This is a genomic window from Algoriphagus sp. A40 (genome assembly GCF_002002735.1).
GTDB lineage: Bacteria > Bacteroidota > Bacteroidia > Cytophagales > Cyclobacteriaceae > Algoriphagus.
In genome coordinates this window covers 1-57,671 of the sequence record NZ_MUNY01000078.1, presented here as the reverse complement: position 1 = coordinate 57,671, position 57,671 = coordinate 1, and the positions used below count along the sequence as shown (strand labels likewise).

General features: G+C 44.6%; 57 protein-coding genes (1 of these 57 running past the window's edge). 29 read left to right on the top strand and 28 right to left on the bottom strand.

Going from position 1 to position 57,671, the window contains the following annotated elements; all coding sequences use genetic code 11:
- Positions 1-139, top strand: partial view of a peptidylprolyl isomerase gene (locus B0E43_RS20090; protein ID WP_077353500.1) — the final stretch only. It extends 1,226 nt beyond the left edge of the window; 139 of the gene's 1,365 nt are visible here — the last part of the coding sequence; the start codon falls outside the window, past its left edge; it ends in the stop codon at positions 137-139.
- Positions 140-315: 176 nt separating this feature from the next.
- Here B0E43_RS20090 and B0E43_RS20085 read toward each other — a convergent pair whose 3' ends face one another.
- A complete protein-coding gene (locus tag B0E43_RS20085; RefSeq protein ID WP_077353499.1) occupies positions 316-633 on the bottom strand; it encodes a hypothetical protein in 318 nt (105 codons plus the stop codon).
- A 69-nt stretch (positions 634-702) separates the two neighbouring features.
- Positions 703-2,493 carry an ABC transporter ATP-binding protein gene (locus tag B0E43_RS20080; RefSeq protein WP_077353497.1) on the bottom strand — a complete coding sequence of 597 codons (1,791 nt, stop codon included), beginning with the start codon at positions 2,491-2,493 and terminating at the stop codon, positions 703-705.
- Positions 2,494-2,639: 146 nt separating this feature from the next.
- Between B0E43_RS20080 and B0E43_RS20075 the strand changes: the two genes are divergently transcribed.
- The 8 genes from B0E43_RS20075 (at position 2,640) to B0E43_RS20040 (ending at position 8,753) form a co-directional block, all read left to right on the top strand.
- Entirely contained in the window at positions 2,640-3,740 is a 1,101-nt protein-coding gene (locus tag B0E43_RS20075) for a Glu/Leu/Phe/Val dehydrogenase dimerization domain-containing protein (RefSeq protein ID WP_077353153.1), read from the top strand.
- 119 nt (positions 3,741-3,859) lie between these two features.
- Positions 3,860-5,044, top strand: a complete 1,185-nt coding sequence (gene nusB / locus B0E43_RS20070) for a transcription antitermination factor NusB (protein ID WP_077353151.1) — start codon at positions 3,860-3,862, stop codon at positions 5,042-5,044.
- A 7-nt stretch (positions 5,045-5,051) separates the two neighbouring features.
- On the top strand, positions 5,052-5,354 hold the full coding sequence (locus B0E43_RS20065) for a YtxH domain-containing protein (protein WP_077353149.1): 303 nt from the start codon (positions 5,052-5,054) through the stop codon (positions 5,352-5,354).
- Between the two features lies 1 nt (position 5,355).
- Positions 5,356-5,892, top strand: a complete 537-nt coding sequence (locus B0E43_RS20060) for a DUF1573 domain-containing protein (RefSeq protein ID WP_077353147.1) — start codon at positions 5,356-5,358, stop codon at positions 5,890-5,892.
- Positions 5,893-5,894: 2 nt separating this feature from the next.
- Positions 5,895-6,212, top strand: a complete 318-nt coding sequence (gene yajC / locus B0E43_RS20055) for a preprotein translocase subunit YajC (protein ID WP_077353145.1) — start codon at positions 5,895-5,897, stop codon at positions 6,210-6,212.
- An 8-nt stretch (positions 6,213-6,220) separates the two neighbouring features.
- Positions 6,221-7,186 carry a hypothetical protein gene (locus tag B0E43_RS20050; protein ID WP_077353143.1) on the top strand — a complete coding sequence of 322 codons (966 nt, stop codon included), beginning with the start codon at positions 6,221-6,223 and terminating at the stop codon, positions 7,184-7,186.
- Entirely contained in the window at positions 7,179-7,787 is a 609-nt protein-coding gene (coaE, locus tag B0E43_RS20045; protein WP_077353141.1) for a dephospho-CoA kinase, read from the top strand. Before B0E43_RS20050 ends, coaE begins: the two co-directional genes overlap by 8 nt.
- Positions 7,788-7,868: 81 nt before the next feature.
- The gene (locus tag B0E43_RS20040) at positions 7,869-8,753 is read left to right on the top strand and encodes a bestrophin family protein (protein ID WP_077353139.1); all 885 of its coding nucleotides are present in this window, start codon (positions 7,869-7,871) and stop codon (positions 8,751-8,753) included.
- A 127-nt stretch (positions 8,754-8,880) separates the two neighbouring features.
- Here B0E43_RS20040 and B0E43_RS20035 read toward each other — a convergent pair whose 3' ends face one another.
- From B0E43_RS20035 to B0E43_RS20015, 5 genes are all read right to left on the bottom strand, one after another.
- Entirely contained in the window at positions 8,881-9,129 is a 249-nt protein-coding gene (locus B0E43_RS20035) for a hypothetical protein (RefSeq protein WP_077353137.1), read from the bottom strand.
- The gene (locus B0E43_RS20030) at positions 9,110-9,424 is read right to left on the bottom strand and encodes a co-chaperone YbbN (protein WP_077353496.1); all 315 of its coding nucleotides are present in this window, start codon (positions 9,422-9,424) and stop codon (positions 9,110-9,112) included. Before B0E43_RS20030 ends, B0E43_RS20035 begins: the two co-directional genes overlap by 20 nt.
- Positions 9,424-10,056 (bottom strand): peroxiredoxin, encoded by a 633-nt coding sequence (locus B0E43_RS20025; RefSeq protein WP_077353135.1) that lies wholly within the window; start codon positions 10,054-10,056, stop codon positions 9,424-9,426. The genes B0E43_RS20030 and B0E43_RS20025 overlap by 1 nt, the downstream gene beginning before the upstream one ends.
- Positions 10,057-10,359: 303 nt before the next feature.
- Entirely contained in the window at positions 10,360-11,631 is a 1,272-nt protein-coding gene (gene serS / locus B0E43_RS20020; RefSeq protein WP_077353133.1) for a serine--tRNA ligase, read from the bottom strand.
- A gap of 35 nt (positions 11,632-11,666) precedes the next feature.
- Positions 11,667-12,437, bottom strand: a complete 771-nt coding sequence (locus B0E43_RS20015; RefSeq protein WP_077353495.1) for a hypothetical protein — start codon at positions 12,435-12,437, stop codon at positions 11,667-11,669.
- 76 nt (positions 12,438-12,513) lie between these two features.
- Here B0E43_RS20015 and B0E43_RS20010 point away from each other — a divergent pair, with 76 nt between their 5' ends.
- The 10 genes from B0E43_RS20010 (at position 12,514) to trxA (ending at position 22,579) form a co-directional block, all read left to right on the top strand.
- On the top strand, positions 12,514-13,491 hold the full coding sequence (locus B0E43_RS20010) for an isopenicillin N synthase family oxygenase (protein WP_077353132.1): 978 nt from the start codon (positions 12,514-12,516) through the stop codon (positions 13,489-13,491).
- A gap of 1 nt (position 13,492) precedes the next feature.
- The gene (gene chrA / locus B0E43_RS20005; protein ID WP_077353131.1) at positions 13,493-14,692 is read left to right on the top strand and encodes a chromate efflux transporter; all 1,200 of its coding nucleotides are present in this window, start codon (positions 13,493-13,495) and stop codon (positions 14,690-14,692) included.
- Between the two features lie 80 nt (positions 14,693-14,772).
- Complete coding sequence (locus B0E43_RS20000) at positions 14,773-15,438, top strand: CBS domain-containing protein (RefSeq protein ID WP_077353130.1); 666 nt, start codon at positions 14,773-14,775, stop codon at positions 15,436-15,438.
- Between the two features lie 3 nt (positions 15,439-15,441).
- Positions 15,442-16,317 (top strand): NAD kinase, encoded by an 876-nt coding sequence (locus B0E43_RS19995; protein WP_077353129.1) that lies wholly within the window; start codon positions 15,442-15,444, stop codon positions 16,315-16,317.
- Positions 16,318-16,408: 91 nt separating this feature from the next.
- Positions 16,409-17,170: a DUF6089 family protein gene (locus B0E43_RS19990; RefSeq protein ID WP_077353128.1), complete on the top strand. Its 762-nt coding sequence runs from the start codon at positions 16,409-16,411 to the stop codon at positions 17,168-17,170.
- Positions 17,171-17,251: 81 nt separating this feature from the next.
- Positions 17,252-17,989 (top strand): isoprenyl transferase, encoded by a 738-nt coding sequence (locus B0E43_RS19985; RefSeq protein ID WP_077353127.1) that lies wholly within the window; start codon positions 17,252-17,254, stop codon positions 17,987-17,989.
- A gap of 99 nt (positions 17,990-18,088) precedes the next feature.
- A complete protein-coding gene (locus B0E43_RS19980) occupies positions 18,089-20,785 on the top strand; it encodes an outer membrane protein assembly factor (RefSeq protein ID WP_077353126.1) in 2,697 nt (898 codons plus the stop codon).
- An 89-nt stretch (positions 20,786-20,874) separates the two neighbouring features.
- A complete protein-coding gene (locus B0E43_RS19975; RefSeq protein ID WP_077353125.1) occupies positions 20,875-21,405 on the top strand; it encodes an OmpH family outer membrane protein in 531 nt (176 codons plus the stop codon).
- 13 nt (positions 21,406-21,418) lie between these two features.
- Complete coding sequence (locus tag B0E43_RS19970; RefSeq protein WP_077353124.1) at positions 21,419-21,976, top strand: OmpH family outer membrane protein; 558 nt, start codon at positions 21,419-21,421, stop codon at positions 21,974-21,976.
- A gap of 297 nt (positions 21,977-22,273) precedes the next feature.
- Positions 22,274-22,579: a thioredoxin gene (gene trxA, locus B0E43_RS19965; RefSeq protein ID WP_077353123.1), complete on the top strand. Its 306-nt coding sequence runs from the start codon at positions 22,274-22,276 to the stop codon at positions 22,577-22,579.
- 33 nt (positions 22,580-22,612) lie between these two features.
- Here trxA and B0E43_RS19960 read toward each other — a convergent pair whose 3' ends face one another.
- The 8 genes from B0E43_RS19960 to B0E43_RS19925 form a co-directional block, all read right to left on the bottom strand.
- Positions 22,613-24,394 (bottom strand): pseudouridine synthase, encoded by a 1,782-nt coding sequence (locus tag B0E43_RS19960; protein ID WP_077353122.1) that lies wholly within the window; start codon positions 24,392-24,394, stop codon positions 22,613-22,615.
- A gap of 116 nt (positions 24,395-24,510) precedes the next feature.
- Positions 24,511-25,323 (bottom strand): N-acetylmuramic acid 6-phosphate etherase, encoded by an 813-nt coding sequence (gene murQ / locus B0E43_RS19955; protein ID WP_077353121.1) that lies wholly within the window; start codon positions 25,321-25,323, stop codon positions 24,511-24,513.
- Positions 25,320-26,162 (bottom strand): N-acetylglucosamine kinase, encoded by an 843-nt coding sequence (locus tag B0E43_RS19950; protein ID WP_077353120.1) that lies wholly within the window; start codon positions 26,160-26,162, stop codon positions 25,320-25,322. Before B0E43_RS19950 ends, murQ begins: the two co-directional genes overlap by 4 nt.
- Before the next feature lies 1 nt (position 26,163).
- On the bottom strand, positions 26,164-26,391 hold the full coding sequence (locus B0E43_RS19945) for a cytochrome b5 domain-containing protein (protein WP_077353119.1): 228 nt from the start codon (positions 26,389-26,391) through the stop codon (positions 26,164-26,166).
- Complete coding sequence (locus B0E43_RS19940) at positions 26,391-27,542, bottom strand: formimidoylglutamase (RefSeq protein ID WP_077353117.1); 1,152 nt, start codon at positions 27,540-27,542, stop codon at positions 26,391-26,393. Before B0E43_RS19940 ends, B0E43_RS19945 begins: the two co-directional genes overlap by 1 nt.
- Positions 27,543-27,624: 82 nt before the next feature.
- Entirely contained in the window at positions 27,625-28,926 is a 1,302-nt protein-coding gene (nqrF, locus tag B0E43_RS19935; protein WP_077353115.1) for an NADH:ubiquinone reductase (Na(+)-transporting) subunit F, read from the bottom strand.
- Positions 28,927-29,060: 134 nt separating this feature from the next.
- Positions 29,061-29,903, bottom strand: a complete 843-nt coding sequence (gene accD / locus B0E43_RS19930) for an acetyl-CoA carboxylase, carboxyltransferase subunit beta (RefSeq protein ID WP_077353113.1) — start codon at positions 29,901-29,903, stop codon at positions 29,061-29,063.
- A gap of 186 nt (positions 29,904-30,089) precedes the next feature.
- Positions 30,090-30,665: a hypothetical protein gene (locus B0E43_RS19925; protein WP_077353111.1), complete on the bottom strand. Its 576-nt coding sequence runs from the start codon at positions 30,663-30,665 to the stop codon at positions 30,090-30,092.
- Between the two features lie 513 nt (positions 30,666-31,178).
- Here B0E43_RS19925 and B0E43_RS19920 point away from each other — a divergent pair.
- A complete protein-coding gene (locus B0E43_RS19920) occupies positions 31,179-32,810 on the top strand; it encodes a carbon starvation protein A (protein WP_077353109.1) in 1,632 nt (543 codons plus the stop codon).
- Positions 32,811-32,847: 37 nt separating this feature from the next.
- Here the strand turns inward: B0E43_RS19920 and B0E43_RS19915 are convergent, their stop codons facing one another.
- The 12 genes from B0E43_RS19915 to rimP all read right to left on the bottom strand — a co-directional run bounded on the left by B0E43_RS19915 (position 32,848) and on the right by rimP (position 48,161).
- Positions 32,848-33,396, bottom strand: a complete 549-nt coding sequence (locus tag B0E43_RS19915; RefSeq protein WP_077353107.1) for a carboxymuconolactone decarboxylase family protein — start codon at positions 33,394-33,396, stop codon at positions 32,848-32,850.
- A 3-nt stretch (positions 33,397-33,399) separates the two neighbouring features.
- Positions 33,400-33,951 (bottom strand): carboxymuconolactone decarboxylase family protein, encoded by a 552-nt coding sequence (locus B0E43_RS19910; RefSeq protein ID WP_077353105.1) that lies wholly within the window; start codon positions 33,949-33,951, stop codon positions 33,400-33,402.
- A gap of 3 nt (positions 33,952-33,954) precedes the next feature.
- Positions 33,955-35,208, bottom strand: coding sequence for an MFS transporter (locus tag B0E43_RS19905; protein WP_077353103.1), 1,254 nt, complete (start codon positions 35,206-35,208; stop codon positions 33,955-33,957).
- Positions 35,208-37,973 carry a TonB-dependent receptor gene (locus tag B0E43_RS19900; protein ID WP_077353101.1) on the bottom strand — a complete coding sequence of 922 codons (2,766 nt, stop codon included), beginning with the start codon at positions 37,971-37,973 and terminating at the stop codon, positions 35,208-35,210. Before B0E43_RS19900 ends, B0E43_RS19905 begins: the two co-directional genes overlap by 1 nt.
- Before the next feature lie 6 nt (positions 37,974-37,979).
- On the bottom strand, positions 37,980-38,555 hold the full coding sequence (locus tag B0E43_RS19895; protein ID WP_077353099.1) for a carboxymuconolactone decarboxylase family protein: 576 nt from the start codon (positions 38,553-38,555) through the stop codon (positions 37,980-37,982).
- Positions 38,556-38,562: 7 nt separating this feature from the next.
- Positions 38,563-39,711 carry a DUF3179 domain-containing (seleno)protein gene (locus tag B0E43_RS19890; RefSeq protein ID WP_077353097.1) on the bottom strand — a complete coding sequence of 383 codons (1,149 nt, stop codon included), beginning with the start codon at positions 39,709-39,711 and terminating at the stop codon, positions 38,563-38,565.
- A gap of 173 nt (positions 39,712-39,884) precedes the next feature.
- Positions 39,885-41,426, bottom strand: a complete 1,542-nt coding sequence (locus tag B0E43_RS19885; RefSeq protein WP_077353096.1) for a phosphatase PAP2 family protein — start codon at positions 41,424-41,426, stop codon at positions 39,885-39,887.
- Between the two features lie 12 nt (positions 41,427-41,438).
- Positions 41,439-42,359 (bottom strand): transporter, encoded by a 921-nt coding sequence (locus B0E43_RS19880; RefSeq protein WP_077353094.1) that lies wholly within the window; start codon positions 42,357-42,359, stop codon positions 41,439-41,441.
- A 158-nt stretch (positions 42,360-42,517) separates the two neighbouring features.
- Positions 42,518-43,063, bottom strand: coding sequence for a hypothetical protein (locus B0E43_RS19875; protein WP_217349187.1), 546 nt, complete (start codon positions 43,061-43,063; stop codon positions 42,518-42,520).
- A gap of 382 nt (positions 43,064-43,445) precedes the next feature.
- Entirely contained in the window at positions 43,446-46,373 is a 2,928-nt protein-coding gene (gene infB, locus B0E43_RS19865; RefSeq protein ID WP_077353091.1) for a translation initiation factor IF-2, read from the bottom strand.
- Between the two features lie 64 nt (positions 46,374-46,437).
- Positions 46,438-47,682, bottom strand: a complete 1,245-nt coding sequence (nusA, locus tag B0E43_RS19860; protein ID WP_077353089.1) for a transcription termination factor NusA — start codon at positions 47,680-47,682, stop codon at positions 46,438-46,440.
- A gap of 5 nt (positions 47,683-47,687) precedes the next feature.
- Positions 47,688-48,161 carry a ribosome maturation factor RimP gene (rimP, locus tag B0E43_RS19855; protein WP_077353087.1) on the bottom strand — a complete coding sequence of 158 codons (474 nt, stop codon included), beginning with the start codon at positions 48,159-48,161 and terminating at the stop codon, positions 47,688-47,690.
- A 318-nt stretch (positions 48,162-48,479) separates the two neighbouring features.
- Between rimP and B0E43_RS19850 the strand changes: the two genes are divergently transcribed.
- The 5 genes from B0E43_RS19850 to rodA are packed head-to-tail and all read left to right on the top strand — an operon-like array spanning position 48,480 to position 53,942.
- On the top strand, positions 48,480-49,508 hold the full coding sequence (locus B0E43_RS19850) for a rod shape-determining protein (protein WP_077353085.1): 1,029 nt from the start codon (positions 48,480-48,482) through the stop codon (positions 49,506-49,508).
- Between the two features lie 7 nt (positions 49,509-49,515).
- Entirely contained in the window at positions 49,516-50,355 is an 840-nt protein-coding gene (gene mreC / locus B0E43_RS19845; protein ID WP_077353083.1) for a rod shape-determining protein MreC, read from the top strand.
- On the top strand, positions 50,345-50,866 hold the full coding sequence (locus B0E43_RS19840; RefSeq protein WP_077353081.1) for a rod shape-determining protein MreD: 522 nt from the start codon (positions 50,345-50,347) through the stop codon (positions 50,864-50,866). Before mreC ends, B0E43_RS19840 begins: the two co-directional genes overlap by 11 nt.
- Positions 50,866-52,668, top strand: a complete 1,803-nt coding sequence (gene mrdA, locus B0E43_RS19835) for a penicillin-binding protein 2 (RefSeq protein ID WP_077353079.1) — start codon at positions 50,866-50,868, stop codon at positions 52,666-52,668. Before B0E43_RS19840 ends, mrdA begins: the two co-directional genes overlap by 1 nt.
- A complete protein-coding gene (gene rodA, locus B0E43_RS19830) occupies positions 52,668-53,942 on the top strand; it encodes a rod shape-determining protein RodA (protein ID WP_077353077.1) in 1,275 nt (424 codons plus the stop codon). The genes mrdA and rodA overlap by 1 nt, the downstream gene beginning before the upstream one ends.
- 195 nt (positions 53,943-54,137) lie before the next feature.
- Here the strand turns inward: rodA and B0E43_RS19825 are convergent, their stop codons facing one another.
- Positions 54,138-55,250, bottom strand: coding sequence for a hypothetical protein (locus B0E43_RS19825; protein WP_077353075.1), 1,113 nt, complete (start codon positions 55,248-55,250; stop codon positions 54,138-54,140).
- A gap of 33 nt (positions 55,251-55,283) precedes the next feature.
- Between B0E43_RS19825 and B0E43_RS19820 the strand changes: the two genes are divergently transcribed.
- From B0E43_RS19820 to B0E43_RS23210, 4 genes are all read left to right on the top strand, one after another.
- Positions 55,284-55,610 carry a 2Fe-2S iron-sulfur cluster-binding protein gene (locus tag B0E43_RS19820; protein ID WP_077353492.1) on the top strand — a complete coding sequence of 109 codons (327 nt, stop codon included), beginning with the start codon at positions 55,284-55,286 and terminating at the stop codon, positions 55,608-55,610.
- Positions 55,611-55,612: 2 nt separating this feature from the next.
- Complete coding sequence (locus B0E43_RS19815; RefSeq protein ID WP_077353073.1) at positions 55,613-56,197, top strand: thymidine kinase; 585 nt, start codon at positions 55,613-55,615, stop codon at positions 56,195-56,197.
- A gap of 173 nt (positions 56,198-56,370) precedes the next feature.
- Entirely contained in the window at positions 56,371-57,060 is a 690-nt protein-coding gene (gene recO, locus B0E43_RS19810) for a DNA repair protein RecO (RefSeq protein ID WP_077353071.1), read from the top strand.
- Positions 57,061-57,342: 282 nt separating this feature from the next.
- A partial coding sequence (locus B0E43_RS23210) for a Rho termination factor N-terminal domain-containing protein (RefSeq protein ID WP_254423469.1) occupies positions 57,343-57,671 on the top strand: 329 nt, incomplete at its 3' end.

Below are 57,671 nucleotides of genomic sequence, written 5' to 3'. Positions count from 1 at the left end.
TTATGAAAAAATGAAGGCAGCAACCCTTCGCAGAAAAGAAGAGGATGTGCTTAGCAAATGGTTTATTACCGCCAAAGAAGATGTGTTTATAGACATCGATCCGGCCTATGACCGATGCAATGTCCTGCAGGGGAAATAGAAAATTCCCTGGACAAAAAATGAAATGCCCCCAAGAAGTTAAAAAATTCTTGGGGGCATTTTTCTTGTGATTTACGGGAGAAAATCAGTTTGGGGTTAATGGGCACTTCCCACATCAATCTTCCAGGAACCGTGTTTTGACCATTAGGCTACTGGCAAGATTACGGTTAGGGCCTGTTATTTTTTACCAAAAAGCGCCTTTATTCCCAATCCAATCTGCCGGAATCCTTCTTTCAAAAAACCTTTGGACTCCTGAATCTTGGGCTCCAGCTCTTCCTTTTTTTCTTTGAATTCCCGCTCCAACAACTCCTTTCCTTTCCTCAGTTCTTCTTCCAGAGTTGTTTTGTTCTCCTTCAGATCCTTAATTTTTTGCTCAATTTCTTCCTTCACTTCGGTGCCGGCTTCCGCACCTTTTTGAATAAGCTCTTCTATTTTGCTTCCAATTTCCTGTAGGACTTCTTCAATATCCTGAGTTGTTGATTTCTTGTTTTCCATGGCTAAAAGTGAAAGGTTGGACATACAAGTTAGGGGAAAATCCTGAAAACCAGTGGGCTCCACCCAAAATCAACCCTCGATTGGCTCCCCGGATTGAGTCTGCTTTTCAAACAGCTCGGCATAAACTCCCTTTTGGCTCATTAAAGATTCATGATCACCGCGCTCAATGATTTTCCCGTCATCCAGCACAATGATGTGGTCGGCCAGCTTGGCAGAGGAAACCCGATGGGAAATGATCACAGAGGTGCGGTTTTCCATAATTTTCCGCAGTGCGGTCAGGATTGAGTTTTCTGTTTTTGTATCCACTGCAGATAGACAATCGTCCAAAATCAGGATTTTGGGCTCCTTTGCGATTGCCCTGGCAATGGAAACCCGCTGTTTTTGTCCCCCGGAAAGTGTGATCCCACGCTCTCCGAGCATCGTTTCAAAACCCTTTGGAAAATCGATGATGTTTTGGTAAACATCCGCATCCTTTGCTGCTTTCTCGATCAACGTCTGATCTGCTTGGTCCAATCCAAATGCAATATTATTGGAGATGGTGTCAGAAAAGAGGAACACATCCTGCGGCACAAAACCGATTTGCCTTCTTAATCCCGAAATATTATACCGGCGAATATTTTTCCCATCAACCAGAATTTCCCCTTCAGCAGGGTCATACATCCGCATCAACAGGTTGGCGATAGTGGATTTGCCCGAACCTGTCGTCCCGATGATCCCCAAAGTCTGGCCTGCTTTGATTTCAAACGAAACTTGGTCAAGCGCTTTGATTCCCGATTCGGGATAAACAAAAGTCAGATTTTTCACCTGAATCTCCCCGTGAATATCCGCTTCCAGGTTTTCGGTACTGACCAAATCGTTTTGAATATCAAGAAACTCATTGATTCTGGTCTGGGACGCAGCGGCCCGCTGCACAATACTGGTAACCCAACCGAGGGAAGTCACCGGCCATGTCAGGATGTTAACATACAGGATAAACTCTGCGATTACCCCATAGCCAATCTCACCCTCTATCACCATTATCCCTCCCACATAAACTGTAATGATCGTAGAAATGCCCACCAAGGCCATAATCAAAGGGAAAAACAAGGCATTCACCCGAGTCAATTCGATGGATTTGTGCTTGTACTCCTCACTGGCTATGGCAAATTCTCTTGCCGAATCCTCTTCCCGAACAAATGCTTTCAAAACCCGGATACCCGAAAACGCCTCCTGAACAAAAGTGCTCAACTCTGATAGACTTCTTTGGATTTTCTCAGACCGCTCATTGATCAGATTGTTTACAAAATAAATACTCACTGACAGGATCGGGAGCGGCAAGAGGGAATAAAGCGTCAACTCTGGATTGACCGATATCATGTAAAAAATCACCATCGGAAATAGCGTAAGCAAACTTACCCCATACATAATGGCTGGACCGAGATACATCCTTACGCGGCTTACATCTTCGGTAATCCTGGCCATCAGGTCCCCAGTGCTGTTTTTCCGGTAAAAACTCAAGGGAAGATTTTGGTAATGCACAAAGAGTTCATTCTTCATGTCATATTCCACCTTTCGCGACATGATGATAATGGTTTGCCGGACGAGGAAAAGAAAAAAACCTCTCAACAAAGCCATGACTAAGATTAAAATCCCGAAAATAAATACGTACTGTAAAAAATTTTCACGGGCGATTTCCCCCATTCCACCCTGCATCAAAGGGCGGTAAAGTGCAAAACTCTCCACCACATAATCTATCGCTATTCTCACCAGTTGCGCAGGGATAATTACGAAGATGTTTGAGATCACGGTAAATAGTATCCCCAACAGAATTAAACCCTTGTATTTGTATAAATACTTATTGATTCTCCAAAGTGGCTTCACCAAATAAAAACTTTAAAATTGAATATTAGCTTACAGAAACTACTGATACATTTCCTTTGTTGGCTGATAAAAGTATTTAATTTTGTATCAGCCTTTTTACGGAGGCAACAACCCAAATATAACATATTCTAAAAAGCTAAGTTCACATGTTAGAGATTAATGCAACCGAAACGGTGCGGGAAGGATCCATATTTGGACAAATCAGCACCATGGATCACGAGCAACTCGTGATATGTCATGACCAGGCAACAGGCCTAAAAGCACTCATCGGCATTCATAATACGGTTCTTGGCCCAGCTTTGGGCGGTACCCGCATGTGGCCTTACGCCTCAGAAGAAGAGGCAATCACCGATGTACTGAGACTTTCCCGGGGAATGACTTTCAAAAATGCACTTGCCGGACTTAATCTGGGTGGAGGAAAAGCTGTCATCATCGGAGATCCAAAACTGAAAAATGAAGCCTTCCTGAGAAGATTCGGAAGATTTGTTGAAAGCTTGGGCGGACGCTATGTGACTGCCGAAGATGTAAACATGAAAACTTCCGACATGGAATACATTTCCATGGAAACCCGCCATGTAACCGGACTTCCCAAAATCAAAGGAGGAGCCGGCGATCCGTCACCCGTGACTGCGTTCGGAGTGTATATGGGAATGAAAGCTGCTGCAAAAAAAGCCTTTGGTTCGGACTCCTTGACCGGAAAGAAAATCGGTGTCCAAGGTGTGGGTCAGGTTGGAAAATACCTGATCGAATACCTCGTAAAAGAAGGAGCTGAGATTCTGATCACAGACATTTTTGAAGGCAAGCTCAAAGAAATAGCCAGGGCCACGGGTGCCACGGTCGTGGATCCAAATGTGATCTATGACCTGCCAATGGACATTTATGCACCATGTGCACTTGGTGCCACGATCAACGATCAGTCAATTGATCGCCTGAAGTGCGCTGTAGTAGCAGGTGGGGCCAACAATCAACTGAAAGATGAGGCCAAGCATGGCAAAATCCTTTTGGAAAAAGGGATCATCTACGCTCCTGACTTCTTGATCAATGCCGGTGGGGTGATCAATGTCGGGGCTGAATACTACGGAGATTACCATGAGGAGACTGTTTTTTCTCAGACGGAAAAAATATATGACACCTGTTTGACCATTTTGGATAAATCCGAAAAGGAAAACATTCCGGCCCAGCAGGCAGCTATTGAGGCTGCAAAAGCCCGAATTGAATCAATCGGAAGAATTAAACTTCCTTTCTAAAATCAATCTCTCAATTCCATAAAACCACCGGAGGCTTACTTTCGGTGGTTTTTTTGTCCAATAACGGATGGCTTACCCCGTCCAAAATTCTCTATATTTACGGCTCTTTTAAAACCTATATGCTAAACAGAAGAATCCTCAGAGTCAAGGCATTTCAGAATCTATATGCCTATGAACAATGCAAAGGATCTAATCTCAATATTGCCAGAGACTTTATCAGGGAGTCTTTTCTGCCGGACCTCAACAGTATGGAAGTGCAGGACAAACCTGCCTTGACCAAGGACGCTGAGGAGGCGGTGAAGCTTTTTGACCAAAACCTGGAAAATGAAAGTTTGCTGAAAGCATCTGAATCCAAGGCAAAAATCAAACAGGTGGTACTTCAGGCATTGAAGCAATACCATGCAGCAAATGAAAAAGACCATCAGTTTATGCTGAAAAACATGGTCACCTCTGCGGAACGAATCCCGCAGCTATATCTGTTGGCAATTGAGTTGCTACAGGCATTTGCCAAGCATGTCGAAAAAGAAATCGAAAAAAAGAAAAAACTGGCAGGAGACAACCCGATTGCCTTTGCCAATGAACTGAATTTGGCCAACAATCAGGTGCTGAAAACCATCAGAGAATCTCCTATCTATCAGGCTGCTTTGGCCAGAAACAACGTCAATCTCGATGATATCGAGCTTGAGATCAAAGAGTGGTTTAGGGATTACATCAAAACTTCCGAGCCTTATCAGGAATATTTGAAGATTGCCGAGCCAACGCTTGAGCAAGACTATGAGGCGGCAGATGACCTTCTGAAAAAAGTGATTTTCAAAAACGAAGTCATACTCAACTTCTTTTCTGAAAAAGATCTAAACTGGACCGAAAACAAATCCGTGGTCAGAAGTCTGGCTTCCAAAGTATTGAAAAACGCTTCCGGATCTGAAGAATCAGAAGGAGATCAAATGCCGGAGATTGCAATGAACTGGGATGAGGATAAAGAGTTTTTTCAAAATATCTTTAACTTCACCATCGAAAATGATGCAATGAGTAAAGCCCTGATTGCCCAAAAAACCAAAAACTGGGACATTGAGCGACTGGCCTATACTGATAAAATCATCATTTCGATGGCAATTGCCGAGATGAAGCATTTTCCAAGCATCCCGGTAAAAGTCAGTATCAACGAGTATATTGACATATCCAAAACCTACAGCACACCCAAAAGCAAGCAATTTGTAAACGGCTTGCTGGATGTTTTGGCAAAAGAACTAACCGACAGCGGACTAATCCGTAAGAGTGGTCGGGGACTTTTAGATAATAAATAATAATACTATGAGCAAGAGCACAAATACACTATTCGCATTTGCAGTCGGAGCAGGCGTTGGCGCAGCTTTGGGCATATTGTTTGCCCCTGACACAGGTTCCAACACCCGTGACAAACTTTCTTTCAAACTGTCGAAGTACAAAAAAGAATTGGAAGAACTGATCAGCGAACTTGTGGAGGGCAAAGAACTCCACCTGAATGAAGCAAAAACTGAAGGAAAACGGGTGATTTCCGAAGCAAAAAATAAAGCAGAAAATCTGCTTCAGGATGTCAATAAATTAATCGATCAAATTAACCAAGGTAAAAACTAATATGAAAATCAAATTGCTTAGCGCTTTCGCACTGGCGTTGGTTTTGGCCAGCTCCTGTGCACAAAAGGATGATCAGGCTGCTAAAATCCAGGCTTTAGAAGACAAAATCGCTCAACTGGAAACCAGCAACACAGCTGTGACTCCCGTCAATGCTCAATCGGCAACTACTGCAGATCCTAGCAGTTTAGGCGAATTCCAATTTCCTGAAATGGAATATGACTTCGGAACAATCAATGAGGGACAGGTAATTGAACACATTTTCAACTTCACCAACAACGGTCAGTCCCCTTTGGTGATTTCCAACATTACAGCTTCCTGCGGATGTACCAGCCCTGAGTGGACCAAAACCCCGGTCAATCCAGGCGAAAAAGGTTTTGTAAAAGTTGTATTCAACTCTACAGCAAAATCCGGTGCCCAGGCTCCTACCGTTACTATTCAAGCAAACACCAACCCTACTGTGACCCGATTGAGAATGAAGGGATCAGTAACTCCTAAGTTGGCCGGTGCAGCAGCTCCTGCTGGCCCATTGAAAAAATAATCATGATAAATACAGTTTTAGCACAAGCCGCAGCAGGTGGCGGAGGTATCCTTGGACAGGTGTTTCTGTTTGGTTCGATCATTTTAATCATGTATTTCTTCATGATCCGACCTCAGCAGAAGAAACAGAAAGAAACCAAGAAATTCATTGAAGAAATTAAAAAGGGAGATGATGTGGTCACTATCGGAGGACTTCATGGTAAAGTTTACAGCGTGGATGGTGCTACTGTTCAGCTGGAACTTGACCGAGGCCTCAAAGTGACAGTCGAAAAATCCGCCATCTCTCTCGACTTCTCCAAAAAGTCCAACCCTACAAAATAAATTGAGCTTTGCCGGAAACTAAAAAATCCTCCGGAAGGATTTCTTCCAAAAAACTCTCTAATCTGAAAGTGGTAGTCCTCTGCATCACAGCGGCTACCACTTTTTGGATTTTAAATGCCCTCAACAAGGACAATTACACGACTATTGTCGATTATCCTATTTCCTGGGAGTACAATCAGGAAAAATTCATGGCTGTGCAGCCCCTCCCCGAAAGCGTACCCATTCAGATCTCTGGCAATGGCTGGGACCTTCTGAGAAAATATTTCAAGCTCAATGAGCCACCTTTTGTCATCAATCTTGTCGAGCCATCGTCCAAAAACTACATACTCTCCGCAGAACTGAAAAGGCCCCTTGGGGATTTTATCACCCCAACTACCCTGATAGGAATGCTGGAGGATTCGATCCGATTTCAAATAAATCAAATTGAGTCCAGAAAATTGACCCCTGTGGTCGATACTACCAGCTTCACTTTGGCACAAAACGCTGAGATCGGAGGAGAAATCACTTTCAATCCAAGCCAGGTCACTGTCACTGGCCCCTCTTCCTTACTTGATAGCTTTGATGGTAAATTTCCAGTCTCACTGGACGAAAACAGGATAGGGGAAAATTTCCAAAAATCAGTTCCGATCAAGATTGAGAAAAACCTTGCAAAATTCCTCTCGCTTGGTGAGGAATCGATAGAGGTGAATATTCCTGTGACCCTGTTTTTGGAAGGAAATAAGCGGCTCAAGGTGAAAAAAATCAACTTCCCAAAATCCGTCAGCCTCGAAAACGAAGAAATCACCCCCCTGATTACTTATTTGGTGGACGGAAGCAAGGTGACTGAATTGAAGGATGTGGAATTTGACGCCATTTTGGATTATTCAAAAAGGAACCGGGAAGACAGTACGATTACAATTGTAGTCAGACCCTCACCAAATTACATCAAGGAAATAAAAGTCGATCCGGCTTTTGTAAAACTGAAGTATGAATAATCAAAGGCCGCTTTGGGTGGGAATTACCGGAGGGATAGGCTCAGGAAAATCCACGGTTTGCAAGGTCTTTCAGCTTTTGGGGATCCCGGTTTACGCATCAGATGACAGAGCCAAATGGCTCATGGCAAATGATCCAGAACTGAAGTCCCAAATTTCCTCAACTTTTGGACCCGATAGCTACCTGCCTGACGGTGCTGTTAACCGGGCTTTTTTAGCAGATGAAGTATTTTCGGATCCCGAAAAGGTGAAAAAAATCAATTCACTGGTCCACCCGGCAGTTGGAAAGGACTTTCGGAATTGGGGGGAAAGTCAAACCTCTCCTTATGTACTCAAGGAGGCAGCCTTACTTTTTGAAACCGGAGCCTACAAGGAACTCGACAAAGTAATCAATGTGAGTTCACCCCTGAAAATCAGAATGGCCCGAATTCTGATGCGTGATACACACCGTGACGAAGCGCAGGTAAATCGGATCATCGACCAGCAAATGCCTGACGAAGAAAAAAATGAAAAGGCAGATTTTGTAATCAAAAACACTGAAAACAAGCTGCTTATCCCTCAAATTTTAGAGGTTCACAAAAAACTTTGCGAAGGAATTAATTAATTTTTATTCCCGTTGAGAAGTAAATTTAACCCCTTAGATCAGCCAATTTCACAGAATTTTTAACCTGAAAATCCCTAACCTATGAAGGTTTACAACACCAAAGATTGGGCGCAGTTTCTTTTTTCGATTTCCAAATCCGACACGCTGTTTAAGCTTGCCCCTTTGATCGCCTTTATTCTGGTCTATTCAATTGGGGTAGCCTATGTTGAAATCCACTATTTCAAGGTAACGGATGAAAGCTGGGTTAAAAATCTGCCCCAAATGCACAGCTTGCTCAGTTTTGTGATTTCCATGCTGCTGGTGTTTAGAACCAACACCGCCTATGACCGCTGGTGGGAAGGAAGAAAACTTTGGGGTCAACTCGTCAATACCAGCAGAAATCTGGCGATCAAGATCGCTGGAATGCTCGATCCTAAAGAAGAAGAGGCCAGGACCTTTTTCCGCCGGGCAATTCCCATCTACGCATTTACCCTAAAAGATCACCTCCAGTCAAAAGTGACTGAATACAGCCTTCACGAAGGCGAAATCGAGGGCTTACCAACCAAATTGAACGGCCAAATCCATGCTCCAAACCAGATTGCCAAAGGGCTCTTTTCTCGGATCAACCAACTCTATCATTCCAAAAAAATCTCCGGAGATCAGCTGATCGTGCTCAATGGAGAAATCTCAGCGCTGACCGATATCTGCGGTGCCTGTGAGCGGATCAAAAACACCCCGATACCCTACAGCTACAGCTCTTTTATCAAAAAGTTCATCATGCTTTATACCCTTTCGCTTCCGATTGGCTATGCTTATATGCTTGGTTATTTTGCAGCACCGATTGTGGCTTTTGTATTTTATGTTTTGGCGAGTTTGGAACTTATCGCTGAAGAAATCGAAGAGCCCTTCGGTGACGACGAAAATGACCTTCCGATGAAGAAGATGTCGGAAAATATCCAAAGGCATGTGGGTGAGATTCTGGAATGATGCAGGCAGCCATGCCGATCGACTTAAACTTTCCTTAGTTAAATATCAGGAATCCTATTTTCAGGAAAAGGGCAAAAAAAAGGAACTCCGATTGAAGTTCCTTTTCCCAATAACAATAAACCCAATATTATCTATCAATTGATCCGAGCACTTTTTTCATAAAAGCATTTCCGGCATCCTTTTCCGACATTCCATCGGCAATCATTTCATGTACTTCCAAAGCCCCGCAGAGATTGGAAATCAGTTCTCCGATCACATCGACCTCCGGTTCCTTCAGTGAAGGAGCCTCAGAGATGCTTTCCAACACTGCCAAAGCAGTCTCGATTTGCTCTGGAGTGCAGGTACGCTGGATGGTCTTAATTACCGGCAACTTCATGAATGAGTGCTTTAAGTTGGTCTTCCTTATTGGTCTGAATTTGGCTGAGCAATTGTCCTCCTTTGAAAGCTGCAAAAGTGGGCAGGTTGTTTACCTGAGCCAGTTTTCTGGAATTGGGAAACTTCTCGGCATCGACCATTACAAAAACCGCAGCAGTATTTTCACCGGCAAGTCTCTTAAACTTTGGTTTCATGATCCGGCAATTGCCGCACCAACCGGCAGAGTACTGAACGACCACTTGGTCATGCTGTGCCACCAGATCGTGAAGGGTATCTTCCGTCAGTTCGATCATGATCAATTGTTGGATAGGTAGTTGGCCACTCCCTCGTTGGTTGCCTGCATGGCAGCCTTGCCTTCTTCCCAGTTTGCTGGACATACTTCACCGAATTTCTCTACATGAAGCTGGGCGTCGATCAGCCTGAGGTATTCGTCGATATTTCTTCCCAAAGGAAAATCATTCACAGACTCGTGACGTACGATTCCTTCTTTGTCGATAAGGAACGTGCCTCTGTAAGCTATCGGAGCCCCGGAGAAAGACCAGGTGCGAGTCGCAGCGTCGAAGGAATATTCACCTCCCAGTACCCCATAGTTCAAGGAGATGGTCTTGGCCACATCAGCAAGGATGGTATAGGTCACCCCTTCGATACCACCATTGTCTTTGGCAGTCATCAACCAAGCCAGATGAGTTTCCTCAGTATCTGTGGAGCAACCAATCACTACAGTGTCTCTTTTTTCGAATTCGGCTAGTTTTGCCTGAAAAGCGTGAAGTTCAGTAGGACATACAAAAGTGAAATCCTTTGGATAGAAGAACAGGATGACATTTTTCTTTCCCAGGTACTGATCCAGGCTGAAATTGTCCACGATTTCTTCACCATTGATTACTGCTCCGACTGAGAATGCGGGAGCCTTTTTACCGACTAATGCCATTTTGTTGTTTTTTTGATGATTTGTTAATCAAAGGTATTCCGGAAAACACATTTTTTAACCGATCTGCGATTTTTCTACAGATTTCATATTTTATCACAATAGGCAATAATTCTATGGATACCTTATAAAGCCAAACAATCATTCAGAAGGCCGTTATTTTCTATCCAAAAAGTTACCGGCAAAGGATTGCGAACAGAAGAAAAAATTCCGATTGAAATAATCTATCGAGGGTTTACAAAAAGCAATGCCCCCAAAAAGCATCCAACTTCTTGGGGGCACTCAGCCTCAAATTTTATTTTTTGATCAGATGGTTTCAAAGCCCAAGTACTGGTGCAGTACCTTCGGCATCCGGATGCCATCGGGGGTTTGGTTATTTTCAAGAATGGATGCAACTATCCTCGGCAAAGCCAGGGCACTTCCATTGAGTGAATGGGCAAGCTGGGTCTTTTTGTCCTCTCCCTTAAACCTGAGTTTAAGCCGGTTGGTTTGATAGGTCTCAAAGTTGGAAACAGAACTCACTTCCAGCCATCGCTCCTGCGCTGCTGAATACACTTCCATATCATAGGTCAGTGCTGAGGTGAAACCCATGTCGCCTCCACAGAGTCTGAGTACACGATACGGCAGCTCCAGCTTTTGCAAAAGCCCCTGGACATATGCGCTCATACTTTCCAGAGTCTCATAAGATTTATCAGGATGAGTAATTTGGACCACTTCAACCTTGTCAAACTGATGCAGACGATTAAGTCCTCTCACGTGTGCACCCCAGCTGCCAGCCTCCCTACGAAAACATGGCGTGTAGCCGACATTTTTGATGGGCAAGCTCTCTTCCGTCACGATCAAATCCCGGTACAAATTGGTGATTGGGACCTCTGCGGTAGGGATCAGGTAGAGCTGATCTGCTGTCGCAAAATACATTTGACCCTCTTTGTCAGGAAGCTGACCTGTCCCATAGCCTGAGTCTTCATTGACCAGGATCGGCGGCTGGATTTCAGTGTAGCCTGCGGCCAAAGCCTCATCCAAAAAGAAGTTAATCAAAGCCCGTTGAAGTCTTGCTCCTTTTCCCTTGTAAACAGGAAAACCCGCTCCGGTGATTTTCACTCCGAGGTCAAAGTCAATGATGTCGTACTTTTTGATCAGTTCCCAATGGGGAAGTTTACCTTCGAAAAGTGTTGGAATCCTACCATGCTCCAAGACCACTTCATTGTCCTCGGCGGATTTCCCGGCAGGAACTGAGGTGTGAGGCACATTTGGAATGGTATAAAGCAGGGTTTTCAGTTCCTCTTCAGTTTTGGAATAAAGCTCCTCCAAGTCTTTGATCTGCTCTTTGATCTGTGAGGTACGGTCACGGATAGCTACCGCTTCCTCCGCTCGGCCTTCTTTCATCAATAGGCCAATTTGCTTGGATATGGTATTAGCCTCAGCCTGAATCTGATCCCGCTGTGTCTGTGTGGACTTTCTAGAGTCGTCCAAAGCAATGACCTGATCGAGAATGGAAGAAGCGTTGGAAACATTTCTCTTTTGAAGACCGGCTAGTATCCCGGCATAATTTTCCCGGATTTGATTAACTAAAAGCATGAAGAATTCTTGAATTTGTGCCCAAAGATAAGGACTTATCGGACATAGATAGTTTTGGTCACCGTGGAGAATGGCCCTTCCAGTTCCTTACCATCACTTCGGACCAGTTTTACTCTTACCTGATAGTCTCCTATCGGAAGGTTGCTGACCCTGATCGGCTGCATGTGGTCTATTTCGTAGGCAAATTCATTGACTTTAATCTGCACTTTCAGTCCGTCCAGTTTCATATCTCCTCCCAACACCAGAAAATCAACGACCAATTCTTCTCCAAAAGGAAGGGTCTGCGCATTGCGGGGGTAGTTCAATGCTAGGTAAGGCTCAGCTGAATAGGGAAAGGGCCTGGATTCTCCAACCATAAAATCCCGGTCCACATAATTGCCAAAACTTTTCAAGGAATGACCATACTCATCCACGAGGAAAGCAACCACTCGGTAAGTACCCATGGTCAACTCCCGTTGGAAAATAGGAGAAAAAAAACCGATGGGGTCACTCCCATTGAGAATCAAGAAAAGCCGGGGATTATCGGCCACTCCCTCCTCGAAGGGAAAATTTTTGATGTTGAATTCAAAGGGAACTTTTCCCGGTCGAAAAACTTGGTTGCCCAAAGGGGTATAAAGCTCCAAAATTGCATCAGGATAACTGGACGAATCTTCATATTGGTAAAAGGTTACCTTGGGAATGGATTCGTTACCTTTCAATGAATCAGCGGCATGCTCCAATACAGATTCATTGATTTTTCTTCTGTCCTCAGAACAAGACAAAAGAAACATACCAAATACAGGTAGGAAAAAGAGGATTTTCTTCATAGAGGAACCCGGATTGAGGTTAAAGATATTTATTTTTGAAGAATTACACTGGTACATCAACTAAACATTAAACTAAATGGACATCCTTTTCGATGAAATTCCAAGTTTGGATCTTGCTGACTTCACCTCGGGAACTCCCGAACAAAAGAAAGCTTTTGTACAGAAATTAGGAGAGGCCTATCAGAATATCGGCTTTGTTGCGATCAAAAACCATGGACTGTCTAAGGATCTCCAAGATCGCCTTTACCATTCGATAAAAGCTTTTTTTTCTTTGCCTGATGATGTAAAAAAGAAATACGAAAAACCTGAAATCGGGTACCAACGCGGCTACACCGGCAAGGGGAAAGAGCATGCAAAAGGCCGAAATACAGGCGATTTGAAGGAATTCTATCATGTGGGACAGGAATTGGACCTGATCCCGGATTCAGATCCTGTCAAAGGAGAATATCCGGAAAATCTCTGGCCATCTGAAATCCGAGCTTTTCAAACGGATGCCATCGAAGCATACCAAACCCTTGAAAATGCGGGAAAAGCGATGCTACGTGCCATTGCCTTGAATTTAAACCTTCCTGAAGATTATTTTGAGGACAAGGTGGCGTATGGCAATTCCATACTCCGTCAGATTCACTATTTCCCGATCGAAAATCCCGATGAAGTACCTGCAGATGCAGTGCGCGCAGCCGAGCATGGAGACATCAACCTGATCACCCTGCTCATGGGCGCAAGTGCAGATGGACTCCAAGTACTGAGAAAAGACGGAAAGTGGATTCCAATTACTGCTCTTCCTGATCAGTTGGTAGTGAATGTAGGGGATATGCTGGAAAGGCTGACCAATAAAAAACTAAAGTCCACCATCCATCGGGTGGTCAATCCTCCGAGGGAATTGATGCATACCAGCAGGTATTCAATTCCATTCTTCATGCATCCCAGATCGGAAATGGACCTGACCTGTCTGGAAAGTTGCATTGATGATCAGCACCCAAAACATTATCCTGATGCCACTGCCGGGGAATTTCTGGATGAAAGATTGCGTGAATTAGGTTTGAAAAAATAAGATGTCGGTCCGGAAAGTCCGATATTATTTATTTCTAAAGGATGTCTTGGCCTTGTCTGTTACTGCATTTGGGGGGCCTCAGGCCTTCCTCGCTATGCTTTTGGAACGAATGGTCAAATCTCGGGCCTACATTTCAGAGGAGGAACTCTGGGAATTAAACGCTCTTTGCAATATTCTACCCGGACCCTCCTCCACTCAATTGATTTCCGCAATTGGTTTTCGGGTTGGGGGTCCAAATTTGGCCTATTTAGCACTTTTAGTTTGGATACTTCCAGCCACACTGCTCATGACAGCTACAGCTGTATTGATCAACTTTTTACAGGAAAATACTCCGGGAGCCTTGAATTTTGCCCGATTTATCCAGCCTATGGCTATTGGATTCATCATTTTTGCAGCGCAAAAGACCATCTCAAAAATGGTCAAAAGCACGGAAGCAATGGTCTTGATGCTGATTTCGGCGTTTGTGTCCTTCTTTTACAGTTCTCCATACATTTTTCCGGTCATGCTGCTACTGGGAGGACTTACTACCTCCATCAAATACAAAACCCAACCCAAAGTGGAGGAAGAAAAAGCTTTGGTAATCAAGTGGGCAAATTTTTACCTCTGGGGAGGGGTTTTGATTTTGGCTGCGGTAGCAGGTGCCATTACCAAATATCAGCCCATCCTGCTATTTGAGAATTTCTATCGAAACGGCAGTTTGATTTTTGGCGGCGGGCAGGTCTTGGTTCCCTACTTATACACTGAATTTGTAGACTTCAAGCATTTTCTGAGTTCGGAGGAATTTCTGACAGGCTATGCCATCTCTCAGGGGATTCCGGGGCCGACCTTTTCGATTTCCTCCTATGTGGGAGCTCTTTCAATGAGAGAGTTCGGCCTAATGGGCTTCCTGATGGGAGGGTTGATTGCAGCTGCAGGAATATTTCTCCCTGGAATATTTCTGATATTTTTTGTGATCCGGTTTTGGGATCAGCTTAAACTATACCGTCCAGTCCGTGCGGCCCTTGAAGGGATCAATGCAGTCTCCTGCGGGATGTTGATTGCGGCCGCCTATTTGCTTTTTGAACCTTTGGAAGCCAATGGGCTTCACATCATTTTCATTTTGGGCACCTATGCTGTATTGCAGTTTACCAGGATTTCATCTCCCCTGATTATTTTGGCGGGTATCGGATTGGGAATGCTAGCCAATTACTTTTTGATTTAATTGTTTCAAAAAGGACTAAAAGGAACAAGAATACTAGGTTAAGCGTTTCATGTTCTGAATTCATTTCCTAACTTTCTTCTATGCAAGCCTACGAATTCATTAACAGTCTGATACCGCCGCTCAAGCTCACCGACCGGGCGGGAATGGCTTTGGCCTGGATGGAAGAAATTCGGACGGACTCTTTGCCTGTAGCTGATCAGGGCAGATTTCTTGGCTTTATCAGCGATGAGGTTATTTTTGAACTGAACAATCCCGATCAGTTGATCGGGAAAATTGAGCTGGAAGCTGGGCCTTGTTGGGTTTACTCTGACAAGCATATTTACGACGTACTCCGGGTCGCCTCCGAAAACCAGTCCAATCTCGTGGCTGTCCTGGATAGAGAAAACACCTATCTGGGAGTAGTGACCATGGAAGACGCGATAGCAGCTTTTGCCGACAGTCTTTCGATCAAATCCCAGGGAAGTGTGATGATTCTGTCGATGAACATGTCAGACTATCATTTGTCTGAAATTTCACGGCTTGTGGAATCTGAAAATACCAAAATCCTAAGCTCTTTTATTACCAATGATCCTCTCGACGGCAATAAGATCAAACTGACCTTAAAGCTTGACAAACCGGAACTCAGGCATGTAAAAGCCACGCTGGAGCGATTCGGATATCGGGTGATTGACCATTATCAGGAAGAATCCGGAATCAGCAGTGAAGAGGACCGAATCGGTAACTTGCTGAGATTTTTAGATATTTAATGCATGAAAATTGCCTTGCACGGCCTTGCATTGAAGGTTGAATTCATTTCCGATATCGAAAGACTATTTCAGGAACTTGAAAAACATCAGATTGAAATCCTGGTCACAGAGCCCTTGGATAGGGCTTTGAAAATGGTGGGAAATAAACGCCTGACTTATTGGCTGATAGAAAGCCAGGAAGAACTTGAATCCGTTGATTTTTTGATTTCCATCGGAGGAGACGGAACTCTGTTGGATGCTGTGAGCCTTGTAGGCAGCCTTGAAATCCCCATTCTGGGATTAAATACGGGAAGATTGGGTTTTCTCGCCACCGCAGCAACCGATCGGATCGGGGAGGTAATCGAGTACCTAGCCACAGGGAATTTTCAGATTGAATCCCGTTCTCTAATATCCCTGGAATGCAACCGGAGACTTTTCAATGGGATAAATTTTGCCTTAAATGAATTTACCATCCACAAGCGGGACACCTCCTCCATGATTACGGTACACACCTATATCGATGGGAAATATCTCAATTCTTATTGGGCAGATGGACTGATCGTGTCTACTCCTACTGGTTCGACTGGATATTCCTTGAGCTGTGGAGGCCCATTAATTACTCCTGGAGCTAAGAGTTTTGTGATCACCCCAGTCAGTCCCCATAACCTAAACGTGAGACCAATCATTGTTTCCGACGAATGCGAAATCAGTTTCGAAATCGAAGGGAGAAGCGAAAAATTTCTGCTTTCACTGGATTCCAGATCCACTTCCATTTCTTCAGAGACAAAACTCAGCGTTAAAAAAGCGCACTTTTCAGCAAAATTGGTCAAATTGCCCCACTATCATTTCTTTGACACCCTGAGGCAAAAACTCAATTGGGGTTTTGATATGAGGAATTAAAAAAAAGCCCAAATCGAGCTTAACAATTATTAACCCACCAAATACAGAACGGCGTTTTTTAAACGTTAGGTACTTCATAACTTGCACCGTCTTGAAAAAAGTCAATTTTAAGATTATCAGATACTTACTTGTTTTTTTACCCGTTTTGACCGGATATTTTATTCCGGCCAATGCCCAAAAATATGAGATAGGTGGAGGACTCGGTGTCGGAACATACACTGGGGACATAATCAGAAAAGTTGACGCCCGTCAAATTGGACTTCAAGGCACGTTGTTTGGCAAGAGAAATTTTGACAATGTATGGAGCTTAAGAGTTGCACTCAGCTCCTCCATTCTTCAGGCAGAGGATAGCCTGAGACCTCTGGATATTGCTGCCCAAGTCAGGGACGGCAGATTTAGAGGTGGAGTAATAGAGGGTAGTGCAATTATGGAATTCAATTTCCTGGATTTTCTGAGAAATGATTCTGAATTTAGGTGGTCTCCCTATGCATTCTTCGGATTGGGGTATTCCTATTTCCTCATGAAAGGGAATACCTATCGCTACCTTTACTCAGAAAAGTATAATCTGAGCTCAGTGGTGATTCCATTTGGAGGCGGGGTCAAATACCGGCTCAACGACCGGTGGACTTTAGCTGCAGAACTGGGATTCAGGCCAACCATGACGGACTATTTGGATAAAATAGACAGTTCCCTTCCGGCCATTCCCAGGTATCCTCCACCAGCAGATCCCACAACCGGGCAAATTCCGCCCTATGGAATCAATTATGGTAACCCAAACACGAATGATTGGTATTACTTTCTAGGACTTACAATCAGCTATACCATTGCCAATGTCAAGTGCTACGCCTATTAATAAATTGAGGGCTAGGGCTGATAATTGGAAAAGAAATAGCATTTTTGTACCTCCAAAAATGTAGGTACCCAAGTCGTTGGAATGAAGGAAAAACTAGACCTCACCAAAATCCCCAAACATCTTGCAATAATCATGGACGGCAACGGCCGTTGGGCCAAGAAAAAAGGCGCCATGAGAATCTTCGGACACCGGCATGCCATTCAGGCGGTCAAAGATGCCATCGAAGGTGCAGATAATCTGGGAGTAAAATACCTCACGCTATTTTCATTTTCCACGGAGAATTGGTCACGTCCTCAGGATGAAGTGAAAGCCCTCATGGAGCTTTTGGTCAAAACCATCATAGACGAAATTTCGCTCATGATGAAAAACAACATCCGGCTGATTTCAATCGGGGATATTCAAAGTCTGCCAAAATCCGCCTACGAGAAACTCCTGGAAGCCAAAAGACAAACAGAAAACAATACAGGACTTACCGTCATACTGGCTCTGAGCTACAGTGGACAGTGGGAACTGGCACAAGCTACCAAACGCATTGCTCAAAAAGTCTCTGAAGGAAAATTAAAGCCCGAGGAAATCACCCAGCAGACTATCGCTGACCATCTGGACACGGCTGGAATCCCCGACCCTGAACTGATGATCCGTACCAGTGGTGAATATCGGATCAGTAATTTTCTGCTCTGGCAGCTTGCCTATACCGAATTGTACTTTACGCCGGTTTTATGGCCTGATTTCAGAATAGAGCACCTTTATGCCGCTGTGGAAGATTACCAAAAGAGAGAAAGAAGATTCGGCAAGACCGGTGAGCAAATTAAATCTTAAGTAATTGATGAAATCAAGCATCAGGAAAAATGCCGCACAGAGTAAGGGTAGTAATCCATGCGAGATTTCATATGACCTAATAGGTCAAATAATAATTATATGAAAAGAAGTTTATTAATTCTGTTTTGTTTGATATGGTCTGCTTCGGCTTTTTCCCAAATTCGATTGGGTCAAAGCCGTTATGCTTCGACCAAACCTATCGACATTTTGGAACTGAATTATGCCAAACCCCAGAAATTCAGAATTGCCGAGATCAAAGCCGTGGGCTTGTCCACCCTGGATGAAATAGCGATCATTTCTCTTTCAGGACTAAAAGTTGATGACCGGATAGATGTACCTGGAGATGCCATTTCCAATGCCTTGAAAAAACTTTGGGGACAGGGCATCATCGGGGATGTGAAAATCCTCGTGACCAAAATTGAGGGTGAGGACATTTACCTGTTGCTTGATCTTGCCGAGAGACCTAGATTTTCCAGAGTGGAATTTACCGGAATCAACAAGACCCAGGAAGGCGAACTGAGGGAAAAAGTAAACATCCGGGGTCGGGTAGTACGCGACGACGTACTCAATACCGCCAAAAGAAACATCGAAAAATATTACCTGGACAAAGGCTATCTGAATACTGATGTCAAGATCGTTCAAGACCGTGACACCACCCTACCCAACAGTGTCAAACTCAGATTTGATATCAATATCAACTCCAAGGTAAAGATCAATGAAATCCAATTCTACGGTAATGAGGAAATCAGCGACGGGGCTCTAAAAGGAAAAATGAAGAAAACCAAAGAACACGCCCGTGTGGCTGTGTTCAAGGACGTCTATTCAAGAATTGCGGATGCCGATGCAGCCAGTGTCAAAAACTCCATCATGCACACCGACACTGCCTCCAACGCAGACGTAAAGAACTATATCAACAAAAATTTCAAGCTCAACTTTTTCAGCGGCTCGAAGTATATCCCAAAAGAATACAGAAACGATAAAGATGCAGTCATCAGTTTCTTCAACACCAAGGGCTTCAGGGATGCCAAGATTCTGAATGATTCAGTTTACAACTTCTCCGATGAAAAAATAAACATCGATATTGAAGTTGAAGAAGGCCGAAAATACTACTATCGTAACATTACATTCTCCGGAAATTACATTCACCCAAGCCCTGTTTTACAGGCCAAACTGGGAATTCAAAAAGGGGAAGTTTACGATAAAGAAAAACTGGACAAACGACTCAACTATGATCCTCAAAAAGGAGACGACGTAAGCTCACTGTACCAGGATGACGGATACCTCTTCTTCGCCATCGATCCGGTGGAAGTCAATGTCGTAGGAGACTCTATCGATATGGAAATGAGGATCTTTGAAGGTCCACAGGTAACGGTAAACAGCGTCAATATCAAAGGGAACGAACGTACTTCTGATCACGTGGTTATGAGGGAAATCCGAATCCTTCCCGGACAAAAATTCAACAGAGCGCTTTTGGTAAGAACCATCCGGGAGCTCTCCACTTTGGGCTATTTTGACCCTGAAAAAATCAATCCGGATCTCAGGCCCAACTTCGAAGCTGCAACAGTGGATATTACTTTCGAACTGGAAGAAAGGCCAAACGATCAGATTGAGCTTTCAGGCGGATGGGGTGGCTTCTACGGGTTCGTAGGAACAGTAGGCTTGGTCTTCAACAACTTCTCGGTAAAAAATATCGGCGACTTCAGCAAGTGGGATCCACTTCCTGTCGGAGACGGACAGAAACTTTCCCTCCGGGTTCAGGCCAATGGGCAAACCTTCCAAAATTATTCCATCTCTTTGACCGAACCTTGGTTTGGAGGCAAAAAACCAAATGCCCTCAGCTTCTCATTCAACCATTCGGTTCAGAGACAGGTGGATTTCTACAACCAGGCAAACTTTGGCAACGAGCTTGGATACTTCAAGATCACGGGCGTGACGCTTGGATTAGCCAAGCGTGTAACCTGGCCGGATGATTACTTCAGCATCAGCAATTCGATTCAGTTTCAGAATTATGAATTTGACGAATTCGGGACTTCCTTCGGTCTGAGCTATCCTACCGGTACTTCAAAAAGTATCACCTGGAACACGACCATTGCCAGAACAAACATCGATCAGCAGACATTTCCAAGGATAGGCTCAAATATCATGCTGTCTGCAGCCTTCACTCCTCCTTATGCTTCCCTAAACCAAAACATCAACGATGAGTCCCCGGATCAGGAGAAATACAAATGGCTGGAGTATCACAAGTGGATGTTTGACGCTTCATTCTACACTCCGATTTTCGGGTCAAGTAAGTGGGTAGCAAGCGCCAGAGCACACATGGGCTTCTTGGGATCTTATGGAGACAAAATCGGAATCATTCCTTTGGAGCGCTTTGTAATGGGTGGTGACGGAATGACCTTCAACAACTTTGCCTTGGGCCAGGAAATAATCGGTCTGAGAGGCTACGAAAACCAAAGCATCACCCCGGGTAAAGAGACCAGAGGAACCGCAAATCCAGATCCTTATGGTGGAGTTGTTTACAACAAATTCGTGACAGAGATTAGATTCTTGGTTTCACCAAACCCGTCTGCAACCATATTCCTGTTGGGCTTCGCTGAAGCCGGTAACAACTGGGGCTCTTATAAGGATTACAACCCATACGATCTGAAAAAATCTGCAGGCTTTGGTGCCAGAATTTTCATGCCTGCATTTGGTCTCCTCGGTATAGATTGGGGTTACGGGTTTGACAATATTCCTGGCACTTTGGAGCAGAGCGGACCTCAGTTCCACTTTACAATTGGTCAGCAATTCAGATAATCTTGTTATCAGTGGTTCGTTTAGTTAATTTATGCAAAAAATGAAGCCCAGTTCTGGACATCAAAGCCTACTGAAAACAAGACGAAGACATGGATAAATCACTGAAAATTGTACTTTTGCTGCTCATTCTGCTACAGGCAGGGCCATTAGCTGCCCAAAAGTTCGGATACATTGACTCGGAGTACATTCTGAACAAGCATCCGGACTATAAAGTAGTCCAGGAGGAGCTCACAAAGCTAAGTGCGGATTGGAAGAAAGAGGCACAGAGTTTGGATCAGGAGATCAAGGAACTGACCACTCAACTCAAGGCTGAGGAAGTATTATTGACAGAAGAAATGTACCAGCAGCGGCTGGATGAGATCAAAGCGAAGCAAAAGGCTTCCCAGGAATTTAACAGCAGGATCTTTGGAATTGACGGGATGTACTATCAGAAGCAGGCAGAACTGCTCCAGCCCCTCCAGTCCAAAATCTACGATGCAATAGAGCGGGTTTCGAGACGAAACAACCTGGCCGTTTTGTTTGACAAAGCTGCAGGCCCCTCAGCGATTATCTATACTGATCCAAGACATGACTACTCTGAGTTTGTCCTGGAAGAATTGGGAATTGAAGAAAACAATTAAATACAAACACCAAATGATGAAAGTAAAAGTTATCCTAGCGGCAGTAGCGATGCTATTCGTAGGATTTGCAGCTCAGGCTCAGGAAGTAAAAATCGGCTATACGAGTGTAGAATTTATCATGGATCTGATGCCTGAAATGGAACAAATCGGAGCAGATGTTCAGGATTATCAAACTCAGCTGCAAACCAATATCCAAACCAAAGCGGCAGACTTCCAAAAACAAGTTCAGGCCTATCAGCAGGCAGCTCCAACCATGACCGAAGAGGCAAGAGCCGCAAAAGAAGCTGAATTGACCAAAGTGCAGAATGATCTTCAAAAATATGAGCAAGATGCTCAGGTTTCCTATCAGAGAAAACTTCAGGAATTGCTTGAGCCTGTTCAGACTAAGGTAATCAATGCAATCAATGCTGTAGCTGCTGAAAACAGCTACACCCATATCTTCGCAGAAACTGCAGGTCAGTCTCCTATCCTGCTTTACACCAAAGAAGAAGACAAATTCACTGAACTGGTGTTGGCTAAGCTTGGCCTTCAGATGCCGACTCCACCCGCTGGAGCACCCTCTGGAAGATAATACCCTATTTCTAAGCGCATTTCAAAGGCTGTCTTTCTTGAAAGGCAGCCTTTTTCTTTGTGAAAGGCAAGGTAGTTATTGGTTATTGGGCTAAATGTGTACTCGCTTTTAAACCAGTAACGAGATTAGAATGCTAAAATCTACTATGAAAGACCATAACTCCGCCTCTTCGGTCTTCTGTCCTCGGTCTTCCAGCCCAAATACAAAGTAAATTAGGTTAGTGGTCAATTGCGGACAATAAGATTGGGTTATTTAATATGCTTAACCTTTAACTATTAACCATTAACTTTTTATCCCATGCCTAAAAAGAACCCCAAAGACATCATCAGTCAAAGCCAGGATGCGGTATTGGTTGACTTCTATGCCGATTGGTGTGGGCCATGCCAGACTATGAATCCGGTACTGGAGGAGGTCTTGGCTGAGTTGGGCGGGAAAATAAAGCTGTTGAAGTTGAATGTGGACAAACATCCCCAGCTTAGCCAGCAGTTTGCCATCCGATCCATTCCACATTACATCCTCTTCAAGCGGGGAAAAATACTCTGGAGAAAAAGCGGAGTAATCACCAAACGGGATTTGGTCCAGCAGCTTAAAGGATTTGTATAAAAAAAGGCTCCGATTTGGAGCCTTTCTGATTTCTTAAGTGAAGTATTTCAAGCGGATCACTTCCTGTTCGGTAAGGAAGCGATAGTGACCCCGCTTGAGGTCCTTTTTATCAAGTCCGGCATACATCACCCGGTCCAAGGCAATTACCTCGTAGCCAAGGTGCGCAAAAAGCCTTCTGACAATCCGGTTTCTACCGATGTGGATTTCCAATCCGATAATCGTTCTATCCAAAGAAAGAACCTGCATGTCATCCACTTTGACATCTCCATCTTCGAGGGTCAATCCATCTTCCTTGATTTCTTTCTCATGATTAGAAGTCAATGGCTTGTCCAGGGTGACCTGATATATTTTCTTCACCTCGTTGGAGGGATGGGAAAGCTTGGCTGTCAATTCGCCGTCGTTGGTGAAAAGCAACAGACCGGTGGTGTTTCGGTCCAGTCTTCCTACCGGGAAAATTCGCTCTTCACAAGCATTTTCCACCAGTTTCATGACCGTCTTGCGTTCCATCGGATCATCTGTGGTGGTGATGAAATCCTTCGGTTTGTTCAAAAGCACATAAACGGGCTTTTCAGGATTTACTTTCTTTCCCTGATAGACGACTCTATCTGCTTTTCTGACTTTAAAACCCATTTCGGTAATCACAGTGCCATTCACTGTGATTAAACCTTGAGCTATTAAATCATCCGCTTCTCTGCGTGCACAGATACCGGAATTGGCGATGTATTTATTCAAACGGAGCAGATCCGTTTCTTCATTTCCTTTGGTTTTTCTGGCGGGAAGTGCATCGAAATTGTAATCCGGTCTATCCTGATCCAATTCTTGACGGTTGGGTCTGTTTTTTCCAAAACCTCTCTTTTCGGTCGCCCTATCTTCAGCAGACTTTGGGGCTTCTGTCCCAAAAACAGGCTTTTGGTCACGTCCTCTTCCTTTGTAAACCAGTCTTTCTCCAGGTCCTTTAGAAGATTTATCTTCTGAGAAATCCTTTTTGAAAAATGGCTTTTCGGCTTTTGATTCAGAGTCTTTTCCAAACTTCCTGTTGTCAGAATCCTCTCCTTTGAACCGATCAGGTTTATCTCCAAAGGATTTTTTTGGATAGCCAGATCCTTCTCTTTTCTCGAATTTTTTCCCAGAGGAATCATCCTTTCTAAATCGGTCTGGCTTATCGCCAAAGGATTTTTTAGGATAATCCGAACCTTCTCTTTTCTCGAATTTCTTTCCAGAGGAATCGTCCTTTTTGAATCGATCGGGCTTATCTCCGAAGGACTTTTTAGGAAAATCTCCTCCATCCCGCTTCTCAAATTTCTTTCCTGCAAAGTCGTCTTTCTTGAAACGATCCGGCTTGTCTCCGTAGGATTTCTTCGCAAAACCTGAGTCGTCTCTCTTCTCGAATTTCTTCTTGAAGCCGTCTCCTTTGTTGTCAAAACGCTTGTCTCCGTAGGATTTTCTCTCAGAATCTCCTGAACCAGGTCGTTTTCCGTAGGCTGGCTTATCTGAACCTGCTCCATCGGATTTAAAAAATTTACCTTTTGATTTGTCTCCATATGCCGGCTTGGAATCCGACTTGAAATCAGGCTTTTTGCCGAAAGAAGGTTTGCTGTACGAGTCGTCCTTTTTACCGAAGGAAGGCTTGCTATAGGAATCGTCTTTCTTTCCGAATGATTTTCCCTTTGGAGAAAATTTCCCTTCGCCCTTGTCAGACCGACCGCCTTTGGATGAAAAATCTGATCTACCGGTTGATTTTGAAGAACCGGAATCCTTGCGATCGTCGTTGAAAAAAGGTTTTCTTGAATTGTTCTTTTTCAAAGTATGCAGCATCACTGCTGTAGTTATTGGTGAAGAATAAGCAGCTGACTTTCAAACGCTTATTTGGGCTGCAAAGATACGTTCAAAGCCAGGAATTATCACCATTGAATTCAAAATATTCCTGACGATTACCCCTTGTTTTTGTAATAATATTCTGTGGCATTTCGTACAGAGCCTTGGGAAAGCACCAATTCGTTGGCTACCGCATAGTCCAAACCGGTGGCTTCCATGACCATTTTGGTAGCTCTGTCGACTAGCTTGCTATTAGACAGCTGCATATCCACCATTTTATTTCCTTTGACACGTCCAAGTTTGATCATGACTGTGGTGGAAATCATATTCAAAACCAGTTTTTGAGCAGTTCCGGACTTCATTCGTGTACTTCCCGTGACAAACTCCGGCCCAACTACCACTTCAATCGGATATTCCACAGCCTTAGCCAAAGGAGAATCTGGATTGCAGGTGATGCAAGCGGTAAGCAAACCTTTTTCCCTTGCAGTTTTCACTCCTCCGATCACATAGGGAGTAGTGCCCGAGGCTGCGATTCCTATCACCGTATCCAATTCAGAAAAACCATACCCCAAAATATCCTTCCAAGCCATTTCAGGATCATCTTCCGCATTCTCCACAGCTTTCCGAATGGCTTTGTCTCCCCCTGCAATCAATCCAATCACCCAATCGTGAGGAACACCATAAGTGGGGGGACATTCGGAAGCATCCAAAACCCCAAGCCGACCACTGGTACCGGCTCCGATGTAAAAAAGTCGGCCTCCTTCTCTCATTCTCGGCACAATCTGATCCACAAGTGCAGAAATGGCCGAAATCTTTTCCTTTACAGCTGGGGCCACCTTGTGATCTTCCGCATTGATATGCTGAAGGAGTTCAATGACTTCCATTTTCTCCAAATTCTCATAGTGCGAGCTGGTCTCCGTGATTCTCATAGCAATTCTTGGTGGTAAAGTGTCAATCCCGCAATCGGACTTTCGATAATGATATTAACGTTGATTCCGGAGTCCGCCGCAGCTTTTCTCAAGATGTCGGAGTTGTAGTAGGCGATTGAGCCTACAAAATTTACCGGCTTGTTATGACAGTCCTCATATTTGAAAACATGCTTCGCAAAGAAATCTTTGAAGGAATTGTAATACAAGCCATAGCAATAGGGATCAGCCTTGTTTTCTGAAATAAACCTACAAAAACTGGCCATGTACCTGCTGGGAAATGGCTGCCGGTAAACATGGTCCTGAATTATGTTTTGGGTAATGTGAAACCTTTCGATGGCTGCTTCCCGGATTTTCCCAGGCATTTCTTCATGGATGAAGTCGGTCAAGAATTTTCTCCCCACGTAACATCCACCGCCTTCATCACCCAAAATATATCCTGCAGCAGGTCTGGTCGCTACGATGTTTTTTCCATCGTAATCGCAACTGTTGGATCCCGTACCCAAAATACAGGCGATGCCTGACTTATGGCCACAGGTAGCATGAGCTGCTGCGGCAAGGTCATGATCAACATGGATTTTGGCATGCTTGAAAATGGTGCCCAAAGCGCTGGAAACTTCCGCTTTTCTGTCCGGTGCAGAGCAACCCGCTCCGTAGAAAAAAATTTCTTCGATTTCATTTTCAAGATTGACCAGAAAGTCGTGGCGCATCTGAATGGCCATTTCTTCTGAGGTCATGTAATAGGGATTGAAGCCCACTCCGCGGTGTTGGCTGATTTTGCCATCCCGATGGATTACCCTCCAATCCGTTTTGCTGGAACCACTGTCTGCAATTAATATCATGCTACGCTAGTTGGCCAATGGCCTGAAATTTTTCAAATACTTTTTCAGTGTGTGGAGCATCGGGCAGTTCATCCGTCAAATCCTGGCCCGCCCAATGTTCGTAATGCATTCCCTTTTTCCAAAGTCTGGAATTGCTCACATCATAAATCACTCCTCGATACGCCACCCAAATTTCGGGTTTATCCTGACCATTTCTAAGTGCCAGCTGCTGCTTGGTATAGATCTTCATCAATACAATTTGATCTGGGCATTGATCCAGCGCTCCGGGATTTCGCCTTTTTGAGCCAGCTGGTAATCTGCGTAGCTGCAAGGGACGGTACTGACCCGATCGTATTTTCCGGTTTCATTATGGGGGATTTCCATCCACCACTTGCCACTCCTCTTGCTTTTGTAAAAGACCAAGCTATTGGGCTTAGTATCAAGTGAAACGGTATATTTTATGTAATCGGCACTTTTGAAGGAAAGACTGTCCTTTCGGGAATAAAATCCCTCGATAAAATACCAAATCATCACCGCAGCGACTTTTGCAGTCTTGTTGTTGGCATCGTCGAAATAAGGATCATACCCATAAAGTCCGATTGAACTCAACTTCTCATTCATCCCTGAAAACCAAAATATCTGACAAGCCTCCTCACCGGTCAGCCCAAATGGCTGGGCATCCACTGCTCCCGGTGCATCAGCAGACTGGATCGCACTCAGATCAAAACTCAACAAGTCCGCATCCCGGATCAGGGGTTCGGTTTCTTTGAAATTGTCCCGTACCTGACCAAGTCTGACATGATCGAAATATAATTTCTCCATCACATTGATAAGCGTCGGATCAACGAGGAAGCTTTGATAAGCCAAATGGGTATAGGAAAAAAGGAAGTTTGGCTGGTGCAGGACGATTTCTTGTGTATGCCGGTCATCTTCGGGGCCAGACTCTTCCATATCTACCTTGGAATCGATGGTTACCAAGCTGACAAGCTTTTTCATCTTTTGGTAGGATAGATATTGCCCATAATCCAGGTCATGGGATCCGCCAAAGAATACCGGCAAGATCTGCTGTTTCATCAGCATTTCCCCTACCTGCCGCATATTCTGATAGGTGTCGTTCAGGGTATTTCCGGAAATCAGATCTCCCAAATCTGCCACCCGATAAGGTACAAGTCCTTTTTTTAACTCATAAAGCTTCTCACGGATTTCGGCACTGCCTCTTTCGATGCTCTCAGACTTCTTTGCTCCGCGATTTTCCCTGATCCCCACCAAGGCAATCTGAATCCCTTTGAGGTCGGGGAAGTTCTCGCCATGGACATGAATTTGTTGAAAGAAAGAGTTTTCAGAATACTTTTTCTCAAGGAGAAAATCCGCAACGGGATCAAAAAAGGATTGGATAGTCATAGGGTGGTGATGTGTTTTTAAAAATAATCAAAAATGGCACTAAACTAAAAAATCCCGCCGAAGCGGGATCTTTTGTTAAATTTTATCCTCCGAAGTCATCGAAGCGGACATTTTCTTTAGGAATTCCCAGATCATCCAGCAACTTCAACACGGCGGCATTCATCAAAGGAGGTCCGCAGAGATAATACTCGATTTCATCCGGCTCAGGGTGATTTTTGAGATAGTTTTCAAACAATACCTGATGAATGAATCCAACATATCCGTCACCTTCCCCATCCAGGGACTTCTTCACACTCCAGTTGTCCTCTGGTAGTGGCTCAGAAAGTCCGATGTAGAATTTGAAGTTAGGGAAGTCTTTTTCGATATCTCTGAAATGAGGAACGTAGAACAATTCCTTTTTGGAACGTCCACCGTACCAATAAGACACTTTTCTGTGGGTCTTTTCAGTGTGGAAAAGGTGGAAAATATGTGCTCTCAAAGGAGCCATACCCGCACCACCCCCGATGTAGATCATCTCTCTCTCGGTTGGGTTGATGTGGAATTCACCGTAAGGACCAGAAATGGTCACTTTATCACCAGGCTTTCTTCCAAACACATAGGAAGAACAAACCCCAGGATTGACATCCATCCATCTGTTGTTGGCACGATCCCAAGGCGGAGTCGCGATACGGATAGTCAGCATGACAATGTTACCTTCTGCAGGGTGATTGGCCATGGAATACGCTCTGAATAGCGGCTCGTCATTTTTCATGACCAAGCTCCAAAGACCGAATTTATCCCAATCGCTCTTGTAGACGTCAGCCGGGTGACCCAGTTCTGGATGTGGAGTAATATCCATATCCTTGAAGTTGACCGTAATGGTCGGCACATCGATCTGGATGTATCCACCTGCTTCAAAGTGAAGTGTTTCTCCTTCAGGCAATTTCACTTTGAATTCTTTGATGAAGGTAGAAACGTTGTAATTGGATATGACTTCACATTCCCACTTCTTGATCCCGAAGATTTCTTCCGGAACGCGGATTTTCATGTCCTGCTTTACCTTCACTTGACAAGCCAATCTCACATGACCCTGTTGCTCAGCACGGCTGAGGTGGCCAATTTCGGTAGGTAGCACATCGCCTCCGCCGTCTTCTACAACGCACTTGCACATGGCGCAAGTCCCGCCTCCACCGCAGGCAGAAGGAAGAAAAATCTTCTGGTTACTCAGGGTAGAGAGCAAACTGGATCCGGCTGAGGCCACGATCGGATTTCCGCTGTCACCGTTGATGACAATCTTTACATCTCCGGAGTTGACCAGTTTGGACTGGGCAAAGAGGAGAATAAATACCAGTAGCAGGATGATAATCGTAAATGCTACAATGGAGGTAATAATAACTGAACCCATGAAATTTTGTTTTTACTTTTTCGTCTGGATTGAACCCATTTTGGGAGCACAAATATATTTATTAATCCATAAAACAGGCCAAATGTACTTTCAAATTTGGTCGGATTAAGGAGGGAATTTGATGAGATAACTGATTAATTGTTCAGGAGGTTTAGCAAGGTGGTCAATCTGGCTTTTAACTGCCGGCGATCGATGATGAAATCAAGGAATCCGTGCTCGAGCACAAATTCAGAACTCTGGAATCCTTTGGGAAGATCTTTTCCGATGGTCTCCCGGATTACCCGTGGACCGGCAAAACCGATAAGCGCTTCGGGTTCGGCAATGTTAAAATCTCCCAGCATTGCGTATGAGGCGGTAACACCTCCTGTAGTGGGATCGGTCATCAAAGAAATGTAAGGGATTGCCGCCTTATCAAGCAGGGCAAGTTTTGCAGAAGTTTTAGCCATCTGCATCAGTGAAAAACCTGCCTCCATCATCCGGGCGCCCCCCGATTTGGAAATCATCAGAAAAGGAACCTTGTGCTTAAGGGAATGATCAATTCCCCGGGCGATTTTCTCCCCTACCACTGAACCCATCGATCCTCCGATGAAATTGAAATCCATACAGGCCACCACGATTTCAAGTCCATTCATTTTGCCATATGCTGTTCGAACGGCATCATTGAGTTCTGTTTTCTTAATAGTGGCTTCGATCCGGGAAGAATAGGGTTTGGTATCGGAGAATTTCAGGGGGTCACCGGACTTCATGTCCTTGTCCAACTCGGTGAAAGTATTGTTGTCAAAAAGGATTTCAAAGTATTCTTTGGAACCGATTTTTACATGAAAATCATCGTCAGGACAGACGAAAGCATTGTTTTTGAGCTCCCGGGTGTGGATGATATTACCGTTTGGAGTCTTAAACCAAAGCCCGTCGGGAGCATCTTTTTTCTCAGCTGTTGAGGTTTTGATGCCTTTGTCAGTTCTTTTAAACCAAGCCATATAGAATTGTTAGGTCGTTATTTTGACAAGTCAAAGGACGCAAATTTAGACCTTATATCCATTAAATAAAACCTCCTTTAAATTCCCCAAGAATAATCACCCGGTCCATCTGGAGTTAAAACGAAAGAGAGTAGGTGCAATGGGCAGCTAATTAATGATCTCACTTACTCCTGAAAATCTGCCCTCTCATTCAACCAATGCGCAAGTAACTCTCTCATCCATGGCCTCTACCAGAGCCTGCATTTCATCCAGCAGATAGATCTTTTCCCCGCTTGAAAATGAAAAATCCAGCAATGCTGGCAAGGGCAATCCTCCTTCTCTGCCTATCACCGGCCATTTCGGTGGTGAAGACATCCAATTTCCATTTTCGTCTTTCATATGACTTCTGTCAGAGACAAAAGAGTTGAGGTAATCTATGGATTCAATGGCTTTAAAGCATGGCAGGTCGCTTTCTTTCCAGTTTTCATCTCTCTCAAAGGACTTTTCAAAATATTCTTTAGCCGAAAGCGGAACCGGTAAAGTCGAATCAAAATCGAAAATCAAACTTGAATCGCTGTTTGAAGCCAATAAGATCACATGGTAATTCCACCAGACGAATTCATCTCCATTGATGGATTTTTGAAACCTAAATGGACAATTTCTATTGTTGTTCGAAACAATCAGCACCTTTTTGGAAAAGTGATCCAATTCCGGATTTTGGCAGAGGTGCCAGATGTTTTCTTCGCAGAAGTTGGCGGCGTAGTTGAATTCTTTGATTTCCATTTGTCAGCGCAAAAGTAGGAAGGTTATTTGCCATTGGGTAAACTTCCTAGTTTAATATTTTTGGCTAGGTAAATAGGCTGTTTTTTGGCCTTAATGTCTGGCTTTCCCCTGATTTCTAAACCTGTACTGGAAAATCATCACAATGGTGAGTAGCCACTTTTCTGAATTCAGGGGTTAGAGTAAGGTGGATAGAAATAAAAGGAGAATTCGATCTGAATACCTTTTTAAAGGAATATTCGGAATGTCAACAGTAACCTATGGAAATGAGGATTGAAGTTCCAAATCACCAGCTGTGGAATGTTGACCGTGGTCTGTGGTCGACTATTCGCTTTCCAATTCATCTATTCTTGACCAACTGGCAAAGTAGCGGATAGTCATATTTATTTATCATCCCAGATCGATCCTTTACCATTTTCCTGATCCGTTTTACCTACAGATCTATTTACTTTATATTGAAAATCGTATCATTCCAGATTACTATTCTATCATTTCCACAATCGCCCCAATAAACCTATGAGTCTTGCTTTACTACTCCTGATATCCGCGGTCATTTTATTTGCTGCTTACCGGTTTTACGGAGCATTTGTTTACAAGAAATTTGGCTTGGACGATTCCCGAAAAGCACCATCTCACCTGCTGCGAGACGGAATTGACTATGAACCAAGCAAACCAATTGTGGTTCTGGGCCACCATTTTGCCTCAATTGCTGGAGCTGGTCCGATCGTGGGCCCCATCATCGCAGTAACCTTTGGTTGGATCCCAGCAGTGATTTGGATTTTGGTAGGGGGAATTTTCTTTGGTGCTGTACATGACCTGGGAAGCATGGCTGCCTCGCTGAGAACGGAAGGCAAATCCATCGGGGTCATCATCCGAAATCAAATCGGGGTAAAAGGCAAACAGCTTTTTATTCTATTCAGCTTTTCTACCCTGATTTTGGTGATTGGAGTTTTCTCTGATATTATCGCCAAAACTTTCATTGCAAATCCTGGAGTAGGATCGGCATCCATTTTATTTATTTTCTTGGCGGTTGCTTTTGGATATTTAAACCGTTGGGTAGGAAATGGAAAAATCGCATTTACAGTTATTACAGTAATAGGCGTGATTCTGATGTATTATTTTGTCTATCTGGGCACACAAATACCCTTTGAGTTGGATTACAATTTCTGGATTCTAGGCTTGTTGGGATATGCATTTTTGGCATCGGTGACTCCGGTCAGCCTACTCCTTCAGCCAAGAGATTACCTGAACAGCTACCTTCTTTACGGAATGATGGTCGCCGCGGTAGCGGGTGTGGTGATTGCAAATCCACAGATAGAAATGTCCTCGCAGGTTCAGATGTCCAGTGAAAGTTTGGGCTATGTCTTTCCGGTATTATTCGTAACAATCGCCTGCGGTGCAATTTCCGGATTTCATTCCCTTGTGGCTTCTGGCACAACTTCCAAACAATTGGACAAGGAAAGTGATGCTAAAGTGGTAGGGTTTGGCGGTATGCTCATCGAGTCTTTCCTTGCCATCATTTCAGTTGGCGCTGTGGCAATCCTTTCCCGTGAAGAATATACGACCAGATTGGATTTAGAAGGTCCTGTTGCGCTTTTTTCAAACGGAATCGGTGGGATGATCTCCACTTTGGGAATTTCAGAGCCATTCGCCATCGGGTTTGTGGCGCTGACAGTTTCTGCCTTTGCGCTGACTACGCTAGATACTTGTACCCGTTTAGCGCGATTTACCCTGCAAGAATATTTTGAGGATATGCCTCAGCCTGCAGCTCAGGTGGTTGCCAAAAACAGATACCTATCCACCACAATTGTTGTTATCCTATCAATTTTACTTTTGGCATCGGGAGAATTCAATACGCTTTGGCCAATTTTCGGTTCGGCAAATCAACTATTGGCGGCTTTGGCTCTTTTGACGATTGCAGTTTGGCTGATCCGAAAAAACATCCCTGCCACTTTTGTCATGATTCCGATGTTCTTCATGTTCACAGTCACCTTGGCTTCGCTCGGACTTTTTGCATGGAAGAATTTTCAGGAAAAAGGCTACGTCTTGGCGGTGATTGCGGCCTTGCTGTTTGTGTTAGCCATATCTCTGATTTTCCTTGCCTTCAAGAGTTTGAAAAGTGAGGTAAAAGTAACTTCAGGAGCCTGAAAAAATTCGGGCTCTTGAAGCTTTCCTGAAATTTCAGCTAGTTGATTGGGTTATAATTGGAATAACCCTCTTTGGCCCGCGCCTCTGCTCGGTTTTTATAAAACTCCCGGTCCTGAGGCGCATCCGTCCCCAATCCATCCACATATCGGTTGAACATGCAGAAAGCCGCTGCAATCAAAACGGTGTCGTGAATTTCCCGTTCGGTAGCGCCTTCGCTTTTTGCTCGCTCGATCTGATCCGGCGATACTTGAAGTCCGCCTTTTTGGACACTTCCAGCGATCTTGAGCAAAGCTTTCATTTTAGCTGAAAGCGCTGCTCCTTCCGGATTTGCCTTGACTTCATCCAAGTTTTCAAAATCACATTCGAGGTAATATCCAGCCAGCGCCTGATGTGCGTGTTGGCAGAAAAAACAATCATTAAGATACGAAACATGAGTGGCAATCAATTCCCGTTCGCCACGGGTAAGTGAATTTTCTGATCGGAGCAACTCTTCGGCAAGTTGGTTGAGATGCTTGGCGACATCCGGTCGGTAGGCCATCAATCCTCGTATTCCGGGGAGATTTTCAGGTAGATTTATATATGCCATCGCTTAGGTTGTTGGGTTTGGGAGAAACTTGTATTCATTGGAAATCATCCGGTGGCCCATCTCTTCAAAAGCCGCAGAATCCTCAGGCAGTGAAGTGCCCAAACCATCCACATAGCGATTGAATAGGCAAAAAACAGCCGAGATCAGTACCGCATCGTGAATTTCCAGGTCGGTGGCGCCGCAGCTTTTCGCTTTATCAATATCCTCGGGTCTAACTTCCTTGCCACTCACTTGAACCTTTCCCGCGATCTGGAGCAGGGCATTCATTTTTGGGTTCAACTTTTCTGAACTGCCTTTTTCCAAAACCTCATCGACGACAGAGGATTGGTTTTGGAAGAGAATCCGCGCTGCTGAAGCGTGGCTTTCTGTGCAAAATGTGCATCCATTGCCGCTGGAGACAAAGGCTGCGATCAATTCTCTTTCGCCTTTGCTCAACGTAGAATCACCTGTCAGTAGTACTCTGACCAAAGCATACAAATGCCTTCCCGTTTCGGGTCGGTACTGGACCAAGCTTCTGATTCCGGGAAGGCTATTTTCCAAATTGATATAGGGCATCTTTTATTTTGGGGTTAATTGTTCCGGTGATTTACTCAGTAAGACAAAGAAGAATCCGATCAAAAGGAATCCTGAAAAAAGCAGCAGCGCATTGCCATATCCTCCAAGGAATAAAACCAAGGATCCAAGCGAAAAAACCGCAATCGCGGTGATCACCCTTCCGGCATTAAAGCAAAAACCAGTCGCTCCTGCCCGAATGTCAACTGCAAAAAGCTGCGGAATGTAAAATGATAATAAGCCCTGACTTATTCCGAAGAAAAAAGAAAGACAAATGATGGCGGGATAAATCCAAAATGAGAATTCCCGTGTAAACCCATAAAGAAGAATAGAAATACTAAGCGCTCCCACAAAACAAACCAACATGGACTTCCTGACGCCGATCACTTTGACAATCCAGCCGGATAAAATCCCGCCGATAATTCCCCCAAAACCCAAAATCATCATCACCGATCCCCGCTCTGTTTGACCGGAAGACTCTTGAAGTAAACTTTGGACCCAGGTGGGCATCCAGGAAAACGCAGACCAAAGCGCAATCAACATGGAGCCGAATACCACTGCTCCATGGACTAATCCCGGCGCTTTAAAATGAGAATTTTTCTGTGATTGAGCGCCTGCAATATTCAATTGGGAGACCTTCCACTGCTGGGATTCTTTCAACCGCAAAAATGAAACTCCGGCAAGAAGGAGTGGGATTGCGCCGATCCAAAATGCCTGCCTCCAGTCATTCACCCAAAGGTTGACCAATCCGGAAGAGAAAATGCCCACCGGAAATCCGATGGAAACCACGCCCATCACGATTGACCGCGTTTTGGCGGGCCAAATCTCGGACAACAGCGTCATAGTGATGACCATCACTCCACCGACTGCAATTCCTCCCAGCAACCTGAGCAAAACCACGATTTCCCATGATCCGGCAAATGAAACCCCAATGGTAAATATCCCTACCGAAGCCAGGCACATCGCCAGAGATTTTGCCCTGCCTATTTTATCAGAAATGAGTCCCCAAGTCATTCCCCCAATCGCCCAACCGGCGAGGTAAAGGGCATTGATGTAGGCACTGATTTCATTGATTTCTTCGGAAGTGGTGGTGATGGCCAATTGATCTGCAATCACCGGCAGGTAGACGGAGGCAATGGTAGAGATTGTTCCCGCACTTGCATTTCCCAAAAAACAAATCAGGAAAACACTCCAGAGGTAGGCAGAGATCTTGTCTCTACCCACCTCGGAATTGTCAGCTATGGCTAGGGTCTGGGCCATTATCTAAATAGCTCGTCAAAGGTCAAACTGATATAATACAATCCTCCGACGGTCGGTGAGCCATAGGCTTGATACACCTGATTGTCAAAGAGATTGTTGGCACCAAGCTTTACTACAGATTTCCATTGGGGAAGTCTGTAGCTGAGTTGTGCATCCACCATGGAATATGCGTCAATCCTACCTGGCCTCAACTGGGTCAAAGTTCCACTCCAATCAAAGGCATCTTGCCATCTCCAGGCCACATTGAATCCCAGTCGCTTGGTTAGTTCGGGATTTCCGAAAGTAACTCCGGTACGGAATTCCGGTGTGTTGAAAGCCGGAATATTGTTGGCATCGGCTTCCATCAGGTCAAAAGAAGCCCAAGTCCCATTTACTCCGAGTGAATAACCCCGAGGCAGCAAATAATTCAAACCTAAGGTTGCTCCCTGGGAAGCAACCACATCGGATGCATTGGTATAAAGCTGGAAGGCCTGAATGTTACCCGACAAAATATCCATCGCGGCGGCTGGGTTGTAGTCGCCATTTTCCAACAAAATCTCACTGTCTGGCCTGATCACGACGGTGTTGATGATAAAATCTGTGTAGCGGCTGTAGTAATAATTCAGATCTACGGAGAGGTTATCCATCCAAAGTCCCCGGTATCCGATTTCAAACGTGGAAATTTGCTCGGGCTTAATGTAATCGACATCCGATTTTTCGAGCAGGTTCAGGTTGTTCATCAAAGCTTGTGGAGGAGGAGTGCCAGAACCCACTGCCTGTCCAAAGGCAGATCCAAATGCCCCGACCGATGCTGCGGTATAAGAATTCTCATACACATTCAGCCCTTCACTGTTGCTCGGTACACCGCCCAAAATGATAATCGGGCCCACATTCAGGAAAATATACTGATCACCTGGAGTTGGGTTTCTAAATCCGTTTTGATAGGAGGAACGGAAGCTGTGTCTTTCCGAAGGGGAAAACACACCAGAAATCCTAGGTGTTAATCTGCCCTCGAAGTTTTCATTTTTATCGTAGCGCTCAGAAAAAGTGAATTTCAACTTGTCATTGAGAAACCGCTTTGAAACTTGGACAAATGCGCCGCCTTCTTTAATTGTGACGTCATTGTCAAGATCATCATACAAAGTTCCGTTGGTGAACATGTCGTAAAGTCTGAAATTTCCTCCCACCAAGACATCCACAAACTTGATCTGGTTGCTGAAATCGTACTGTCCTTCGGCATGATAGAACTTGCTTTGGCTTAGGATTCCGGCTCCACTCATTCCTTGAACATGAATTAAGCGCTCCTTTTCAGCATTGTAATTTTCCGAACCGGGGATCATCCTTCCCTCATCTGCAAATGATCGTGCAAGGCCGTGATTTCCTCCCTCCACTGTTGGAATGCCTCCTCCGAATGCCGCTGCATATCGGGTAAACCAAGTATTGTCCGCCTGATCGGGGGAAACTACCTGTCCGTTTAGATCCCGGACCCAAGTGCGGTTGATGTGCTGACCAAGTGCTCTGGTGTTGTAGGAATCATTGGAATTTTCGGTGACCAAATAGCCCCTTAGGAAAAAGTTAGTGCCTTTCAGTTCCAATTTATGCTGCTGCAAAACGAAGTTGTTGAGCATAAATCGGTTGCTGCCTGTGTATGCTGCCCGGCCTTTTCCGGCCTGATAGCCATAGACCAATTCCATATTTTCATTGATACGGTAGTGAAGAGAAGTATTGAATCCCAATCCTTTGGAGTCATAGTTCATCAGGTCCTTTTCCTCATATCCAGTTCTGGAAACCCTTCCTATTCCAGGCAAAGTCCTGGCTACTTCATCTCCATAGATGTTGAGCGCGTCTCTCGCTGGGTTGTTATCTCCTCTTGACTCAATTGGAGTCTGAGCATCGATATCCTCGTAGTTGGTCGCATACCAATCCAAGCCGGTGAAATAGGAAGCGTTCAATTTGAAGGCAAACTTATTGTTGAAAGCCTTGGCATAGCGGATCGAAAAATCGTAAACCCCGCTTGGGTCAGCATAGGAGTCGTTGACGTGATTGATACCGGTTTTTGCCTGGACGCTTAATCCCTGATAAAGAAAGGGATCTTTGGTTCGCATCATCAACACACCATTGAAAGCCACCGGCCCGTAAAGGGCAGAAGCCGCTCCAGGAATCAACTCGACACTTTCCATATCCAGATCATTGGAACCAAAGAGGTTCCCGACAGCAAAGTTCAATCCTGGCGTCTGATTGTCGACCCCATCCACCAATTGGAGCATCCGCGGGTTTCCGATGCTGTTGAAACCCCGTGTATTGATCTGTTTGTAGGTCAGGCCGCTGGTCACCAACTCCACTCCTTTGAGATTTTGGATTCCTTCATAAAAACTCATGGAAGGTGTCTCCCGGATGGTTTTGATGTCCATTTTTTCAATACTCACTGGAGATTCAAAGATGGTTTCTTCGATCTTGGAAGCGGAGAAAACCACCTCGCTGAGCAATTCAGTAGCCTGGATTAACTTCACCTCGATCGGCGAATTGGATTGTACTTCTATGCTGGTCTTTTGGAAGCCCATGTAGGAAATCTCCAAGGTCAGTGGCAATTCCACCCCTGTGTTCAGTTCAAACTTTCCAGAGTTATCAGTCACGGTTCCGGTAAGTTTTCCTTTGATCAGGACAGTGGCTCCGATGATGTTTTCACCGGATTCGGCATCTGTTATTTTGCCTGTGAGTTTTGTTTGGGCAAACAATACCAAACTCGAAAAGCTCAAAATTAAAAGCGTAAGTAGCGTTTTTTTCATTTTGGGTTAGATGTTATTGGCAGTTGCCTTCAGATGATCATATCCGGCGGGGTTTCTGAAGTATCCTTGGGAAGCCAGTCTTTCCGCAAGAGATTTGAAATAGGAATTGTCTTTTGGAAGACTGGTCCCAAGTCCATCCACATAGCGGTTGTACAGGCAAAAAAGAGCAGCAATCAGTACGGTGTCGTGGATTTCCAGATCTGTTGCTCCTGCTTGCTTAGCTCTTTCGATATGGGCGGGCTTTACATTTTTCCCACTTTGCTGCGTCTGTTTTGCAATGATCAACAGGGCTTTCATTTTTTCAGAAACAGGAGCAGACTCCACGTCGTCCAAAACCTGCTGTACGGTATTGGATTCATGAAGCAGCTCATTGACGGTTTCTGCATGGGCCGTGGTGCAAAATTTGCATTCATTCCCATGAGAGACAATGGTGGCTATCAATTCCCGCTCTGCCTCAGACAGAGTGGAAGGACCTCTCAAGAGCAATTGCGTTAAATCTCTGATAGGTTGAGCGGTGTCTTTTCTATATTCGAGCAGTCCTATTATACCGGGCAGATGCTCTTCAAGTTCGATGTAAGGCATGTTTAGATTAGTTAAATTTTTCAGTTTTAGGTCTGAAAGTCCTCCAGCTGTGCCAAAATTCCTGGTAGGCTTTGAGGCGTTTCAGATCTGTTTGATTTGGTTTCAGTGATTTTCCGGTAAATGAATAAGCCGCCGAATCCAGGAAAAGGGTGTCCCCTGTCCAGAGATGGGACTTGATGTCCGAAGGAATTTCAAAAACCACGAAACTCTGGGTATCCTTATTCAAAAGGATCAAAATGTCCTGATTACCTACCCGATCACGGATGGATTCAGTTTCTTTAAGCTTGTTCCAGTCGTAGGCTTTTGCTCCGTTTTCAAGGTCCACTCCAACTACCCAAGATTTTTCATTCCAGGAGAATGGGTCTGTGCCGGTGAGTTTGCTTTCGCTTTTCCCCTTTTCAAATTTTCCAAGGGAATCGTATTTCGAAAGGAAATTCGGATCTGGCGCCATGATTTTCCCATCTGGATAGGCTTTGAAAAAAGCTCCCGCAGTCAGTTGGATGGACTCGATTTCGTCCAGTTTTTTACCCTCCAATTCCCCTGTGATTGCTTCTCCGGTGGCTTGCTGCCACCAACTTCCGGTTTCCGAATCCTCAAACATGGCGTTGAAATGATCCATGCCAACCAATCGGAAATTCTCTGCTTTGCCGTCGACTATCGGCGAAAATACCCTTCCGGTTCGACAAACAGAACAATAGGTCACCATCATCGGCTCCCCGCCCAAGGTATCCCGCACCTGATGGTGGTAGACGATGTAGCGGATCGGATAGGCTTTGGCTTCACCTTGGTTTTCAATGGCAACGACCAGTGTGCTGTCACTTTCCTCAAAAGAATCCCGGGTAAGAAAGCGCAGCTGTTCGGGTTCTTTAAACATGGCATCAGCTGCCATTTTGAAATTGAGGACTCCAATCGCTCCAAAAGCGATCATTATGCAAAGGATTGGAACCCATTTCCTTTTCTCTGAAATCACGGATTTGATACCAATGCTTATAATAATCACCAATGCAATCCGAAATACCCATCGGTACTGGTGTAAGAAATAGGCGAAATCAATGGAATCCCATTGCTGACTTCCCGGAAATGGCATGATGAAGTAAACTTTCAGGAATTCAAACAGAACCAGAAGGATCAAACCCAGGTAAAACAGGATTTTCATACGTGATGGAGATTGATGAAAGTGGAGATAAGAGGAAAAGATCAACCAAGTCCATTAGCGATGTCGTAATTGGACTTGGTTGATTTTAAGGGAATTGCGTCAAGACTGCTGTTTTCTCAGGTTATTTCATACCAAAGAAGCAATCAGACAACTGCTCATAGACTGATCGCCAATCAATCTGCTTGGTCAAGCTGAGCTTTGGCAACTGAATAGGCGCCAACTGCTTTCCCCTGTTTCAAGCCTTCCTCTGCATCGAATCGGTAGTGGATGCCTCCATAGACTCTTGACATTGCGGCTTCATCTGCCCAGTTTTTGAATTTAGCTGCATCAGCTGGGAAGAAATGAGACAAAACTTCGGCAGCAGCAGATGAGAATGTGCTGTGTCCTGAAGTATAAGCTGGGAAGTTTGGAGTACCTAGAATCGTCTTGAAGCCGGGAATTGTCTGAATCGGACGTGGATAGTGATAGTAATATTTCGTATCCCAGCAACTGATCCCCGCATCCACGATGGCCATATTCATGTAGGCAAAAACCCGTGCGGTCCGTACAGGACTCAGGCGATTCTTAACTACTGTTTCTTTGGCAAACCGGTTCCAATGGCCTGGAGGGCTGTAGGTGTTCAGTCCATCATTCCAAAAGTTGGCAATTCTCCGCTGATCCTGGGTCAGGTTGTCTGCATAGCGTTGGAGTTCCTGAGCGTCTTTGTTGAATTCCTCAGAGCCTGGAGTAGGTGGTACTGGAGCCCGGACTACTTCTACATTGGGCACATTCCACATTTTCACTTTTCCGAAAAGCGGAGTCAAGCCCACAGGTCTTTGCGGAGTTTCCTGATTATCCCATTGCCATCCAAATCGCTGAAAGGCAGCATTTTTGATTGAATCCGATTTTGGTTTTGGAGTTTGGGCATTTTTCATCCCATCGTTTGCAGCTCTCGCAAGTGCTTTTTTAGCCACTTCTGTACCGATCAATTTTCCAGCTTCGACATCGCTGGTTACATTGATTCCTGCTATCACAAGTGATTCCAAATGCTCATCCGCCAGTTTGCTTAGGTATTCTTTTTCCAATGGAAACATGGCAGACAGAATCTCACGCGAAGTAATGGCTACAACTGCACCATCCGAAGGATAGGAATTTAACCCGTTGTCCGCATAAGCAGAGACAATTTGAGGATCTAGTACATACGGAGCTGGTCGACCAAATTTCTCCTTGTAATGCCAGGAAGTAATCAAACCGTCATACTGGGCTACGCTCAAGTAAGCCAACATCCGACTGATGTAGGGCGGATGGGCAAAAGGAAAATTAGGAGTAGCCGAAGGATCTGCTGGATTTGGCAGAGTATAGGTTCCATCTGCGTTGGGACCCGGGATCAGATTGTATTTCACTGAAAGTTCCAGTGCGATTTCATTCCAACGGATCAGAGGATTGTTGGTCCAATAGGAGACTGATTTACGCTGTTCGTCGGTAGCATTGGCAATTTTGGTTTTGGAATCCTGCAATTCCTGATTTAAGGCAGCTGAGCCTACTGCTGCGGGTGCGGGAATAACCACCTCTTCATTTCCTGACATCAAGATCAATTTCCATTCCCCTGCACCTTCGTCTAAGTCTGCAAATTCATATCCTTCATATTCCAGCTGTGAAGGCAAATCTTCCATGCACGAGCCGGTAAATGCCAGTATTGTCACTAGAAGGAATAAATATCGTAGTTGTATTTTCATTTTTGAAGTTCTTTAGAAGGCTTTAAACTGATAAGTCAATCCCAGGCCATAGCCTGAAAACTGTCCCATATTTCTACCGGAAAACATGTGGTTGTAATAGGCCAAAAAGCCTAACCCTCCACCTTTCTTCAGGTAATATTGGGCGAATCCACCAACTTGGTCGTATTCCACCTTGTTAGTTGGCTGGGGAGCATTGTAGGCTCGGATATCGTCCCCAGAGGTTGAATTCAATAGGGTTAAGGTAGCCTCAACACGAAGTTTTTTATCCAAAAACCAAGAACCAAGCGCAAGCTGAGCATTCCAAGCATCCGGCACATCCATGGTTGCGGTGTAATAGCTGCCGTCTTGGTAATAGTAATCGCGTTCGGCTTCAGTCGCGCCCCTGTGCAGGTACGCAATTGATCCCCTTAAATAAGGGCCCTTGTTCAATTCATACTGGCCGATTGCTCTCAGCCCCAGTTCATTTGCGCCAAATCCCAAGCTGAAAGGCATGTAATCAGACAAATAATTGGAGGCTGGTGTACTGAAACTGAGGTTGGAAAATACCATGAGCTTGCTTTTCTCCATGGTCTTCTCGACGAGCTGGGCTTTCAGCGAAATCCCAAAATCCTGGAACCCTTCGACTCCTGTCAATTGGCCTGCGGAAGCAGAAGTTTTTACATAAGGCAGACTGACGATCACATTGATTTTGTCAGTGATCCCGCCGACGATCATCGGCATGAGCATTTTCCGGTTGAATGTCCCGATGTTGCCATTGGTACGGAGGTAGGTCCCCTCCCAATAATGATCCCAGTTAGCATCCTCGTAGATGACGGCAATACAGATTTCGCCCTTAGGCATCATCAGTCCATCAGTCGGAGTTTGGGCATAAGTTAATTGCATCAGCCCCAAGCTTGCGAAAAGCAAGCCCAGGAACATTGATTTTAAGTTCATAGGATTAGATAGTGTGATTAGGTAATGGGTATAAACCAAAACAAATGGCACTGCCCCTGATGGAAAATCCACAACAGGGACATGGTGCCGAATGAAACGAAATACACGTCCAACAGATCAACCACTAACTGTTGGGACTAGTATTCGAAAAAAGAAAATCAGGAGAACTGTGGAGGTGGGGAGTCTAAAGTGAAATCCGGACTCATGTAAGGTGAAAAAATAAACCCAATCTTATCTTCAATAGCGTCTTGCGCTACATATTCTATCTGATAAACCTCAGCCTCAATATAATCCTTCACAAACAGCTTTAGCTGAGTTTTCCCATTCTGGTCTTGCGGAAGCTCATCCTCAGTGAGAGATGAAATCCAGCTTTTGACCGTGGTTTCCAATGCTTTTCTGGCGGTATCCGGTACATACACAATTTGCAGTGTATCGTTTTGATAGCGTTGTTTGATTGCACGGAAGAATTTCCCGTCTTTTTCGAATCGTGTATTGGTAGGCTGAAAATCTTCTTGATTGGACATGTAAGGCGCAGCGAGTGGAATCTCCATCAACAGCTCTTCCAAAGCTCCGATCTGTTCCCCGTAGATTTTTTCTTTCCAGTTACTTTCCATGGTGTACTGGTAAGAGTAATAGAATGCGTAGTAGCCAAAATGATAAATGGCGAAGCAAAGTAAAAGTGCTATGGCTACAGCTTTTCTCAAAAGAAACAGGATTGAAATCGAAAAATAGAAAAAATTCTATTCTATAATTCAAAAAACTGATGTTTACCCAAAACAAAAATACTTATTCTATAATTTGACTGAATTACAAAATATTATATTGTGATTTGTTGAATAAATTCCAGAATCCCCCAAATAAGAATTGTAATCAAAAATGATTTCCCATAAAAATTCAAGACTTTTCGTCGATTAAACCGATCCAAAAACCATAAAACAAGTACCGGACGATACATTCCAAGTAGAATACTTAGGAGAAAAAAAGAAGAAAAGATTAATACGAAAACCTGGATTGCTGTTAGCATGGTCTAAAAATAAAAAGGAACGACGAAAGCCGTTCCTTTTTTATGGTCAATCCCTTGAAGGATTATTTTTTACGCTTAATCTCCTTCATTTCGTAGCCTTCGATCGTATCATCGACTTCGATGTTGTTGAAGTTTTTGATGGAGATACCACATTCGTAACCGGCCTTCACTTCAGAAACATCGTCTTTGAATCGCTTCAACTGATCGATCTCTCCTTCGTGGATTACAATACCTCCTCGGATTACGCGGATCTTGTTCTTTCTGGTGATAAATCCATCTGTCACATAAGAACCGGCAACTGTACCGATCTTGGTGATTTTGAAGATCTCTCTTACGATAATGTTACCGGTGATGATTTCTTCAAACTCCGGCTCCAGCATACCTTCGATCGCATCCTTGATCTGATTGATCGCATCGTAAATGATTGAGTAATGACGGATTTCGATTTCTTCCTGCTCGGCAAGTTTTTTGGCATTGGAGGAAGGTCTCACCTGGAAGCCCAGGATAATTGCATCAGAAGCTGAAGCCAACAACACATCCGATTCAGAAATCTGACCCACACCCTTATGGATAATGGATACTTTGACTTCATCTTTGGAAAGTTTCAACAAGGAATCGGAAAGCGCTTCAACCGATCCATCCACGTCACCTTTGATGATGATGTTAAGCTCCTTGAAGCTACCGATTGCCAAACGGCGACCGATTTCATCCAATGTAATATGCTTCTTGGTGCGCAAGCTTTGCTCACGCTGAATCTGCTCCCTTGAATTGGCAATTTCTCTTGCTTCACGTTCGGTGTCGTACACCTTGATCGTATCACCAGCCTGTGGAGCTCCACCGAGACCCAACACCTGAACAGGAGTTGACGGCCCAGCTTCTTTCAATTTTTTACCAGTGTGATCAAACATTGCTTTCACACGGCCATAGTGCTGACCTGCCAACATGATATCTCCGACACGAAGGGTACCTGACTGAACCATGATAGTCGAGACATATCCACGCCCTTTGTCCAAGGAGGCTTCCACAACTGTACCTACCGCATTTTTATTTGGATTGGCTTTCAGTTCCAGGATTTCCGCTTCCAGCAACACTTTTTCAAGGAGTTCATCGATACCCTGACCTGTTTTGGCAGAAATATCCTGAGACTGGTATTTACCACCCCACTCTTCAATGAGGAGGTTCAAATTTGCCAATTCTTCCTTGATTTTAGCTGGATTGGCATTAGGCTTATCCACTTTGTTGATTGCAAAAATCATCGGAACACCTGCTACCTGAGCGTGATTAATCGCTTCTTTGGTTTGAGGCATGATGCTGTCGTCTGCGGCAATTACAATGATTGCAATATCCGTGATTTTAGCACCACGGGCACGCATCGCCGTAAAGGCTTCGTGACCAGGAGTATCCAAGAAGGCGATCTTATGGCCGTCTTTGGTCTTCACGTCATATGCACCGATGTGCTGGGTGATCCCCCCGGCCTCAGCCGCTGTCACTTTGGACATTCTGATGTAATCCAGCAAGGAAGTTTTACCATGATCGACGTGACCCATAATGGTTACAATCGGTGCTCTTTCGATCAGATCTCCTTCCTCATCAGCTGCTTCTTCTACCATTTCATCTTCGATGGATTTGGTAAATTCCACGTCATAGCCGAATTCATCTGCGATTATAGTGATCGCCTCAGCATCCAATCTTTGGTTGATCGAAACGAACATACCCAAAGACATACAAGTTGAAATGATCTGATTAACAGATACGTCCAACAAAGCTGCAAGGTCATTTGCCGAGATAAACTCGGTTACTTTCAATACTTTGGACTCTTCACCCTCTACTTCAGTATCACGGTCTCTTTCAGCGCGTTTATCTCTACGGGTTTGTGTCTTTTTTCCTCCCGGTTTTGATCCCTGAAGGCGAGCCAAAGTCTGCTTGATCTGATCCTGGATTTCCTTAGGAGTAGGTTCGGCCTTTTGTACCCGCTGGGGAGGCTGATTGCCTCCTGGTCTTTGTTGATTGCCACCAGGTCTTTGGCCTGCCGGTCTTGGAGCGCCTCTTTGGTCTTGTGGTGGTCTGTTAGCAGCACCTTGTCCCCCTTGTCCACCTTGACCGCTTTGGCCACCTTGATTGGGTGTTCCTGGTTTATCAATTCTCTTTCGGGGACGTTTTTTATCCCTATTTCGTTCATCTGAAGAGGCCACAGGGCCACTCTTTTTCTTAGGACGATCTACTGGCAACTCAATCTTTCCGAGTACTGTCAATCCTTTAAGAGAATCTGCTTTTGCGGCGATCACCTGATCCTGAACCGGTTCTTCTTTTACAGGCTGGGGGGCCGGTTTTGGAGCTTCCTGAACTGGTGTAGGAGTGGGTGCAGGAGTTGGTGCTTGTGTTGGTTTTGGAGCTTGATGAACAGGCTTATTCTGTTGATTTGGATTTGGTCTCCTTGGATCTTGGGGCTTTTCATACCTCTGAGGAGAACCAGACTTTTGACCTTGTCCAGGCTTTTGTCCTTGATGTTGCTTTTGGCCCTGGCCCTGGTTTTGAGCAGGTGCGGGTTTTGTTCCCAGGTCAATTTTTCCCAGGATTTTGATGCCTTCCAATTTGGGAGCATCGGGCGTAGCTTTTTCCGGTTCCGGTGTTGGTACTGGAGCTGGAGCTGGCGTTGGCGTTGGTGTAGGATCAGGTGCGGCAGATTTTGGTTCTTCCTTATGAACCGGTGCAGGAGCCGGTTCTGGGGCTTTTTCCTGCTTTGGTATTTCAGGTTCGAGCGAAATAGGCTCGTGACGCTTCCCTATTGAAAGGTGGGAAGCTTCCTCTTTTTCAAGGGCTGAGGATTTGAACTCCTTCTCCAGCATAGCCACTTGTTCCATGGTTATTTTGGAATTAGGATTGTTCTCGACCTCAAAGCCCTTTTTAGCCATTGACTCAACGATGGTTGCCGTACCCACGTTGAGCTTTCTGGCTATTTGGCCTAAACGCATCATTTTATCTTCTGACATAAGCAAAAACCTCTTTCGAAATTCTAAGTAAAATTAGGGTATTCTAAGGGGGAAGTCCCCCTTTTTATTGTTCAAATTCTTGTCTGAGGATTCTGAAAATTTCATCGACTGTTTCTTCCTCCAATTCAGTACGACGCGTCAGGTCCTCTTTGGTCAGTGCCAACACACTCTTGGCGGTATCCAAACCTGTCTTTTTCAATTCTTCGATAATCCAAGCATCAATTTCGTCCACGAATTCATTCAGATCTACATCTTCATCATCGTATTCGTTCAATTCACGGAATACATCTATTTCATATCCTACCAATCGGCTTGCCAACTTGATGTTGAACCCGCCTTTTCCGATTGCCAATGAAACCTGATCAGGCTTCAGGAAAACAGAAATCCGCTTTCTGTCCTGGTCCACAGTGATTGAGGATACTTTTGCAGGGCTCAGTGCCCGGGTCACATACAAATCAAGGTTTTCGGTAAAGTTGATCACGTCGATATTTTCGTTCTGCAATTCACGCACCACAGCGTGGATTCGAGAACCTTTCATACCTACGCAAGCACCTACCGGGTCAATCCTGTCATCATAAGATTCTACTGCAACTTTGGCTCTTTCACCTGGTTCACGGACGATTTTCACGATGGTGATCAGGCCGTCGTACACTTCAGGAACTTCATTTTCAAACAATCTTTCCAAGAATACTGGGGAAGTTCTGGACAAAATGATCTTCGGATTTCCGTTGATCATATCTACCCGATGTACGATCGCCTTGACGGTGTCTCCTTTTCTGAATCGGTCTTTGGAAATCTGCTCACCTTTTGGAAGAATCAGTTCATTTCCTTCGCCATCGATCATGAGGATCTCACGACCCAAGATCTGGTAAACTTCCGCAGAGATGATTTCTCCTACCTGCTCCTCGTATTTGTTATATAGAATGTCCTTTTCAAGATCCTTGATCCGCTGGATCAAAGTCTGACGGGCCATCTGCACGGCACGGCGACCAAACTCTTCAAGTTCGATCTTTTCATATACTTCCTCTCCAATTTCAAAATCGGGCTCAATTTTTCTAGCCTCTGTGAAACTGATTTTGTCAAAATCCCAAATATCTTCAGAGTTGTCGTCGACAATTTCACGAATTCGGAAAATCTCCAGGTCACCTTTGTCAGCATTGATCGTGACGTCAAAGTTTTCGTCAGTCTCAAACTTTTTACGGATCATTGCTCTGAACACGTCTTCCAGAATACGGATCATGGTAGGTCGATCCACATTTTTAGATCTCGCAAACTCTGCGAAGGATTCTATTAAGATTTTGGCATCCATTTGAGTTATTTAAAAGATACTTGTACGATAGATTTCTTGATTTCAGCGAAAGGGACAAGGAGCTCCTCTTCGGTGGCTTTTTTCCCCTTTTCCTTCTTCTTCACCAATAACTTTACCCCTTCCGAATCCATTTCGAGTAATTTACCCAAAACATCAGTCCCAGAGGCCAGGGTCAATTTCAGCTCACGGCCGATATTTTTCTGATACTGCCTCCTACTGCTGAGCGGAAAGTCAAGTCCAGGAGAAGAAACTTCAAGCACATAGGCTTCTCCGATCATTTCTTTTGCTTCCAACTCTTCAGACACCGCACGGCTGACCTTTGCACAAGCTTCTATGGTGATCCCCTGATCTGCATCAATGAGAATCAACACCCGGGTTTTGCCCGCTTTTTCTTCCAATTTCACTTCCACTACGAAGTGAGAATCATTGGGAAGATGCTTTTCCACCAATTCTTCGATAGCTTGTCTCAGTTCAGTCATACGTTTGAATAATGAAAGAGGGGACTTGTTGTCCCCTCCAGAAACTTTCGAATACGGTGCAAAAGTAATAGAAAGAATTCCGAAATGCAAAAGGGGACGCTCTAATCCAGTTAAATAGAAATTTTTACCGGAAAATTCCCAAAAATTCCTCCCAAGGCAGCAATCAGTAATTCATTTACACTCAGGAAACAAAAAAATCTTCTTTATCTGAGTTTTGTCGATATAAGATAATAATTTTGCCGACCCGCGTTTAGAAACGGTACTCAGGTACTATCTTAAACATCAAACTCCAATAAAAAGTCAATCAACAAGTATAAAATGGGATTATTTGATTTTTTCTCTAGTGATATAGCCATCGATTTGGGTACTGCAAACACCCTTATCATACACAAAGATAAAATTGTGGTGGATGAGCCATCCATCATTGCAATCGATAAGACAACGAATCGCGTGCTTGCCGTGGGCCGAGAGGCCATGAACATGCACGAAAAAACCCACGAGAACATCAAGACCATCCGTCCCCTCAAAGACGGTGTGATTGCTGACTTCTATGCTGCAGAGCAAATGATCCGTGGGTTGATCAAAATGATCCCGGGTCAGAAAAAGGGGATGTTTCCCCAGTCTCACCGAATGGTAATCTGTATCCCGTCAGGGATTACGGAAGTGGAAAAAAGAGCCGTTCGTGACTCCGCCGAGCATGCCGGGGCAAAGGAAGTGTACATGATCTATGAACCCATTGCTGCTGCAATCGGGATCGGGATCGACATCGAAAAGCCCATGGGCTCCATGATTGTAGATATCGGAGGTGGTACCACTGAGATTGCTTTGATTGCGCTTTCAGGTATTGTCGCAGATCAGTCAATCCGTGTTGCAGGTGATACTTTCACCAAGGACATTTTGGATTACATGCGCCGACAGCACAATTTGTTGATCGGTGAGCGTTCGGCTGAAAAAGTCAAAATCGCAATCGGATCAGCACTTACCGAACTGGACGATGCTCCAGACGATTATGAAATCCGAGGACGTGACTTGATGACCGGTATTCCAAAAGTAATCAAGGTCTCCTATTCTGAAATTGCCTTTGCATTGGACAAATCAGTGTCAAAAATTGAAGAGGCAGTATTGAAAGCTTTGGAGATTGCACCACCGGAACTTTCTGCTGACATTTATGACAACGGGATTCACCTGACCGGTGGTGGAGCACTTCTGAAAGGTCTTGACAAAAGATTGCATCAAAAAACCAAGCTTCCAATCCACATCGCCGAGGATCCTCTGCGAGCCGTGGTAAGAGGCACAGGCACTGCCCTGAAAAATATTCAAAACTTCCGAACCGTCCTGATGACTTAAGTACTGAATGCTACGCATCCTCCAGTTCCTTTACCGAATAAGAGCATTTATCTTGTTCGTTTTTCTTGAAGTGGCGGCAATCTGGATGATTGTCTCCAACAATTCTCCACAGGGTGCAGCTTTCTTCAACAGTTCCAATGACCTGATCGGGTCAGTATTGAAACAACAAGCAGACGTAGTTCAGTTTTTTTCTTTGGCAGAGGACAATGAAGCTTTGACTTCAGAAAACGCCGAAATCCTTCAAAAACTTCTGCTCCTGCAGGTTAAACCTGACAGCGTGTCATTCACTTTGGATTCAGCTTTTGCTGCTACCTATCAGTTCAAGGGAGCGCGGGTGATCGGCAACTCGTTGCGGTTTTCCCAGAATTACCTGACTTTGAACAAAGGCTCCAAGGACGGGATCAAGCCCGGCATGGGGATATTCAATCCTGATGGTGTGGTGGGTCGTGTAAAATCTGTATCAGAAAATTATTCTGTGGCATTTTCCTTGCTGAATACCGGATTGATGGTCTCTTCAAAAATCAAATCCACAGATGTATTTGGTTCTGTCCAATGGGACGGTAAAAGTTCTTCGGAGGCGAGGTTGCTTTTCGTGCCCCGTCACGTGAAAACACAAGAAGGAGACACAATAGTTACCTCGGGATTCAATGCGGTATTTCCGGAAGGAATCCTAATCGGGATAATCTCCAAGGTAGCACCTGACGAAAAAGATCCGAATTACCTGAACCTTACCATCAAACTCAGTACAGATTTCAGCAAGGTAAGCTATGTATATCTTGTTGAAAACACCCAATTCAACGAACTGGATTCGCTTTATCGTCAATCTGAGGTAAGCAATGAATATTAGAAATCTGATTTCCTATCTACTGCTGATCATTTTCCTGGGAGTGGTTCAGATTTTCTTTTTGAAAAACCTGGCCCTTTTTGGAGTGGCATTTGTTTTCATTTACCTGCTCGGAATTTTGATTTTACCAATTTCCATCCGAACAGTGCCTTTACTTCTTATTGCCTTTGGTCTGGGGTTTTTGCTGGATGTTTTCTACGAAACGATCGGGATGCATACTGCCGCAGCTACTTTCCTGGCATTTTCAAGATCGCTTTGGCTTCGGGCCATCAGCCCGACCGGAGGATATGTGGATACGGAAGAACCTTCCCTTTCGGAAATGGGATTTGGCTGGTACCTGAGCTATTCCCTCCCCCTTATTTTCGCCTATTCAGTAGTGTTTTTTACAGCCGATCAGTGGGGAACTGGGGGCTTTTTGGGAGTGCTTAACAAAAGCTTTTTTTCCTCAATTTTCACCTGCCTTTTGGTTATACTTGTACAACTACTGTTCTTCAAACGCAGGAGGGGAATCTGATGAAAGACCAAAGACCTGTAGTCATTCTCATCTTTATTTTCCTGGTGAGCATTATCCTGCTTACCAAACTTTTCCTGATTCAGGTGGTGGATGACAGCTTTATGAAAAGAGCTGAAAGCAATGCCATCCAAAGGATTGTGGATCACCCCTATCGCGGACTGGTGTACGACAGAAATGGAAAGCTGCTCGTGTTCAACAATCCGATTTTTGATGTTATGATCGTGCCCAAAGAGTTCAAAGTGGGTGATACGACCCGCTTTTGCGAACTTTTTAAAATTTCCAAGGAGCAATTGATCGAGTCGTATACCGCTGCGCGGAAATATTCTTCGGTAAAGCCCTCCACCCTGATCAAGCAATTTTCAACAAAAGATTTTGCTCGAATCCAGGACTTCCTTGTGGATTACCCGGGTTTGTTCATTACAACCCGCTCTGTCCGTTCCTATCCTAATTCCACGGCAGCACATGCTTTGGGATATATCGGAGAGATCAGTGCCGGACAACTCGATCGCGACACGGTGAAATACTATGCACAGGGAGACTATGTGGGATTGGCAGGCATGGAGCGGTTTTATGAAAATGAACTCCGCGGCAGAAAAGGTGTCAAATACAAAATGGTCAATGTCCGTGGTGTAGACAAAGGACCTTTCAAAGATGGGGAATATGACACTGCCTCAGTAGCGGGTAGAAATGTCACCTCCACCATTGACATGGATCTTCAATTGTACGGGGAACTATTGATGGCAGGAAAAACAGGTTCCGTGGTGGCAATCGAGCCAAAAACCGGAGAAATTCTGGCCATGATCTCTGCTCCATTCTATGATCCAAACGGGTTGACAGGTGCCGACTTTTCTAAAAGCTATCGCAAACTGAATAACGATCCGAGCAAACCGCTTTTCAACAGGCCCATCATGGCGACCTATCCTCCGGGATCAATTTTCAAGATCGTGCAGAGTTTGATCGGCCTACAGGAGGGCATTCTATTTCCAGAAACTACTTTCCCCTGCAACAAATCATTGGTTGCTTGCCACAATCATCCCAATCCCGTAAATCTCTTTGGGGCCATACGAAATTCATGCAACCCGTATTACCATCAGGCATTCCGTCAAATTATTAACCGGGAAGTTTCCTCCAATACCTTCAAAGACACAGAAATCGGCCTGAATGCCTGGAGAGAAAGTGTTTTGAAGTTTGGATTGGGAGGAACTTTGGGCGTGGATATGACCAATGAAAAAGGCGGATCGATCCCATCAAGCAAGCTTTATGACAGAGTTTATGGAGAGGGGCATTGGAAGTATTCCACGATTTATTCCCTATCGATCGGGCAGGGAGAAATGCTCGTGACTCCGTTACAGATGGCTAATCTTGCGGCCATTTTTGCAAACAAAGGTTATTACTACACGCCTCACTTGATCAAGGAACTGGACGGAGATCCGACTTTGATTCCTGCAAAATACCAGATCAAGAATGACGTGGGAATAGATGCCCACCATTTTGACCTGATACAGGATGCCATGGCTGAAGCACTTTATGGTACGGCAAACCGGGCAGTTATTAAGGATTTGGTGATTGCGGGTAAAACCGGAACAGCTCAAAACCCACACGGTGAGGATCACTCGGTATTCATCGCTTTTGCTCCAAAGGACAATCCCAAAATTGCTATAGCAGTCTATGTGGAAAATGCCGGCTGGGGAGGTAGGGCAGCAGCAAGTACCGCTTCTCTGATGATTGAAAAATATCTGAAAGGTGAAATAACGCGTCCAGCACTTCAGGAATACGTTTTGGCAGGAAACTTTATCAACTGATGCGAGAATCGGATATCAATATCAACCGGGTGGATTGGATCGCAGTTTCGATTTATTTCGCGCTGGTCATGATCGGGTGGTTTAATATCTATGCGGCAGTTTACGACGGTCAGGCCGAAAAAAGTATTTTTGACTTTTCGATCAACTCAGGAAAACAGTTGGTTTGGATAGGGACAGCCATCATGCTGATTACTATCATTATGGTCGCTGATTCGAGATTTTTTGAAAATTTGTCCCTCTTTATCTATCTGGCATTTATTGGGCTGTTGATCATCACCCCTTTTGTGGGTAAAGAGGTAAATGGTCAGATACTTTCAATCGGCTTCGGGGATTTTCGGATTCAGCCGGGAGAGTTTGCAAAATTTGCCACCGGACTGGCCTTGGCAAAGGTAATGGAGCGACCGACCTTTGACCTTTCCAAAAAGAACTACCAAGTCATCGCATTTGGGGTCTTGCTGGTTCCGGTTATTTTGATCCTCCTTCAACCGGATACAGGTACAGCCATGGTTTACTTTGCCATGCTTCTCATGTTTTACCGTGAAGGATTGCCATCGATTTATTATGTTTTGGGATTTGGATTTGCAGCTATAGCTCTATTAGGCTTGGGTGTTGAAAACAACCTCTTCCTTGCAGGGACAATTGTTGTAGTTGTGTTGATTTTGATTTTTCTCGGAAAAAGAACCTGGCAACGGGTTGTTGCTTTTTCCCTGATAGGCTTGGGATTGATAGCATTTATCTATTCACTGGATTTTGTGGTTTCCAAACTCCCCGAGCATCAGCAAAACCGGATCATGGTTTTGTTCAATCCAAATATTGATCCGCTTGGGGTAGGCTGGAACGTGACTCAATCCAAAATTGCTATCGGATCCGGAGGGTTATTCGGAAAAGGCTATCTGGAAGGAACCCAGACCAAGTTTGACTTCGTGCCCGAACAGCACACGGATTTTATCTTCTGTACTCTGGGCGAAGAATTCGGCTGGTTTGGCAGTTTGGTGGTGATCAGCCTATTTGTTGGCTTACTGTATCGTTTGATCATCATGGCCGAACGCCAAAAAACCCGGTTTACCAGAATCTATGGCTATTGTGTAGTTTCGATTCTGCTTTTCCACTTCATGGTCAATATCGCAATGACCATCGGATTGTTTCCTGTGGTCGGGATTCCCCTGCCATTTTTCAGCTATGGAGGGTCTTCACTTTGGTCCTTCACCGTTTTGCTTTTCATCTTTATCAAAATGGATTCCTCACGGGCGACTCAGCTGGGAAGATTGGGGTGAAGGCAGTAGGCAGTGATCAGTAGGCAGTGATCAGTCCCAGTTTGCAGCGGGCAAATTTACATTGCGCTGTGACAGTGGGCAGGATGTAAGTGGTGAACAGTTAGTAGTATGTTGAAGTGATCCAGACCACTTACTTTTTACTTCTCACTACATACAAAACAACAAAAAGGCTTTCTCTCCAAGATTTCAGCTAGACTAGTCCGCGTATTTCCGGTAGACCAGCTGGAGAAATTCCCGAACGGCCTCTGAGTCTGTTTTCCAATCCAATTCCGAAACATACCTGGAATTGATCAAATCCACTGCAGCATCAAAAGATCCAGCCTCATCGATAGACTTCAGTGCATGCCGGAGCAGGTCAGCATTCCCATCAAATAATTCTTTGGTAAACATAAAGCGCTGATTCAGGGCGAGACTTTCCGAAAGCTCACCGATGATCCCTTTCATTCCCCGATAAGATTCCATCGCAAAATGAGCCTTCAGTTTAGAAGCCTCCAAAGAAGCACCTCCACTGATGAATGGCTTTTTCACCGGAGGTGCAATATCTACCGCCTGCTTTGGCTGGATAGGTTCAGCTGGAGGGGGCGAAGCTTGTTGGAAGCTGCGATTCTCCTCTATCTTTTCAAAAAAAGAAGATTGCGTCTCGGGAACACTTACCACATCCGGTTGAACTTCGGAAGTGTCAGGTTTATTTTCCAGGTATAGGTCCATGTCAAAAGCTTTGACATCTCCCAAAGTGGCCAAAAGAAGGTTTACCGATTCAAAGGAATCTTTCACGACCTGGTAATTGGCTGCAATTGCCCTCAGGTAAGCATCCGAATCATGTCCAAATCCAGTTTTGTCAATCAGGAAAACAACCGCTTTGTCATGCCACTTATAGTATTTTTTATTTTCTCTGAGGAATTCATTGATTTTTCCTGCTGGTGCTTTTCCGATTTCTTTTTGATAAAATGAGACCGGGTCTGTGGCCACTTGAATAGCCTGGCATACGGCTTCTTGGACCAAAGGCTCAAGATTGGTTCTCTCAACCTTAATTCTTCGGGACAGCACATTCATAAACTGGGTGAGCGCTTCATGGACCGCGATATCGCGATAATCAAAATAGGGACTGCTTTTTAGCTTCGCGAGCTCTTCCTGCCAAAGTTCAAACAGCCGTTTAATGATAAAAAAATTGACCTGAGTACTGCTGGTAAGCTGGATGATATCCTGACCTGTGATAAATTGCCGGCTGGAGAAAAATCGCTCACATACCAGACGAGCATAGTCACGGGAATAATTTTCTAAATAATTGCTGTTAATTTGAACTGTCATGAGTGGGTCTTGTTTTCAAAAGCAAACGAACAAATGCCCCGAATAGTCATTCAAAACCTGGGAAATCTTTCAATTGATTCGGAGCGCACTGATCGTAAAGTTATCGAATTAATTCATGAAAACGGTACGGATTGGATGCATGCCTGTGGGAAAAAAGGCCGGTGTACGACCTGCAAAATGATCGTGGTCAAGGGTCTGGAAAACCTGAGTCCGGAGACCGAAGTTGAATTAATATACCGACGCCAACATCGGCTTCGTACCAATGAAAGACTCTCTTGCCAAACCCAACTTTTGGAAGGCGAACTGATCATCCGGGTGGCAGAAATCAACAAATTCCCGCATTTAGCATATACTGAGTAACGATGTTTATTGAACCTTCTCTGAGCAACCGCCGACAAACCGAAAAGAAAGGACAGATCGAAGTGATCTGCGGCTCGATGTTTTCCGGCAAGACAGAAGAACTGATACGGAGGCTTACCCGCGCTAAGTTGGCCAGACTGAAGGTGGAAATCTTCAAGCCTTCCATTGACCGCAGATACCACGAATCGGATGTAGTCTCCCACAATGAAAACTCCATCAGATCCACTCCGGTCCAATTTGCCGGGGACATTCTGTTGCTCAGCGGTGACTGCGATGTGGTCGGTATAGACGAGACACAGTTTTTCGATGAAGAAATCGTCCGGGTAGTTCAGCTATTAGCCAATCAGGGTAAGCGGGTAATTTTGGCAGGTCTGGATATGGATTTCGAGGGGAAACCCTTTGAGCCCATGCCAAGGCTGATGGCGATTGCAGAGTATGTAACCAAAGTCCACGCGATCTGCATGAAATGCGGAGACTTGGCTGCTTTTTCACTGAGACTTTCCAGTGCAAAAGAAAAGGTGGTTTTAGGGGAAAAAGACAGCTATGAGGCGCGGTGTCGCAAATGTTTTTTGGAGGATAAAAGGTGAAGGGATGTCGGATTTCGGATGTGGAATTTCGGATTGAAAAAACAGGAAGGTAGAGACGAAGGTAGGGTTAAGGCCGTAAATCAAAAATCGTAAATGGCTGATTGGAAAAATAGGTTGAATGTGGAGCGACGGAATTTCGAATCTCAAATTTCGAATCTCAAATCACCGTTCCAATGATCCGCAAAACTTCAGGCATTGTGCTCAGTTCGATCCGATACAAGGACACGAGCATCATTGTGAAGATTTTCACCCGGGAGTTGGGACTGAAATCGTATCTGGTCAATGGGGTGAGAAGCATGGGAAAAGGGTCCAAAATGGCGCTTTACCAACCGCTGACCTTACTCGACCTGGTGGTCTATGACAAAGAAAACGCCGGGCTTCAACGGATTTCAGAAGCCAAACTCCAAAGTGCCCATCAGCGGATTCCTTTCGAGTTTTCTCGTACCAGCATTGCTTTGTTTATGACTGAAGTGATCAACCGGAGCATTTATGAAAACTACCAAAATGAGGGATTATTTGATTTCCTCGCCAAAAGTGTGAGTATTCTGGATCTGCCAGATACGCATCTATCCCATTTCCCTTTGGTCTTTTTGATTGAAAAAGCCAAGTTTTTGGGCTTTTCCCCGGAGGAACCTGAAGGATTTATTCTCGAATCTAAAAATCAGCCATTTAGCCCAAACGAACTTTCCCCAATCCTTGAATATCTTCAAAATCTTCAGGATGAAAAGTACCTTTGCCGGGTGAAAATCCCCGTGACACTCAGGCGAAAACTCCTCGATCACCTCCTAAACTTCTATGCCGAACAGATGGATAATCCCAGCCCATTCAAATCCCTGACCATAATTAGACACCTGATGGAGTGACAAATCCAGAACTTTTGCACACTTTGAGCGGAGAGGGTGATTCGTTAATAGTTAATTGGTTAATCGTTAATCGATATTAGTGGACTGCCGAATGTGAATTGTTGGCTATTATCCGCTTTTTTAAAATTAGATTTTAACCTACAGGCTAAGTAGCGGATAATAATGATCTCAAATCTCAAACTTTCAATCTCGAATTCAATTCCCTGACTTTCAAAAAACTGGATCGAAACAAAAAATTTGTTAAATCCAAAAGCATGGGTTAATATTGTGCCATCACCGTGTATGAGCAAGTCAGCCCGCTTTGACTTGAGCTTTTCCTGCAGACCTTTTTTGCTCAGAAAATCATCCACGATCCCAAATACCGCATTTACAACATCATATTTATTTCATACCCTCTTTATGTATAACATAGAAGAACTCAGAATCAGGCTTTTATCTGAACTGAAGGAGATTGCTGAGGAGCTAGGAGTGAAAAACTTCAAAGGCCTCAAGAAAGACGAACTAGTCTACGCAATCCTCGACCAACAGGCCATCACCCCAGAGCAGGCCCTTCCCAAAAAAAAGCCTTCTGTAGTGGAAACCCAGCCCACTGAAGCAGAAAAACCCTCCCC

Coding starts and splice junctions, on each gene's coding strand:
- B0E43_RS20010 (WP_077353132.1), top strand. CDS start 12,514: ATGGACATCCTTTTCGATGAAATTCCAAGTTTGGATCTTGCTGACTTC.
- B0E43_RS20025 (WP_077353135.1), bottom strand. CDS start 10,056: ATGGCATTAGTCGGTAAAAAGGCTCCCGCATTCTCAGTCGGAGCAGTA.
- B0E43_RS19900 (WP_077353101.1), bottom strand. CDS start 37,973: ATGAAAAAAACGCTACTTACGCTTTTAATTTTGAGCTTTTCGAGTTTG.
- B0E43_RS19880 (WP_077353094.1), bottom strand. CDS start 42,359: ATGAACTTAAAATCAATGTTCCTGGGCTTGCTTTTCGCAAGCTTGGGG.
- B0E43_RS20015 (WP_077353495.1), bottom strand. CDS start 12,437: ATGAAGAAAATCCTCTTTTTCCTACCTGTATTTGGTATGTTTCTTTTG.
- mrdA (WP_077353079.1), top strand. CDS start 50,866: ATGAAAGACCAAAGACCTGTAGTCATTCTCATCTTTATTTTCCTGGTG.
- trxA (WP_077353123.1), top strand. CDS start 22,274: ATGCCTAAAAAGAACCCCAAAGACATCATCAGTCAAAGCCAGGATGCG.
- B0E43_RS19885 (WP_077353096.1), bottom strand. CDS start 41,426: ATGAAAATACAACTACGATATTTATTCCTTCTAGTGACAATACTGGCA.
- B0E43_RS19905 (WP_077353103.1), bottom strand. CDS start 35,208: ATGGCCCAGACCCTAGCCATAGCTGACAATTCCGAGGTGGGTAGAGAC.
- B0E43_RS19960 (WP_077353122.1), bottom strand. CDS start 24,394: ATGCTGCATACTTTGAAAAAGAACAATTCAAGAAAACCTTTTTTCAAC.
- mreC (WP_077353083.1), top strand. CDS start 49,516: ATGCTACGCATCCTCCAGTTCCTTTACCGAATAAGAGCATTTATCTTG.
- B0E43_RS19890 (WP_077353097.1), bottom strand. CDS start 39,711: ATGAAAATCCTGTTTTACCTGGGTTTGATCCTTCTGGTTCTGTTTGAA.
- B0E43_RS20040 (WP_077353139.1), top strand. CDS start 7,869: ATGAAGGTTTACAACACCAAAGATTGGGCGCAGTTTCTTTTTTCGATT.
- B0E43_RS19850 (WP_077353085.1), top strand. CDS start 48,480: ATGGGATTATTTGATTTTTTCTCTAGTGATATAGCCATCGATTTGGGT.
- B0E43_RS20060 (WP_077353147.1), top strand. CDS start 5,356: ATGAAAATCAAATTGCTTAGCGCTTTCGCACTGGCGTTGGTTTTGGCC.
- B0E43_RS20035 (WP_077353137.1), bottom strand. CDS start 9,129: ATGAAGTTGCCGGTAATTAAGACCATCCAGCGTACCTGCACTCCAGAG.
- yajC (WP_077353145.1), top strand. CDS start 5,895: ATGATAAATACAGTTTTAGCACAAGCCGCAGCAGGTGGCGGAGGTATC.
- B0E43_RS19910 (WP_077353105.1), bottom strand. CDS start 33,951: ATGCCCTATATCAATTTGGAAAATAGCCTTCCCGGAATCAGAAGCTTG.
- B0E43_RS20085 (WP_077353499.1), bottom strand. CDS start 633: ATGGAAAACAAGAAATCAACAACTCAGGATATTGAAGAAGTCCTACAG.
- rodA (WP_077353077.1), top strand. CDS start 52,668: ATGCGAGAATCGGATATCAATATCAACCGGGTGGATTGGATCGCAGTT.
- coaE (WP_077353141.1), top strand. CDS start 7,179: ATGAATAATCAAAGGCCGCTTTGGGTGGGAATTACCGGAGGGATAGGC.
- B0E43_RS19940 (WP_077353117.1), bottom strand. CDS start 27,542: ATGACTATCCAATCCTTTTTTGATCCCGTTGCGGATTTTCTCCTTGAG.
- B0E43_RS19970 (WP_077353124.1), top strand. CDS start 21,419: ATGATGAAAGTAAAAGTTATCCTAGCGGCAGTAGCGATGCTATTCGTA.
- infB (WP_077353091.1), bottom strand. CDS start 46,373: ATGTCAGAAGATAAAATGATGCGTTTAGGCCAAATAGCCAGAAAGCTC.
- nqrF (WP_077353115.1), bottom strand. CDS start 28,926: ATGGGTTCAGTTATTATTACCTCCATTGTAGCATTTACGATTATCATC.
- B0E43_RS19975 (WP_077353125.1), top strand. CDS start 20,875: ATGGATAAATCACTGAAAATTGTACTTTTGCTGCTCATTCTGCTACAG.
- B0E43_RS19985 (WP_077353127.1), top strand. CDS start 17,252: ATGAAGGAAAAACTAGACCTCACCAAAATCCCCAAACATCTTGCAATA.
- nusA (WP_077353089.1), bottom strand. CDS start 47,682: ATGGATGCCAAAATCTTAATAGAATCCTTCGCAGAGTTTGCGAGATCT.
- B0E43_RS19825 (WP_077353075.1), bottom strand. CDS start 55,250: ATGACAGTTCAAATTAACAGCAATTATTTAGAAAATTATTCCCGTGAC.
- B0E43_RS20065 (WP_077353149.1), top strand. CDS start 5,052: ATGAGCAAGAGCACAAATACACTATTCGCATTTGCAGTCGGAGCAGGC.
- B0E43_RS19945 (WP_077353119.1), bottom strand. CDS start 26,391: ATGAAGATCTATACCAAGCAGCAGCTGGCACTTAGAAATGGTCAGGAT.
- chrA (WP_077353131.1), top strand. CDS start 13,493: ATGTCGGTCCGGAAAGTCCGATATTATTTATTTCTAAAGGATGTCTTG.
- B0E43_RS19820 (WP_077353492.1), top strand. CDS start 55,284: ATGCCCCGAATAGTCATTCAAAACCTGGGAAATCTTTCAATTGATTCG.
- nusB (WP_077353151.1), top strand. CDS start 3,860: ATGCTAAACAGAAGAATCCTCAGAGTCAAGGCATTTCAGAATCTATAT.
- B0E43_RS19920 (WP_077353109.1), top strand. CDS start 31,179: ATGAGTCTTGCTTTACTACTCCTGATATCCGCGGTCATTTTATTTGCT.
- B0E43_RS19980 (WP_077353126.1), top strand. CDS start 18,089: ATGAAAAGAAGTTTATTAATTCTGTTTTGTTTGATATGGTCTGCTTCG.
- B0E43_RS20000 (WP_077353130.1), top strand. CDS start 14,773: ATGCAAGCCTACGAATTCATTAACAGTCTGATACCGCCGCTCAAGCTC.
- B0E43_RS19915 (WP_077353107.1), bottom strand. CDS start 33,396: ATGGCATATATAAATCTACCTGAAAATCTCCCCGGAATACGAGGATTG.
- B0E43_RS19840 (WP_077353081.1), top strand. CDS start 50,345: ATGAATATTAGAAATCTGATTTCCTATCTACTGCTGATCATTTTCCTG.
- B0E43_RS19925 (WP_077353111.1), bottom strand. CDS start 30,665: ATGGAAATCAAAGAATTCAACTACGCCGCCAACTTCTGCGAAGAAAAC.
- recO (WP_077353071.1), top strand. CDS start 56,371: ATGATCCGCAAAACTTCAGGCATTGTGCTCAGTTCGATCCGATACAAG.
- serS (WP_077353133.1), bottom strand. CDS start 11,631: ATGCTTTTAGTTAATCAAATCCGGGAAAATTATGCCGGGATACTAGCC.
- B0E43_RS19895 (WP_077353099.1), bottom strand. CDS start 38,555: ATGCCTTACATCGAACTTGAAGAGCATCTGCCCGGTATAATAGGACTG.
- B0E43_RS19950 (WP_077353120.1), bottom strand. CDS start 26,162: ATGATATTAATTGCAGACAGTGGTTCCAGCAAAACGGATTGGAGGGTA.
- rimP (WP_077353087.1), bottom strand. CDS start 48,161: ATGACTGAACTGAGACAAGCTATCGAAGAATTGGTGGAAAAGCATCTT.
- B0E43_RS20075 (WP_077353153.1), top strand. CDS start 2,640: ATGTTAGAGATTAATGCAACCGAAACGGTGCGGGAAGGATCCATATTT.
- B0E43_RS19995 (WP_077353129.1), top strand. CDS start 15,442: ATGAAAATTGCCTTGCACGGCCTTGCATTGAAGGTTGAATTCATTTCC.
- murQ (WP_077353121.1), bottom strand. CDS start 25,323: ATGAGAATCACGGAGACCAGCTCGCACTATGAGAATTTGGAGAAAATG.
- accD (WP_077353113.1), bottom strand. CDS start 29,903: ATGGCTTGGTTTAAAAGAACTGACAAAGGCATCAAAACCTCAACAGCT.
- B0E43_RS19815 (WP_077353073.1), top strand. CDS start 55,613: ATGTTTATTGAACCTTCTCTGAGCAACCGCCGACAAACCGAAAAGAAA.